This is a genomic window from Lacinutrix undariae (genome assembly GCF_052934785.1).
In genome coordinates this window covers 318358-376028 of sequence record NZ_CM128809.1, presented here as the reverse complement: position 1 = coordinate 376028, position 57671 = coordinate 318358, and the positions used below count along the sequence as shown (strand labels likewise).

Here is a 57671-nt window from a genome sequence, read left to right as displayed (position 1 = left end):
AATTACGTACTTAACCACGCAACAAATCATATACAAACACGTTGGCAACAAGCACTCACTCAAAACGGATGAAAACAAAATGAAAGAAACGAAATACAAAAAATGGTCTTTTAGATTACTTATATATTTGATAATAATTAATGTATTAGTAGCATATTTCGTAATAAATTTTGCTGTTGGATTACACGATGTTGGCAGATTTGAACAGAATATTGGAATTTTATCTCTTGTTGCAAATCTGATTTTAATTGTTGGAATTGTATTTACTATCTTGAGTATAAAAAACAAGGAGCATAAAAATTATCAATACTATTTTTCAATTATTGGATATCCAATATTTCTAATTATGACTTTACTTTCAATATTTTCAAATTTGTAAACAAAATACTGAATATCACAATTGAGATAAACCAAAAAATGAAAAACACATTGAACTTATTATTTTTGATTTTAACTTTGATTTCGTGTAAAAATCAATCGGAATTAAAAACGGAAATTGCTTAAATTGAGAAAACCGGACTGATTGAAATAACGCAAATTGACTCTATATCTGAATTGTGGAATGTTTTAGTTTTCGAGAAAGGTGGTTGTTTAGGTGGAGAACAGTACATAAATGAAAAGGAATTTAAAAGAGAAGAAAAACCACTAGTTTTCAGCGAAACGGAATGGAAAAAATTCTCAGAGAACGACAAAGGAAAACTGACTGAATTTCTAATTACCAAACTTTCTGACACAACTAAAACGAAAGTCCATACTTGCCCATTTTTTGGAGCAACAAATGGAGAAATGGCTGTTTATTCACTTCAGCACATTAACAAAAAGAATTGGTTTGACTTTTCTGAATTTAATGAATATAAAGACAAGGAATATAAAAGCGCAACTGAACAGCCTCAAATGTGGTTACAGAATATATTGAAAAACGAAACCGACAGAAAAAAAATAGCGGAATTATATAAAAAAGAACTAAAAAAATAAAAGCCAGATTGCCAACACCGTGTATAATTAATTGCTTGTTTTAAGCCTACTTACGAACATTCCTGCGGAATATTCTATCTGTGATTTATTTGCTAACTTAGTTCCTTAAATCACGCAACTAACCATACACAATCACGTTGGCAGTAATTAAAAAAAATGAAAAACCTTATAAAATATGCTATTAAATACGGTCTATCAGAAGATTTAATTCAAGAGATAAATTTGAATGGTAAACAAATTGAAATCAAAAAAAACGAAAATATTCTTAATGTTGGAGAACATAGTAAATATATCTATATAGTAATCAAAGGTGGATTTATAAGTCAGTATTTTGATGATAATAAATCAAAATTTAGAACAACTTCGTTCCATATTGACAATTATCATCCATTTATGACGCAACCAGAAAGTTATTTTTCAAAGAAACCTTCTGATACGCAAATAAAAGCATTTAAAAATTCCCAAGTAATTGAATTTCATAGAAATACAATAGAAAAATTAAGTTTGAAACATAAATCTTTTGATAAATTTTGTAATACGCATATTATAGAAGCTCTCATTTTTATAAATCAAATAAAGTCTAAATTAATAGGTCTTCCCAAAGATAAATTATACGATTACCTCCTAGAAGAACACGGTCCAATTACTAAAAATGTTCCCTCAAAGTATATAGCAGAATTTATGGGAGTTACACCCCAATGGTTAAGTAAAATAAAACGTACTAGTTGAAACATGAAATTAGTTTCATCAAACTCAAATAAATTACATTTATTTTTGTGCTTTACAAAAACTATAGATCACAATTTAACTCAAATTAAAATGAAAAATAAAATCAGCCTTACACTTATAACACTTCTTTTTTCTACTTTTTTATTCAGTCAGAACTTAGCAAAAATTAGCAATGACTATAACAAAAGAAACTTAATAGAAGGTAATATTCCTGAAAAATGGGAAGACGGAATGAGAACATCCGGAGATAAAGGAAGCTATGAATGGTGGTATTTTGATGCTCATTTGCATGATGGGAGTACTGTTGTAATGACGTTTTACACCAAGTTCATGACCGACATAAAAAAACCTTTTAATCCATACTTGACGGTTAGTATAGATAAAGCTGATGGTAGTAAAATATCAGAAAAAATTTACTGTGACCCAGAAGATTTTTTCGCTTCAAAAGATTCGTGTAATGTTAAGATGGGTAATAGTTATGCAGAAGGAAACCTAAAGGAATACAAAATTCATATTGAAAATGAAGATATAAACTTAACAGCCGTAATAAAAAGAACTACGCAAAGCTGGAGACCAAAAACAGGACATATGGTATTTGGTGCTGACGAAAGCAAAGAATTCAATTGGGTAGTATCTGTACCTCAAGGTGAAATGGAAATTGAATATGATTACAAAGGTGTAACAACAAAAACAGTTGGTTCTGCCTACCATGACCATAATTGGGGAAATTTCTCTATGATGAAAATTTTTAACCATTGGTATTGGTCAAGAGCTGAAATTGGTCCTTATAACGTAATTGCTTCAGAAATGATATCAGAAAAAGAATTTAATAATGACAATATAATTACTTTTAATATTTCTAAGGATGGCGAAACAGTTGTTGATGATGGTGAATTAGTAACTCTATATAGAACTTATGGTAAGGAGCATCCAACATTAAAAAAAGATGTAAGTGACGATTTAATTTTTGTTTATAATGATCCTCAAACTGAATACAGGTATGAATATTCACTTTTTAGAGAAAAAACTATTGTTGAAGTAGATTTAATTTCGGCATCAGTCGGTAATGGGCTTAAATTCAAACTTGCAAAAATGCTTACTAGTATTGATCCTGCATATTTTAGATTTACTGGAAAAGCAGAAATAAGAGTTTACAAATCAGGTAAATTAATAGAGAAGCACACCAGTAACAAAGCGGTTTGGGAATTAATGTATTTTGGGGATCCTGTAGGTAAATAAAACTACTGCCAACAATGTATATAAAAAATAGGGCTTTTGTGCTAACTCCAAAGTTCTGTGTTTATTTACAAAGTCCGCTAAATATAAAATTTGGAATTTAAACGAAAATTAAAAACAAAATATTTATATTTAGCTAAGTGTTAAACCCGAAATATAGTGCTTATTTTATGCCCTAATTTTCATATACTAACCGTTGGCAACAAGCTGAACTAACCAATGAACATTAAGAATAAAGCATTAAATTTTCAATACCAATACAGCCGAATTTTCACTTTTGGTCTGAATAGGGAAAAGTTTGTGTGCTTACCAAAAAGCAATAGCTTGTTCGCATCGAATAACTCGAAAAACACATTTCTTGCCCTAGGATTTACATTGTTTTCTTGTTTACTATTTTTTTCTGGATTTATAGAGTGGTATACAAACGGAACTAAAATTACAACGGGATTTATAATTGTTTTTTTTGTTGTTCATCCAATTGTTGCGACTATCGGATTACGACAATTTTTGTGGCTAATTAATGGACGACAAGAATTACGGATTGAGAATGGAAAAATGACATTAACTAAAAAAGGAACTTTTCTAACTAAAACACAAACTTTTGAATTGCTACACGTGAAAAACGTTCGGAATGAAATACACGAAAACTCATTATCGACTTATGACAAAACATTGCGGAATATCGCTCTAAATAGGAAATTGCTTTTTAGTCACATAATGGGAGAAATAATATTTGACTATAAAGGAAAAAAGATAAAATTATTTAATGAATTGACCGAAAATCAAAAAGTGGAATTAATAACTGAAATCAATAATCTGAAAGAAAAGCCTACGCACAACACCGTGTATAATTAATTGCTTTGTTCCTGCTCATCTGGAATATTCCTGCGGAATATTCTCAGGTTCGTAAAAGTTTACTAATTTAGTTGCTAAACCACGCAACTAATCATACACAAACACGTTGTGCGTCATACAAAAAACCATCGAACTAAATGATAAAAATACCTTTAAACAGAGCAATACAATTACTTGAAAAGAGACTATCGGAAGTAGATAATAGTCAAACCGATTTGAAAGCTTTGAAAAGTAGATTAAAAATTGACATAGAAGCTATATTTGGACTGGCAAGTACACCTTCTATGACTGTTATAGGTTTAAGTACACCAATTTTTGACAAACCAGAAGAAATCGTAAAATGCAAAACAACATTCAGACAGACAATAAAAGGTTGGATTGAATTCATAAATGACTTTCATATTATTGACCAAGAGAAACTGGAAATTTCTGAACAGGAATTTAAAGAGAAATATGTTAATTTATTGAAGAAATGGAATGAACTAATACCTGAATACAATCAATTACTGAAAGATTACGAAAATATAACGGCGAAATACGATGATTCACTTTCTGAAATTGAAATTTTAAAAGGTAAATTAAATCAAAATCAAAATATAGGAGACATCATCAAGATTCTATTTTTAGGAGCAAGTCCAATAGATGAAGTGAGATTAAGACTTGACGAAGAATTAAGAGACATAGAAATTGGTTTAAAAATGGCGACTTTAAGAGAATCATTTGATTTAAAATCTAAATGGGCAATTACAACCAAATCATTACAACAAGCTATGCTCGATGAAAATCCAACAATTGTTCATTTTTCAGGACACGGTCACGTCACAGGAATTGCAGTTGAAGATTCTTTAGGAAATTCAAAACTTATAGAAAACAATGCAATTGGTGGATTATTTGATTTATTTAAAGAAAATATTAAATGTGTTGTTTTAAATTCTTGCTATTCAGAATCTCAAGCCAGAGAAATTGCGAAACATATTCCATTTGTTATAGGAATGAAAAAATCAGTAAATGATAAAGCAGCAATAGCTTTTTCAGTAGGTTTCTATTCTGCATTAGGAGCTGGAAAAGATATAAAATTTGCTTTTAAAATGGGAACTGTTGCAATTCAAATGGAGGGAATTAGCGGAAACGATATTCCTGTACTTTTGGGTTAAAAAGTACGAACGCACAACACCGTATATAATTTATTGCTGGTTTTAGCCTACTTACGAAAGTCCTCGCGGACTTTCTTGGTCGGTAATTATTTACTAAATTGGTTGCTTGAAACACGCAACAAACCATATACAACAACGTTGTGCCCAATTTATGAAAGACAGTTACGAAATAGAAAAACCTAGTTCCGATTTGAACTATTTGACAATCGGAATTAAATATATTGTCTTATTTATTGTTCTCTTTTTAGCAAGCTGGATTGCAATACCTTTATTAATTGCAAACGGACGAGCAACGAGAATTAATCCTGTGGCTGAATTTCTTGCGGAAAATGCTTTTATTTTTAGCATTTTAATTTCACTATCTGTTATCATTTGGTTCATTTACCGAATTAGGAAAAAATATACGCTCGGAGAAGTCTTCAAAATTGACTTTAATGATTCTGACCAAAAACTGAATATAAAAACAGTTAATCTAGCAAATAATCAAGAAAAAGATAATTACTATAATTATAAAAATCTATCGTATAAGTTTTACAAATCCAAAGATGTACTCTTTGGAAAACAGAGAATTTTGCACATTTTGAATGACGATAAAACTGTTCACGAAATTAATTTTGACCGAACAGCTTGGTGTAGAAATGAACGGATTGACAAACTGATTGAAAAAATAAAAACTGGGCACAACACCGTATAAAAATAATTGCGGTTTAGTGCTTAATCAAAGGTCGTTGCGTGTTTGTAACGTCTGATTTTCCTTCGGAAAATCCTCGCATACAAACCCGCAACTATTCTTATACATAAACGTTGTGCATAATGTAAACTAACCCTGAAAAATCGAACTAAATTGAATAAAATACCGAATAAAATAAAATATGGAATTTTCGGAATTTCTACTTTGATTTTTTTATTATTTTTTCTTGGAATAATAAATCCTTTTGGTCTTAATGATTCTCTGCAAAATATTACTGGATATTTCTTCGGACTTTCCTTTAGTAATATTGACTATTTAACGATTTCCTCTATTCCTGTTTTCGGAATGTTTTTTAACTCAAGTCGGAACGAATTTAAAATAGCAGATTTAATTAAAGATATCTTAACTATTCTGATATGCACATTAATAACAATTGCTATTGGACTTTACTTGCTGACTTTTATCGGAAAACCTAATAATCCATTAATACCTCAATATTTATTAAGAGAACCATTTTTTCTATACTCGACATTAACAATCGCAATTGGAATACTAATACCTTTCTTAATAATAAAACGGAATAAAAAACGGAACGGATTAAATAACAATGGAATTGAAAACGGATAAAACACTATGCACAACAAAGTACTGTGGTAAAAAACAAGTAAAAACTCATTAATTTCTCACTAAAACACTTCTGTAATTGTTATCATATGTTAATCCTGATTTCGCGATAGCAAAAGCCTGTTTTAGCAGCTTATTACAAACCGCAATTAAGGCTAGTTTTTTACTCTTTCCTTTGGCTACCAATCGCTCATAAATTGCTTTGCAAGCATGGTTGTATTTACACGCATTAAAACTGCACATAAATAATAAATTTCGAAGTTTTTGATTTCCTATTTTACTAATTCTCGGACGTCCTTTTACGCTACTTCCACTTTGCCGAATCACGGGAGTTAAACCTGCGTAACTACACAATTCACTGCCGCTTGTAAAGCGATCAAAACCATCCGTTAGAACAACTAGCATTAGGGATGTTTTAGGACCTATTCCTGGAATACTTTTTAAGCGAGTTAAAACATCTTGATGTGCTTCTTTTACCAAAATAAGTAATTTATCTTCTATCGTTTTCATCTCTTTCTGAACCTGTTTTAAATTTCGTTTTAAGGAGCTCACAACTGCTTTACTTGGATTGCCTAAAACAGCTTCTCCATGTAGTTTATTTTTAAGCATGGTGCTTTGTTTTGTATACACAGAAAGGAGTCTGGTCATTTGAAGACATTCTAATTGATGTTTTGAGTTGCCTTTCCATAGCTTTAATTCTACATGTTTAGCATACTCACATATTAGTTTCGAATCGCTTTTATCTGTCTTAATTTTTGATAGTTTCATCTGAATAAATCGTTTTACCGATAATGGATTTTCTACCGAAACTTTAATGCCTTCTTCTTGTAAATAATAGGCCAATTGGTAATGATAATAACCTGTGGCTTCCATCACACAATGGCTATTAAAATCTAACAGTTTTACGAACTTTTTAAAGCCCGAAATGCTATTTTTAAACTGGTAATAATTCCCTTGGGAATCTGTAACATCAAAAACTAAATGACTGATGTCAAGTCCAAAATATTTTATATCTTTATTCATAAGAAATGTTTTTTGAAAGGACAAGCTACGCGAGTTTCAACGACTTAAAATCGAGGTCTAAAGCCTCATAGAACTGTACGAAATCTGTGTAGTAAAAGAGAGGGGATTTTCAATGTTGACGAGATCTGTAGTCTCTGCGTATATAATAACCTTATTCCTCTCTTTTGTCTTTTCTAATTATGTATCTAATTTAATAAAAAACAAACTTAAGCCGTATATAATTTATTGCTGGTTCTAGCCTGCTTACGAAAACCCTCGCGGATTTTCTATTCGGTTTTTATTTGCTAAATTACGTTCTTAAACACGCAACAAACCATATACAAACACGTTGTGCATAATGCGGAAATCGTGCTAAAATCGAACATTTGAACTAAAAAAGCCAACGCTCAAACAGCACATTCATTTTTTCCAACCACATAAGCCAACGCACAAAAAAATAAAAGAGCTGTTTCTTCCCACCGCACAAATCCGAACAAACCAATGAACATCTTTGCAACACCATTGCATTAATAAATTCATATATTTGCATCAATGAAACATTTAGCATTCATATTGTCAATTTACATTTTCGCACTTAATCTAACACCTTGTGCAGATTACGTTGTGTCTGATAATGATGTTAAAACTGAAATCTCACAAGCTATGGATAATGACCATCAGCACCAAGATTCAGATTTATGTTCCCCTTTTTGTATTTGTCAATGTTGCCATATTAGCGCAACATATTTGCACTTTGCAGATTTAACACTCGATATAACTCTTATTTCTACTCAAGATTTTCTACACCTAAACGGTACAGAAAAAGATTTTACCACTTCCATTTTACAGCCACCAAGGGCATAATTCAGTTTTTTTTAAGGATATCTATATCCAAACGTAACGCTTTTTAATGCAAGCGTTGCTTCGCTTTTATTTTGCGCTTCGCGCAAAATGATATGTTTAACTGAATTAACACCTTTTATATGATTAATAAAATCATTGATTTTTCAATCAATAACAAATTCATTATTGGTTTGCTAACGCTAACCATTGTGGCAGCAGGTATTTGGAGTATGACCCAAGTACCAATTGATGCTGTTCCAGACATTACCAACAATCAAGTACAAGTCATTACACAAGCACCAAATTTAGGAACAGAGGACATTGAGCAATTTGTAACCTATCCTGTAGAAGTTGCAATGAGTAATTTGCCTGATGTCAAGGAAATCCGTTCTATTTCGCGCTTTGGCTTATCTGTTGTAACCATAGTTTTTGATGATGCTATGGGAACATATTTACCTCGTCAATTAGTGTCTGAAAAATTAAACGAAGTCAAGGAAGAAATCCCAAATGGTTTTGGCAAACCAACAATGGGTCCAATATCTTCGGGATTGGGAGAAATTTACCAATACACACTTAAAGTAAATCCAGAATATAAAGACAAATATTCCATTACAGATTTGCGAACGATGCAAGATTGGATTATCCAACGCCAAATGGCAATGGTAGAAGGTGTTGTTGAAGTTAACGCCATTGGTGGTAAAATCAAGCAGTACGAAGTTGCTGTTGACCCAAACGAATTAAAGGCAATTGGAATAACAATTACCGATGTTTTTGAAGCTTTGGAAGCCAACAACCAAAATACAGGTGGTGCATATATCGAAAAAAACCATCAAGCTAATTTTATTCGTGGAGAAGGCTTGGTGCGTAGTTTGGAGGATATTAAAAGTATTACTATAAAGAATTTAAACAACATTCCCATTACCGTTGGCGACATTGCGACAGTTCAATATGGTGCTGCAATCCGTTATGGTGCAATGACGCAAGATGGCGATGGCGAAGTGGTTGGCGGAATGGTTATGATGCTAAATGGTGCCAATTCAAACAAAGTAATTAAAAATGTAAAAACCCGAATTGCTCAAATTGAAAAGTCCTTACCAGAAGGTGTTACCATCGAACCCTTATTAGACCGAAGTAAACTAATTGCAGAAACCACATCAACCGTCTCAACCAATCTTATTGAAGGTGCTTTAATAGTAATTTTCGTTCTTATTTTCCTTTTAGGAAATTGGCGAGGTGGTTTAATAGTAGCTTCAACGATTCCATTATCCTTATTATTCGCATTTATATTAATGAATGTTTTTGATGTTTGGGCAAACCTAATGAGTTTGGGCGCAATAGATTTCGGGATTATTGTTGATGGTGCTGTAATTATTGTAGAAAGCACCGTTTTCCTAATAGCTTCCCAACTCTATAAGAAGAAAAAATTGACATCTAAAGAACGTGATGGCGTCGCTTCCAGCGCATCAAAAAAGATGATGAACGCTGCGTTTTTTGGGCAACTTATCATATTGATTGTATTCCTTCCCATTTTAGCTTTGGAAGGGATTGAAGGTAAAATGTTTAAGCCAATGGCATTAACGTTCATTTTCGCAATGATTGGCGCAATGGTACTTTGTTTAACGTATGTGCCAATGATGTCTGCATTAATTCTGCGAGCACCAAAATCTGATAAAAAATCTTATGGAGATAAATTTGTGCATTGGGTAGAACGTAAATACCAACCTTTATTAGAAAAATCTTTATCTAAAGGAAAACTAATAATAAGTATTTCGGTAGTTCTCTTTGGAATTGCTTTGTTTACGTTCAGCAAAATGGGTGGCGAATTTATACCACAACTCGATGAAGGCGATATTGCTTTTCACGCCATTTTAAAACCTGGCAGTTCACTTACAGAAACTATAGAAACAACAACTAAAGTTGAGCAAATTATAAAAGCGAAATTTCCTGAAGTTGAAAAAATAGTCAGTAAAATTGGTGTTGCCGAAATTCCAACCGACCCAATGCCAATGGATTTAGCAGATGTTTTCGTAATCCTAAAACCTAAAAGCGAATGGACTACTGTTTCGACAAAAGATGAACTCATTGAAGAAATAAAGAAAGCAGTTGAGATAATTCCTGGAGTAAACTATGAATTTACCCAACCCATAGAAATGCGTTTTAATGAATTACTCGAAGGTGTCCGTGAAGATATTGCCATAAAAATTTATGGAGAAGATATAAATATACTGTCACAAAAAGCAGAAGAAATTACCAAAATAATCGCAGGAACTGAAGGTATTGGCGATATGAAAGCGGAAGCAACCACAGGCTTACCACAAATGACAATTACCTATAACCGAAGTAAATTAGCACAATACGGACTTCAAATAAATACTTTAAACCAAATCGTACAATCTGCATTTGCAGGTGGAACAGCAGGCGTTATTTTTGAAGGCGAAAAACGTTTTGATTTGGTGGTGCGTTTAAATTCCCAAAACCGAAAAGATATTTCAGATGTTCAGAATTTGTATATCAATTTACCATCAGGAACTCAAATTCCGCTACGTGAAGTTGCAGACATCAGCTACAAAGCTGGTCCAATGCAAATAAGTAGAGATAATACCAACCGAAGAACCTACGTAGGTATTAACGTGAGAGGTCGTGATGTAAAATCGTTGGTAACTGAAATTAAATCAAAACTGGATGCCAACCTTGAACTGCCATCAGGATATTTTATTCGGTATGGTGGTGCTTTTGAAAATTTGGAACGTGCAAGCAACCGTTTACAAACCGTTGTACCAATTGCGCTACTGCTGATTTTTGTGTTAATCTATTTTGCACTAAAATCACTTCCACAAACTTTAATGATTTACATCGCTATCCCAATGGCAACCATTGGAGGTGTTTTTGCATTGTGGTTACGTGATATGCCTTTCAGCATTTCGGCAGGTGTCGGTTTTATTGTCTTGTTTGGTGTTGCTGTTTTAAATGGCTTGGTAATGATTAGCGGATTAAACGAGCTAAAAGATGAAGGCGTTACCAATCTTAAAGACAGAATTATTGAAGGTACAAAACGAAGAATAAGACCTATTATGCTAACTGCTTTTACAGATGTTTTGGGATTTTTACCAATGGCAATTTCAGCATCAGCAGGCGCAGAAGTACAACGACCTTTAGCAACAGTAGTTATTGGTGGATTGTTGACATCTACATTATTAACCTTATTCGTTTTACCAATTTTATATCATTGGGTGGAAAATAAATCGTTCACGTTTAGACCTAATAAAAAAGTGGTAACAGTTACTGCAATGGTAGCATTTTTGTTCTTATTGCCAATAACAGGAAATGCACAACAAGTAAATGATACGTTGCCGACTGTTTCAATGGATGAAGCTGTAAAGATTTCAAAAGAAAACTATCCAAGTTTAAAACAAAGGCAGTTGGAAATTGAAAAACAGCAACAATTAAAAGGTACCGCTTATGATTTTGGCACAACTCAAATTTTTACAGGTGGCGAAGAAATCAATAATGGAACAGGAATTTATACCACAGTTGGTATTGGACAATCAAATATTGATGTCTTTGGTATTGCGCCAAAACGAAAATTACAGGAGCAGCGTATTTTATTAGCGCAAAAAGCCTTTCAACTTTCAGAATTAGAATTGGAATTGGAAGTTAAAAAAGCGTGGTCAAATGCCTTTCAGAGTAAACAAAATTATAATCTGTATGCAGCATTGGATTCCATTTACACCAATTTTGAAAAAGCGGTGGAATTAAATTATGAAGTGGAAGCCATTTCGAAACTGGAATATTCCGCAGCTAAAAACCAAGCTTTACAAATTCAAAACAAGTTTTTGCAAACAAAGAGCAACTATCTAATTGCATTACAGCAGTTGAATCTATGGCTCGTTTCGGATGAATTTTATAACGTACCAGACGAATTGGATATCACTAATGAAATTGATATAAACGATTTCAATGCAAAAGAACATCCTTTATATAACCTTGCGCAAATTCAAATAGATGAAGCAGAAGCAAATTACAAAGTTGCAAAAGCCGAAAATCTACCCAAATTCAATCTTCAAGGTGGTTTGCAAAACGTAAATGGTAATTCTGGTTTTTACACCTATCAAGCTGGTATATCAATTCCATTTCTATCTGGCACAACAAAAGCGAATATTAGAACTGCAAAAATTGACAAACAAATTGCCGAAACTAATATTCAATTCAGACAAAACGAAGTTGAATCTAAATTTATTCAAGCCAAAGAAAACTATCTAAAGTGGAAAACATCGTGGCTCTTTTATAAAGAACAAGTATTACCACTTACAAAAGACCAAAAAACAGGCGCATTATTCGCTTACAAAGAAGGCGAGATTGATTATTCGGCATTTACACAACTTATAAAAGAAGCTATTCAGAGCGAAATTGAAGCACAAACAGCTTTGGCAAATTATTTAGAAAGCACTTTTGAATTACAATATTTTAAAAATTAGAACTATGAAAAACACACTATATATCATCTTGACAATTTTAATATTGTCATTTTCAGCTGCCTCTTGTGGCAACAAAGAAAATCACAATGAAGAAGATGGACACGCACACGATGAGGAAACCAGTACTAATCCTAAAGAAGAACATCACGAAGGAGAAGAAGTTATGTTATCATCACAACAATTTGAAGCCTTAAAAATGAAAATTGACACCATTACCTCACGCAATATGAGTGGCTATGTAGAAGCAAACGGAACTTTGGAAGTGCCACCACAAAATGAAGCTGCCATGACTTCGGTTGTTGGTGCAAATGTGGTTTCTATTGAAGTGATTGAAGGCGACAAAGTAAACAAAGGTCAAGTTGTTGCATACCTTTCACATCCCAATATTATACAAATGCAAACCGATTATTTGAATGCGTATAGCAACAGCACTTTTCTAAAGAAAAACTATGAACGACAACAAAAATTATATAATGCAGGTGTAGGCTCTGGTGCAAATTTTCAAAAAGCAGAAGCAGAATATGACGCATCAAAAGCTATGGTTAATGGAATGGCAGCACAGTTAAAATTGTTGAATATTAATTCAAATTCAGTCGCAAATGGTACGATAGCGCAACGTGTGGCATTACGCAGTCCCATTGAAGGTTATGTGCAAAAGGTGGAAGTGAAAACAGGACAATATGTTGAACCACAAACCGAACTCTTTGAAATTGTAGATACGCATCACGTTCACGCAGATTTAATGGTTTTTGAAAAAGACGTTTACAAAGTAAAAAAAGGTCAAAAAGTTACCTTTAATATACAATCTATTGAAGATGATGAATTGAGTGCAGAAATATATTCAGTAAGCAAAACTTTTGAGGATAACCCCAAAGCGGTTCACGTTCACGCAGAAATTGAAAACAAAAAAGGAAATTTAATTCCAGGAATGTACATTCAAGGTAGAATACAGACAGAAAGCACTAAAACAATGGCATTGCCAGAAAGTGCTATTGTAAAAGAAGGCGACAAATTTTATGTGTTTTCAGTTGAAAAAGAAAATGTGGATTGGAGTTTTAAACCAATTGAGGTTATTTTGGGAGATAAAGATGGCGATTGGGTAGCAATTCAATTTTCCGAAGAAATAGCAACAAATACAAAGTTTGCTTATAACAATGCGTACTACCTAATTGCAGAAATGAAAAAGGGCGAAGCAGAACACGCACATTAATTATGCAAACAATAGAACAATTATTAGAGTCAAAAGATATACGAGTTACGGCAATGCGATTACTTATTTATAAGTTTCTTGCACAAAAGCAAGTAGCGGTAACATTAAGCGATATTGAAAACGCTTTTGAAAAAGCAGATAGAACAACTTTGTACAGAACGGTAAAGACATTTGAAGAAAAAGCAATCGTTCATCAAATAGATGATGGCACAGGAATTACCAAATATGCACTTTGCGAAAAAGGTTGTAATTGCGAAATTGAAACCGATTTACATTTACATTTCCATTGCAATAATTGCAATGAAACCGTTTGTTTAACAGAACATAAAATCCCACAGATTAAAGTGCCAAACGGGTTTATTTCCGAAGATATAAATTTGGTAGTAAAAGGTATTTGCGATAAATGTAGTGGTCAATAAATGCACTTCCATTGCACTTATTTTTTAAGCATTTTTACAATATAATTGAATATAAATGAAAAAGAAAAAACTTAATTTAAAAGACCTAAATCCAAATTCTGAAAAAGAACACAGTCACGATGATGGTCATAATCACGGAAGTAAACCGAATAATTTTAAGGCATATATTCCAGCAATAGTAAGCTTCATAATACTTATTGTTGGTATTGCTTTAGATTACTTTGATGTTGCATTTTTTAAAGATTGGATTCGCATTATTTGGTATAGCATCGCTTATTTACCAGTTGGATTTCCAGTTTTAAAAGAAGGTTGGAATAGCATAAAAAAAGGCGATGTTTTTACAGAGTTCTTTTTAATGTCAATTGCCACAATTGGCGCATTCATTATTGGCGAATATCCCGAAGGTGTTGCGGTTATGTTATTTTATGCAGTTGGCGAATTGTTTCAAAATGCAGCAGTCAATAGGGCAAAATCGAACATAAAAGCGTTGCTCGACGTAAGACCAAACGAGGCTTTGGTGTATAGAAATAATGATTTTATTTCGGTTAATCCTGAAACTGTAGAAATTGGCGAAAAAGTACAAGTTCGTGTTGGCGAAAAAGTGCCATTAGATGGTATTTTACTTTCTGATAAAGGTTCGTTTAACACAGCAGCTTTAACAGGCGAAAGCAAACCTAATACGATTGCCAAAAGTGAAAAAGTTTTTGCAGGAAGTATTAATCTCGATGGTGTGATTGAAATTGAAACCACTAAAGAATTTAAAGATAGTTCCATTGCAAGAATTCTCGATATGGTACAAAATGCCACAGCCAGAAAATCAAAAACCGAATTGTTCATTAGAAAATTTGCACGTATTTACACACCAATCGTTGTGTTCTTGGCAATTGGAGTTACGTTTTTACCTTACTTTTTTGTGGATGATTATGTATTTAGAGATTGGCTGTATCGTGCCTTGATATTTCTTGTAATTTCTTGTCCTTGTGCGTTGGTAATTTCAATTCCGTTGGGTTATTTTGGTGGATTGGGAGCAGCTTCAAAAAATGGAATTTTATTTAAAGGTGCATCTTTCCTTGATGCTATGACCAAAATAAACACGCTGGTTATGGATAAAACTGGAACAGTTACAAAAGGCGTTTTCAAAATTAAAGAGGTAAAAGCAATCGGTTGGGAAGAAACCGAATTTATGAAATACCTAATGGCAATGGAGGAACAATCCACACATCCAATTGCCAAAGCCATTTTGGAATATAAAGCAGAAGGCGCAGATTTTAAAGCTTCCGATGTATCAGAAATCGCAGGAAAGGGTTTAAAAGGAATCGTAAACGGAAAATCTGTTTTAGTTGGAAATAAGGCTTTAATGACTGCCAATAAAATTGAAGTCGCAAAAGAAACCAACTCGATTGTAGAATCCATTGTTTTAGTTGCTATAAATGATAAATTTGCTGGTTATGTAGTTATTGCAGATGAATTAAAGGAAGATGCAAAAGAAACAATTATTAATTTACGTAAGATAGGAATAACAACTATTATGATGCTTTCGGGCGATAAAGATTCCATTACCCAAAAAGTAGCATCCGAATTAAATATCAAACAAGCCAAAGGTGGATTATTGCCCGAAGACAAATTGAATGAAGTAGAAATATTAAAGAAAAATCCAGAAAACAAAATTGCATTTATTGGCGATGGAATAAATGATGCACCAGTTTTAGCAGCAAGTGATGTTGGTATTGCAATGGGTGGTTTAGGAAGTGATGTTGCAATTGAAACCGCAGATGTTATTATTCAAACCGACCAACCTTCAAAAGTGGTCAGAGCAATAAAAATAGGTCGTTCCACTCGAAAAATTGTTTGGCAGAATATAGGCTTGGCATTTGGAGTGAAAGTGATTGTGTTGATTTTAGGAGCAGGTGGATTAGCTACAATGTGGGAAGCGGTCTTTGCAGATGTAGGTGTGGCACTTTTAGCAATTTTAAATGCAGTTAGATTACAGAAAATGAATTGGGATTGAGTAACATTGCGTAAAAATTTGGTGCTAAATTGAAAAATCGATAACCGAAATGCCAACGCTTAAGCCATACACATTTACAGTCGCATCATCCAAGCTTCGCCAAAACTGTAAAAGAGTATGTCTTGCCAACGCTCACATCTGAACTAAACAAAAAACATCGGAAAACCAAGCTGAACGTGAAAAGCACTATGCACAACAATGTATATAAAACATAGCTATTACAGGCTTTCCGAGAGGTTTTTGCTTATTTGTTAAGTCCGCCAATTTTTTATTTTTGTATATTTAGAAAATTAAAGATAAATAGAAAAAATAAAAAATCGGCTCGTGTATAATCCGAAACGAAAGTGTCTTTTTACACGCTACGTTTCATATACGGAGACGTTATAATCAATTGCTCAGAAAAATCTGAAATCTGAAATAAAGTGAATTGAAAACGTAAAAATCCACTCAAATTCTGAATAAAAATCTTTGCGGAACTCACTCAAATTTGGAATTTAGCAAGTTTGTGAAAACTGAACTTTTCGAAACACTCTCTCGCGAATTACCAATCAAACGGAATTGAAAATCTTTGCGGAATCAAAACGTTTGAATTTACTCAAACTCGAAAACAAAAAGCGGAATTTTTTCGCGTTTTTTTTTCGTAAAAAGTCTTTTAAAGTAAAAATGTGGGAAATCACTCAAATGCTGAAAAGTTGAAAACGGAATCAAAACGTGTTTACTCAAATGTTTCGCAAAAGATTATAACACCGTATAAAAAAAATTGCTTAATTTTAAGCTAAATTAAAGGTCTTTGCTTTTTTAACACTTTCTATTTTCCTGCGGAAAATAGCCGTGTTTGTAAATCGCAAAAATTTTTATACCAAAACGTTGGCAGTAATTTAACGAAAACCCTGAGATTGAAAAACACACTTCTTTTTACATTATTACTTATACTTCTATTTAGTTGCAACAATGACAGTTCAGAAAAACTTCACACGTTAGTAATTAAAAAAGATTATTGTGATATAGAACACGAAGGAATGATTTTTTTACCTGAATTTGAATTAAGAAAAAATGATTTGCTCTTAAGTTCACATAAGACAGAAATGTTAAATGATTATTATACGATAGACAGCTTAAAATCGGGAGATTATAATATTGTATATACTTCAATGTTTAAAAGGGTTGAATCACTAAATATCGTTCTAAACAACAAAGATATTGATACTTTAATAGTTTGTCTTGATAAGATTAATTATAGTTCAATCGACTATATTCCTTTTGTCGATAAACTTAGAGATAATGAAAATTTTGAAATAAATGTGTTCAATCAGGGATGTGTTTCTTTAGGAAGTGGGACAATAAAAATTAACAAAACGCAGGACAAAATAATTGCGGAAACTAATAATAAAAAAAAGGAACTCACATCTGAGGAAATTGAATATTTAAGACACTTTGAAATAGAATTAATCAACATGAATTCGTGTTGTTGCACATCGACTGATTTTTATACTTTGAAATATAATGATGAAGTTCTTGAAATAAAAGATGGTAGTTGCAATTGGTATGGATACGGAAGGCTGTACAATTTAATCTTTGATGTAGAAAGTTAAAAAACTACTGCCAACACCGTGTATAATTAATTGCTTGTTTTAAGCCTACTTACGAACATTCCTGCGGAATATTCTATTTGTGATTTATTTGCTAACTTAGTGCCTAAATCACGCAACTAACCATACACAAACACGTTGTGCCCAATTTATGAAAGACAGTTACGAAATAGAAAAACCTAGTTCCGATTTGAACTATTTGACAATCGGAATTAAATATATTGTCTTATTTATTGTTCTCTTTTTAGCAAGCTGGATTGCAATACCTTTATTAATTGCAAACGGACGAGCAACGAGAATTAATCCTGTGGCTGAATTTCTTGCGGAAAATGCTTTTATTTTTAGCATTTTAATTTCACTATCTGTTATCATTTGGTTCATTTACCGAATTAGGAAAAAATATACGCTCGGAGAAGTCTTCAAAATTGACTTTAATGATTCTGACCAAAAACTGAATATAAAAACAGTTAATCTAGCAAATAATCAAGAAAAAGATAATTACTATAATTATAAAAATCTATCGTATAAGTTTTACAAATCCAAAGATGTACTCTTTGGAAAACAGAGAATTTTGCACATTTTGAATGACGATAAAACTGTTCACGAAATTAATTTTGACCGAACAGCTTGGTGTAGAAATGAACGGATTGACAAACTGATTGAAAAAATAAAAACTGGGCACAACACCGTATAAAAATAATTGCGGTTTAGTGCTTAATCAAAGGTCGTTGCGTGTTTGTAACGTCTGATTTTCCTGCGGAAAATCCTCGCATACAAACCCGCAACTATTCTTATACATAACCGTTGGCTTTAATACAAAACTGAATGAAAAACATAATTTATCTGACTTTAATACTTTTTACAAGTTTAACTTATAGTCAAAATTTTGAAGGACAAGTTACCTACAAAACGACAATGGAAAATCCCTTTCCTGAAATGATGACAGATAGCGTGTTTCAGGAAAAGGTTTTAAAACCTGCTTTTGGAGAACAAGGGTTTATACTTCAGAATTACTTTTATAAGGGAAATAGGTTTATGTCCGAAACATCAACTGGACTGGAAAACGGATTTGAATTATACTCACCTGAAAAAAAGAAAGTTTATGCGTGGAAAGAGAATTCAAGTCAAGCTATAGTCAAAAAAACAAACGTACATCCTGAAATGGATGCTTTTGTTGAATTCGTTGAAACTAAAGAAACTGATACTATTTTAAATGTTCTTTGTAAAAAAGTTCTACTGAAATCTAAAATGGGCACAGCGGAATTATGGTATAATAGTGAATATTTAAAAATTAATCCAAAAGATTATTCTGAATTCAAATTAGACCATAAGAATTTGATATTTGAAAAATATGGATGCTTACCTTTTAGGATAAAAGCTATGACTTTCAACATAGAGGTAATTGAATTTAAAACGATGAAAGTTTCTGACGAAAAATTTAAGCTACCTGAATTTGAATCTGAAATTGAACAATAAAAACTAAAGCTAACACCGTATAAAAATAATTGCGGTGTAGTGCTTAATCAAAGGTTGTTGTGTGTTTGTAACGTCTGATTTTCCTTCGGAAAATCCTCGCATACAAACCCGCAACTATTCTTATACATAAACGTTAGCTGTAATTTAAAAAAACTCATATAATGAAAAATAACATTTTATTTCTATTTCTATTAATTACGATAATCAGTTGTAAGGAAAAAAACGCAAAATCATCAACTAATGAATCAATTCCTAAAGAAACAACTAACGAAAAAATTTACAATGGAACAGGAAACGTAACCCAAGGATTAGCGGAAACACAAATTAAAAGTCTTATTTCTTGTAATCGAGGAGGTAGCAGAATTTCAGGAGTTGGAGAAATAAAAGATGATTTAGGAAATAGTTGGACAGTTCCCGGAATTAATCATTTCAACGAATCGACCAAAGCTTCTGATTTATATAATGAATGTAACTCTATAACACCAAATAATCTTTCAGAAATAGATATGAATTCCGTTCCTGTCTTTGAGATAGATTCGGACGGAGAAATCATTACAGGCTATCTTTTTGCGGATAATTATTTTGAACTTTACATTAACGGAAAATTAATAGCAGTTGACCCAGTACCTTTTACACCATTTAATTCAAACATTGTAAAATTCAAAGTAAAAAAACCTTATACAATTGCAGTAAAACTAATAGATTGGGAAGAACATTTAGGTTTAGGTTCAGAAAATAATAGAGGAAAAGATTTTCATCCTGGAGATGGAGGTTTTATAGCCAGCTTTAGTGATGGGACTATTACAAATAGCAAATGGAAAGCACAAACTTTTTATACTGCACCTATTAGTGATTTAAGTTGTTTAAGTGAAATTGGAGAAAAAAGAATCTCTTCAAATTGCAGTACAGATGGAGTTGATAATGGAACAGCATTTTACGGTATTCATTGGAAAATTCCAGAAAATAGTTTTGACGTTACTTTCAATGACAGCCAATGGCCAAATGCGACCACATATACTGAAGATGAAATAGGAGTAAATAATAAAAAAGCATATATGAACTTCATAGAAAAATTTAGTGGAAAAGGTGCTGAATTTATTTGGTCTACTAATGTCGTTTTGGATAATGAAGTCATTGTTCGTTACAAAGTGGAATAAAAACTACAGCTAACAAAGTACTGTGGTAAAAAACAAGTAAAAACTCATTAATTTCTCACTAAAACACTTCTGTAATTGTTATCATATGTTAATCCTGATTTCGCGATAGCAAAAGCCTGTTTTAGCAGCTTATTACAAACCGCAATTAAGGCTAGTTTTTTACTCTTTCCTTTGGCTACCAATCGCTCATAAATTGCTTTGCAAGCATGGTTGTATTTACACGCATTAAAACTGCACATAAATAATAAATTTCGAAGTTTTTGATTTCCTATTTTACTAATTCTCGGACGTCCTTTTACGCTACTTCCACTTTGCCGAATCACGGGAGTTAAACCTGCGTAACTACACAATTCACTGCCGCTTGTAAAGCGATCAAAACCATCCGTTAGAACAACTAGCATTAGGGATGTTTTAGGACCTATTCCTGGAATACTTTTTAAGCGAGTTAAAACATCTTGATGTGCTTCTTTTACCAAAATAAGTAATTTATCTTCTATCGTTTTCATCTCTTTCTGAACCTGTTTTAAATTTCGTTTTAAGGAGCTCACAACTGCTTTACTTGGATTGCCTAAAACAGCTTCTCCATGTAGTTTATTTTTAAGCATGGTGCTTTGTTTTGTATACACAGAAAGGAGTCTGGTCATTTGAAGACATTCTAATTGATGTTTTGAGTTGCCTTTCCATAGCTTTAATTCTACATGTTTAGCATACTCACATATTAGTTTCGAATCGCTTTTATCTGTCTTAATTTTTGATAGTTTCATCTGAATAAATCGTTTTACCGATAATGGATTTTCTACCGAAACTTTAATGCCTTCTTCTTGTAAATAATAGGCCAATTGGTAATGATAATAACCTGTGGCTTCCATCACACAATGGCTATTAAAATCTAACAGTTTTACGAACTTTTTAAAGCCCGAAATGCTATTTTTAAACTGGTAATAATTCCCTTGGGAATCTGTAACATCAAAAACTAAATGACTGATGTCAAGTCCAAAATATTTTATATCTTTATTCATAAGAAATGTTTTTTGAAAGGACAAGCTACGCGAGTTTCAATACTTCGACAAGCTCTGTACAGGCTATAAAATCGAGGTCTAAAGCCTCATAGAACTGTACGAAATCTGTGTAGTAAAAGAGAGGGGATTTTCAATGTTGACGAGATCTGTAGTCTCTACGTATATAATAACCTTATTCCTCTCTTTTGTCTTTTCTAATTATGTATCTAATTTAATAAAAAACAAACTTAAGCCGTATATAATTTATTGCTGGTTCTAGCCTGCTTACGAATATTCCTGCGGAATATTCTATCTGTGTTTTATTTACTAAATTAGTTGCTCAAACACGCAACTAAGCATACACAACAACGTTGGCAATAATTATGACCAAATTTAGACACTTATTGATTATATTGATGTTCTTTACTTTCAACGAACTGATTTCGCAAGAAATAATCGGAATGAAAGAAATATACATTGAGAATAACTTGGTTTATAAAAACGCAACTGACGAACTCTTTTCTGGAATTGCTCAAAGCAAGCGAAAAAACGGACATTTAGTTTATGAAGAGGAATATAAAAATGGAATTATTCTGTCGAGTAACTTATATTATAATGGAAAAGAAATAAGAGTTTCCAATAAAACGATTTATAATCCGAATAGACCATTAGTTCTTTCAAAGGAAATTAAGTATCGTTCAAATGGTGAAATTTTTGAAACTATAACCTATAATGACGACGGAATCAAAAATCTTGTAGAGCAATTTGAAAACAGAAAATTGATTTATAGCTGTCAATATATAGGAAAAAAGAAACACGGTCTTCAGTTGGGATATGGAGAAAACGGTAAAAAAATGACTTATAGATGTGAATTTATTAACGGAAAGAAAAATGGAACGGAATATTGCCTGAATGGCGACGGAACTGAAACCAAAAACGAATATCGAAACGGAAAGAAAATAAAATAACTATTGCCAACACCGTGTATAATTAATTGCTTTGGCAAGTGCTTATTTGGAAAATTCCTTCGGAATTTTCTCTGGCAAGTATTTGTTTACTAATTTAGTTGCTTAACCACGCAACTAACCATACACAACAACGTTAGCAACAATTTCAGAAAAACGGAACAATTCTTGATTTATAAACTTCTTATATTTTGAACTGTAAAAACAAAACTCTATGAGAAAGATATTATTATCAGAATTTATCAGGTTAGAAATTTTAAATAGGCCGATTTCAACTCACAGCAACAAGGTTATTTTATCTACTTTATTATTTCTTTTTTCATTTCAATGCATTGTAGCGCAGTCCATTATTTCTGGAAAAATTGTTGATTCAAATAACGAACCAATACCATTTGCCCATATTCGTTTAGAAAATACCAATATAGGAACGATTTCTAACGATATTGGTGTGTTTAAATTAGTCGTGCATATTGAGAATAAGAACAAACTTCTAATTATTTCTTCATTAGGGTATAAAACAGAAAAAATAACTTTAAATGATGAATATCAAACAATAACCTTGACTGAAGATGTTACTCAGTTAAATGAAGTTGTCATTGTTTCAAAAGATTACGCAAAAGAACTTATAGAAAAGGCCATAAATGAAATTCCAAACAACTACCCAATAGCCGATGAGAGACACACGGGTTTTTTCAGAGAAACCACTACTTGGGAAAATGAAAAAAAACCAATCTATATAAACGAAGCTGTAATAGATGCAATTAAAGAGGATTACACTGGAAGAAACAGGTCAGGAGATGTAAAACTAGTAGAATTACGTAAATATGAAAGTGAAGAGCTAGATTCTCTAAATTTTAGAATTTATGCTGGAAGCCATCACATACATAGATTTGATATCGTAGCTAGAAGAGAAGCTTTTCTGTCAAATCCAAAAGCTTATAAATATAAAATAATAGATACATTAAGACAGAATGAAAAAGATATTTACAAGATTCTTGTTGAAAAAAAGAACGAAAATTCTGCATACGTATATATCCAAGAAGAGACATTTGCGATAGTAAAAGCAGATATTAAACTAAACTCTGATTTTGGTAATTTGGGTAATCGAGAATTTTTCAATTTTACAGTAACTTACGAGCAAGGTGAAGATAAACGATGGAGGTTTATGAATTCTTATTACAAAACAGCCTTTAAAAAGCAAGGAAAGATTCTTAACTTAACCAGCGAGTATGTAACAACAGACATTAAACCTAGCAATACAAAAATTCCATACCTAGAAAGGCTTCAGTTTTCTGAAATTCTGTTGGACGAGACAAAAGAATACAATCCAGACTTCTGGAATAATTACACCATAATTTCACCTAATGAAATTTCAGAGTCTTTATTTAAATCTATTGATTACACAAAAGTAGAGAAAGAAAAAAAACAGTCTGATAATATTCCTGATTTTGTTAAAAGAATGTCATTTGAAATTGGGCTGACTTGGACAGCTTTGGACATAGCAGATAATAGTATAAACTATAACAATTCAATTATTAATATTCAACAAAATAATAATGCAATAAACAAAGGCTCTGTTAGTTTTTCAATATCTATTTTTTATGCTGTTACACCAAATTTATTAATTGGGTATGCTAACGAGAGTAAAATTTCTAGAACGGGAATTAACAGTAATGATTTTGTTATTGCAGGTAAGTTTAATTTAAATCCTAATGGAAGACCTATAAATATATCACCAAGACTTCATTTTGGATATCAAGAACTAGATTATTATCTTAAACAGTTTGATCTTGAAGAAGATATAGAAATTGATGGAAAAGAAATCAACAGCGAAAAGGTAAGTCTATTTCTTTCTCAAAGAGGGTTTCGGGTAAAACCAGGTCTAGTTTTGTCTATAGAAAGCAGCAAAAATGTAAGCTTTTTAATTTCTACGTCATATAATCTGCATTTGAATCAAAAAAATGGACTAGTGTTTCGTGAAAAGGGAGAAGCTGGACTGTTTCCAAGAAAAATATTTCTTGAAAATGGACAAGAAAATCTATCCATAGAAACCAACCAAGAAAGTTTATTTGAAAATACAATTAGTATAAATGCAGGTATTGCTTTTAGGTTTTGACACAAGCTGTACGAAAAAAAACAGTTGCTAACACCGTGTATAATTAATTGCTTTGGCAAGTGCTTATTTGGAAAATTCCTTCGGAATTTTTTCAGGTTCGTATTTGTTTACTAACTTAGTTGCTTAAACACGCCACTAATCATATACAAACACGTTGCCACACATGAAAAAATAAGAAAATGGCATAATAATTGAATTAATAAAGAAAATCAGAAAAAACCTTATTTATGAACAAGTTAAAATTACCAATAACACTTACTTTTTTATTAATTCTTTTTATAGCATGTAGTAATGATGATGAAGATAATTCATATGAAATATATACGATTGAAGATTTAAATTTACTACATAATAATAGCTCTAAAACATGGGAATTAGAAGCCTACTATCAGAACTACGATAATTGGATAAGTGATCAAAATGATTGTTTTATTGATGATAGTTACATTTTTAAAACAGATAATGAGGTAGAAGTAATTAGTGGAAATGAAAATTGTTATTTTGGTAATTCAGAAATTGCCGAAGCAAGCTATGATTTTTATGAAGAACAAGGGGAAGTTTGGTTGACTATGATTCGGGGGGAAATAACAGATAATCTTGTTAATAGTACATCGTTTTCATTAAAATTAATCGAGTTAAAAGAAGATAGAATGGTATTTTCTACTGGAGATAAAAGAGATTATAAAAAAGCTATAATTTTCGTAAAAAACTAAAAAACGTGTGGTAACACCGTGTATAATTAATTGCTTGGTCACTGCCGACTTACGAACATTCCTGCGGAATATTCTATCTGTGATTTATTTGCTAAATTAGTTGCTTGAAACACGCCACTAATCATATACAAAAACGTTGTAAAACATTACCACGAAAACCTATAATTTGAGAGATTAATTCGAAAAACTTGAATTCTCAATTATAAAAAAGAATGAAAACACGTGTTACAATGTGTTACAATGTGTTACATTTACATTATAATGTAACACGTTGTAACATGAAAATAGAAAAACCACCACATATTGAAAACTTAGACTTCAATAAGTATATTGAATGCTTTAAAACTGATGGAATGAATTCTTTTCTTCAAGAAACAGATAAAAGATATTTCTATTGGTCTGAAATAAAACATCGTCCAAATTTACTATTTGATAGTCCTGAAAAAGCTTGGGAAACAATAAAAACACATAGATTTATAGGTGCAAAAAGACTTGCTTTTGGAAATCATAAATTCACTTACAACCTAACTTCATTCATTCAAGAAGATTTACATAATTTTGATTTAAAATTAATTGGAGGTTTATATAAAAACTCAATAACACCACAAGAACAACAGGAATATTTCAAAAACTCATTAATAGAAGAAGCTATTGCATCTTCACAAATAGAAGGTGCTGCAACAACAACTGATGTTGCTAGAGACATGATAAAATCTGGAAGAAAAGCCAGAACTGAATCAGAACAAATGATTATTAATAATTTCAGAGCGATCAGAGAAATTGAAAATAGACTAGATGAAGATTTATCAATTGATTTAATATTAGATATTCATCAAATAATGACTGTAAAAACAGATGCTTCTATTTATGCAGGGAAATTTAGAGATCATCCTATTTATGTAAAAGACCATATTGATGGAGAAATTGCTTACACAGCACCAAACCATTCAGAAGTAAATGAATTAATAGAACAATTAACATCATTTATAAATGAAGAAAATGAATTTTACCACCCAATAATAAAGGCTTCTATACTTCATTTCATGATAGGCTTTATTCATCCGTTTGGAGATGGAAATGGAAGAACAGCTAGAGCTTTATTTTATTGGTATTTAATTAAAAAAGGTTACTCTCTATTAAAGCATATTTCTATTTCAAAAGCAATTCTAAATTCTAGAACTAGTTATGACAAAGCATTTTTACGAACTGAAAATGACGACAATGACTTAACATATTTCATAATGTATTCTATGAAGAGTTTAAGAGTAGCTTTTCAAAGTTTAGTAACATATCGAGATAGAAAAAGAGATGAAAGACAAAAAGCTTCTGAAATAATCTATGAATTAACTAAAAAAGGTTTCAATAAACGTCAATCTGATTTACTTGGTTATTTATACATTAAACCTAAAGAAAAAATGACAGTACCTATATATTCAAAAAGCCATGATATTGTTAGACAAACTGCTACAAGAGATTTAACAGATTTAGAAGAAAAAGGTATTCTATTTAAAAATAAAGATGGAAAAGTTATGGTATATAAATTAGTCAGTCTTGAAAAAATCAATGATTATCTAAACAAATAACGTTTTATAACACCGTATATAATTTATTGCTAGTTCTAGCCTGCTTACGAAAACCCTCGCGGATTTTCTATTCGGTTTTTATTTGCTAAATTAGGTGCTGAAACACGCAACTAATCATACACAACAACGTTAGGCAACATTTGATAGAAACACCGAGAAAACAAGAATGATATTTGATGATTTAGAATATATAAGTATTGAAAACCAAAAAACTAGTTTTCCAAAACATTTTCACGAGACGTTTTGTATTTCACTTATCCACAAGGGAGTTGAACAAATTGATTTTGAAAATCAAAGCCTTTTTACTGAAGCTGGAAGTATATCAATCACCAATCCTTACGAAATACATTCTAACCCTGTAATTGAGGACAAATCACACCTTAATTTCGACACTATCTATATACCGAATGAATTGATGCAAGCGATTTTGAATGGGGGAAATATCAAATTTGTAAACCGACAAATTAAGAGTAAAAAAGCTAACCAATTATTCTTGGAACTAAAAAACGCTTTGGATACAAAAAATGATAAAGTAATTGAGTTTACTCTATCACAATTCGTTAATGTCTTGAAACTTTACTCTCAAGAAAATGAAAAAGAATATTCAGGGTTAAATTTCGATAGCTTTAGTAAAATTAACGATTACATTGAAAATCATATTTACGATAAAATTCAACTAAATGAATTATCAAAAATAGCTAACATAAATAAATTTGGATTTGCTAAAAAATTTAAAGCTTCAACAGGTATGACTCCAATGAATTATATTTTAATGAGGAAAATATTTTCTAGCAAAAAAGCAATTAATTCAAGTTCAGAACTTACCGAAATAGCATATCAATACAACTTTACAGATATGGCTCATTTTTCTAAAACTTTTAAACGCTTTATAGGGATTTCACCAAAAAAATATAAAGAAAGTATAATTGCAAAAATAAAATAACCAATATTATACAAGTGGTTACAATCTCTTAAAAATACATTTGGAGAAAAATAATATCCAAATGAATAAAGTAATCTATTTATCTCTTTTCTTTTTATTGCCTTTACTTTCCTGCCAAAATGAAAAAAGGACTAACAAAAATTCAAAAAATTCATTAGCTGAACTTGACATTAAAAAACATTCTGAAACAGAATTAATACAAGATTTTGAATTACTTGTAAACGGTCTAAAAGATGTTCACAAAGGAATTTATTGGTACTCAACAAAGGAGCAATTTGACAGTATTGTTAAAATACAACGAAACCAAATTAAAGACAGTTTAAATGCTGTTGAATTCTATAATATTGCTGCTCCAATAATATCTTATACAAAAGAAGGACATTGTAATGCCTCTTTATCCGAAAAAACTACTCATGCTATAGAAAGTAATGGAAACTATTTACCTTTTTGTATAAAAACTTTAAATGAACAAATCTATATTTTAAATAATTACAAAAATCATAAAACTCAGGGATTAAAATTTGTAAGTATTAATGGCAAACCAATAAAAGAAATAACAAAAGAAATATTTAAAAGAAAATTCGCAGATGGTTACATTGAAAACTCTAAATATAAAGATTTAGATGATGAATGGTTTTCAGAAAGTTATGCTCTGAATATTGAGCAACCAGAAACTTTTGAAATAGAATTATCTGATAGCTCAAACAATAACTTTATTAAAATAGACATTAATTCAGTCTCATATAAAGAGTTCATTGGAGAATGTAGAAAAATATGGAACACGAAACCGTTTAACAAAAGGGAGCCATATTTATCTTTAAAAACAGAAAATAGTCTAGCAATATTAAACTTAAACACTTTTAGCAATGATGATTTAAAAGAAGATAAATTAAATTTTAAAAAATTTATATCTAACTCTTTTAAGAAAATAGAAGAATTAAAAATCACTGATTTGATTATCGATATCAGAAAAAACACAGGAGGAACCGAGGGTAACGAAGATTTTTTATTTTCATTTTTAATGAATAAATCTTATAATAAATATAAATTTGTTGAGGCTTCAATATTCAATTTTCAAAATTATATAAATTACACCTATGAGGACGATTGGATAGAAACCGAAAAAGACTTAAAAAGTGAACAAAAAATTAATTCTGAAGGAAGGTTTTTAAGAAAAAAAGATATCGAAAAACAAGAACCAATTAAAAAAACGACATTTTCAGGAAACGTATATATACTAACTAGCAGCTCTACTTATTCTGGAGCAGCAGAATTTTCTAGTTTAATGCGTGAACACACAAATGCAATTTTTATTGGAGAGGAAGTTGGTGGAGGATATTTTGGCAATACTAGTGGCTATGGACTAGATTTAATATTACCGAATACAGAAATTGAAATTCATATTCCAATATTACAATTTGTTTTGGATGTTGAAAAAGGAATATTTGGTCGTGGAGTAATCCCTGATTTTAAAATAACTCAAACAATTAAAGAACATTTGGCTGGAATTGATGCAGAAATGAAATTTGCAAAAAACAAAATCGAATAAAAAAACGTTGCCTAACACCGTATAAACTTTATTGCTGGTTTTAGCTCACTTTGTAAATTCCTCCGGAATTTCGTCGTTCGTGTTTTATTTACTAAATTCACTGCTTAAACTACGCAACAAAGCTTATACAACAACGTTGGCAATAATTATGAAGAAACTCAATAACTTACTTTTTATCTTTTTGCTTTTACCAAGCTTATTAACTGCCCAAAATTTCTATTTGAATATAAAAGGAGCTGATAGTATTGCAAAAAAAGAGTTGATAGTTGAATATAAAGATGGATTCAAAGAAATCAAGAAAGTTCAGAATTCTAAAGTAAAAAAAATAAAACTGGGACATTTAAAAAAATCTGAATTAAGTTTCATCAAACTGAAACTGAATTCGGACACCTTATTTCTGAAAAGTGAAAATATTCTACAGGATATTGGAGTAAATATCAGTTCTGGGTTTGACGGAATTTTAAATGATACACTAAACGTTTTTTTAGATACTTATCCATATAAACATAGAGGAAGTCAATTTGTAGTAAATCGGTTTTCCTTAGATAAGCTACCTGACAATAAAAAGATTTTGATAGTACAAATAAATAGAGATGCTTACATAGTAAAATGGCCAAAATTTAAATTGGAGGAATATTCAGAATATTTTTCTAACTTAATTAAAGATGATTTCTGCAATTGTATGTCTGACAAAGCATTTGATAAAACGAATTATAAAGAGGTTTTTGACTCTTGTCTAACCGAGCCAATGACGAAAACAATACCGCTTTTAGAAACTACGTTAAAAATGTACATCTATGAAAATAACGACGGGAAAGAATATGAAGATAGAGTTACTGAATTTATAAACGGAATTTTATTAAAAGTCAATTTACATTATAATGACAATTGTTACAAGAAATAACTATTGCCAACACCGTGTATAATTAATTGCTAGGTCACTGCCGACTTACGAACATTCCTGCGGAATATTCTATCTGTGATTTATTTGCTAACTTACTCGCTTAACCACGCAACTAATCATATACAAACACGTTGTAAGTAATTTGAGAAAGAATAACGAGATAGAACATTTCATTTGACCGAAAAAGAACAGAAAATATACAAATACGGAATTATAATCGGAGAATTAGGAACTTTGGCTGAATTTAATAATAAAGCTAATCAAGGTTATGAATTTAATTTAGATAGATTCCCTAAATCAACAAATCTAAATTCTGTGATTACAGAAAGAATTGGTCATTTAACAGATTCCTTTGAACTGAAGAAAATTGAAAATGAAAATGCGTTCAAATATTTCACGAAAAAATTAAAAGAAAAGTGGTTTTTTGAATATCAAAATAAACAAGAACATCACTTGACTGATAAACTAAATAGTTTTAATATGTTTCATTCGGATTATCAGCAAAAGTATATTATTGAATTTGTTGATTTTCTACTTCAGACATTAAATCCGAATGCGATTTATAAAATCAAACTTGGAGATTTAAAAATTTATTACGCATCAGATTTTGATCATTACTTATTTGAATGTGAAGATGCAGATTATCATTTTGAATTGAGCGTTTCGGATTAAAAAAACTACTTACAACATCGTGTATAATTCATTGCTAGTGCTAGCTTGCTTTGAAATTCCTTCGGAATTTCCTCTGGTTCGTTTTTGTTTACTAATTTAGTTGCTGAAACACGCAACAAAGCTTATACAACAACGTTGTACACAAGCTAAAAACCGAACTGACTTGAAAATATTTGATTGGATAAAAAATAAGGATAGTAAAACCGATTTTGAAAAAGTATTTGCTGATTTGAAAAGAATGGGCGAAATAGTTCCGAGTGCAAAAAAGACTTATGAATTATTAAAACAACTGAATTTTGAAACGACTAAATCTCAATCTGAATTATTAATATCTGAATTTGATAAAATTCAATACGCATCAAATACGAATAGTTATTTCTACTTCTATTTTCCAATTGTAACACACATTTTGTATTACAAACCGAAATATGAAAAAGATATTTTAGGATATTTAATTGGACCTAATTTTGCGAATGGCGATACAGAAACGAAAAACTTAATACCGTTAATTAAAAGTTCAATGGATTTTAAGTTGTCTGAAAATAGAAACTATTTGACAACAGAAAGTGAAAAGTGGATTATAAATGAATTACCAAAAATGGAAAATGAAGTAGAACGAGAAGTGCAGAAATGCTGGAAAGAGTTGAACGAATAAAAAGCCTGTGTACAACACCGTATAAACTTTATTGCTGGTTATAGCTCACTTTGTAAATTCCTCCGGAATTTCGTCGTTCGTGCTTTATTTACTATATTCACTGCTTAAACAACGCAATAAAGCTTATATAACAACGTTGGCAATAATTTAAAAATCGAACCCTGAAAGAACAACTTTACCATATAAAAACAGAAGATAATCAAAGAATTGCTCTTTGGAAATTGAATTCTGAAAAAATATTAGACAAACATATTTTTTTAACTCACGGAACATTTTCTAACAGAAAAATATGTGATGGAATTGCTTCATATCTGACTGAAAAAGGATTTACGTGTTGGATTATGGAATGGAGAAATCACGGAAAAAGCTCAAGGTCAGAGCAAAAATTTAATTTTGAGACTATTGCAAAATATGACATTAAATCAACATTCGGTTTTCTATTTAATAATCAGAATTTAAAAAATATAGATTGTTTAACTCATAGTGGTGGTGGAATTATTTTGACAATGTTTTTAATAAATAATCCGAATTACAATTTAAAAATCAACAGCATTACTCTATTTGGAGTACAAGCATTTGGAGCTGGAGAGAAATTAAGTAGTAGAATAAAAATATTGTCAAGTAAATATTTTACAGCATTATTAGGAAAAGTTCCTTCAAAAACTGCTGGTTCAACTGAACATAGCGAAAGTTACCACACAATGAAACAATGGTTTGATTGGAATTTAAACAAGAATTTTATTGGAGAAAATGGTTTTGATTATTTAAAACAAATGAACAAGATTAATGTACCAATATTATCAATTTGTGCAAAAGGAGACAATTTTATAGCACCAAAAGGAGGTTGTGAAAAATTTCTAAAAGCATTTGAAAACGAAGAAAATGAGTTACTTTTTTATTCAAAAAAAAATGGGAATTTGGAAAATTATAATCACAGTCGAATTTTAAAATCTCAAAGTTCAAAGAAAGAAATATGGCCAATTGTTGAAAATTGGATTACAAATAAAAAAACTATTGCCAACACCGTGTATAATTAATTGCTGGTTTTAGCCAATTTACGAAAGTCCTCGCGGACTTTCTATCTGTGTTTTGTTTGCTATCTTTAGTGCTTAAACCACGCCACTAATCATATACGTATTCCAAGATCAATTCCTAATAAATATTCTGTTTTTTTTAAGCTGTATGTTGTTGAAGAACCACATATGGTGTTCCTCTTTTTACAACTGCAAAGGCTCTTGCTATTAACTTGTTTCTAACATTGTTTATGGCTAACATTTTATCTTTTCCTTCTGCTACTTTTCGATTGTAATAGTGTCTTATTTCACTATCATGTTGTATGGCTGAAACACTTGCCATACTAAGTAAACTTTTCATTTTTATATCACCTAAATAATGACACTGTTTTCGTTTATAGATACTGGTTCCAGAACGATGCTCAAATGGTGCTGTACCGCAATAACTCGAAAATGCGCGCCAACTTGCAAAGCGCGTAAAGTTTCCTGTATGGTAAATTAATTGACTGGCAACTACTAAGCCAATACCTTTTAAGCTTGATAGTAGTTCGTAATTTTTTTGCATCAATTCATCTTCAGAGATAATCGCTTTTATTCTATCTTCTACGGCTTTTACTTGCTTAGATAAATAGTCTATACTACGTTTTAAGCTTATGCAACCAAAATCTGTAGTTGGACTAGATAAAAGCACTTTCATTTCTTTTAATGTGCCTTTAAGGCCTGCGTTGTTTCTAACCAATTGGTCGCGTAATGCTAACAACCTTCCAAGTTCTAAATGAGACATACTTTTTACGGTACTCGGTTCTAATTCCTCTCGATAAAGCCAAGCATAGCGAGCTATTATCGCTGCATCTAATTTGTCTGTCTTTTCCTTTATAATACCTGATGATCGCTTTATTTTTAAAGGACTTTCTTCTACATAAATTATAGATTGACTATCTAAAAACAAGGCTAGTTTAAGTGAGTAATAACCTGTATTCTCAAAACAATAAAAAACAAGACTCTCTTTAGTTTGTTTTAAAACCCATTTTAACAAGCTTTTATAACCTACTACATGATTAACAAACGCTTTGTGTACTTGGGCTTGATAACAAAATGCATCTATTGTCTTTTTTGATACATCAATCCCTACGACTTCTTTGTAATTTTTCATGTTTTTACAATTAGAGTGAATAAATATGTTGCGTTAACTACTTCCTTTATCGGGAGATTCAAGTTCCTGGTATTCCAGTGTTTCTTAGTAACTTATAGAAATAGAGGACTCGTACGTGTAAGGGAACGTTATTCTAAAACACGTTATAGTTCTCCTCTTTTTCTATCTAAAGATATTTATTACAAACTAAAGAAACACGTTGGCAAATATAAATAAGGCTTAGTGTAAAGGATGTCCCTTATCATACATGTAAGTACTGATAAATATTTAACTTAAAACTTTAACCCTAAAGTAGCTTGTGCTTTTCTACCATCTCCTAGTATACCTTTGTCGGACCATGTCGTGTTTTGATTAGTAACCGAACGTATATTATTTGTAACTTTGCTTACCCAAACGAATTGAAATGCACTTGATTATTTCTAAGCGGTGCAGTGAGAGTTTGAGATAAATGATAATTTGAAATTTAAATAATGGCAATAATATACTGTACCCAAAAATTTGAAACTGTAGTTGGTAAAAAACGTATAGTTAAATCGGATAAATCTTCTCCTCTTGGTAACTGGAACGCTACTGTGTTTATGGTTAGTAAGAAAAATTGTGTAATACTAATGAATGATGTTTCTTATTATTCTGTGCTTTTAATTGATTTTAAAAAAAGTGATTTAATGAATTTCCATGAAGTATTTGCTGAGCGCTTTTTTAAGCAATTGGAAAATGATGAGATAAGCTTTCCGTCTGAATTTACAGACAAAATCACGAAAGAGTTACAGCCTGTTTTTGTAACTACCAATAATAACAGAAAGGTATTGGGTGCCATTCAGGATGCCACCCTTGATATGAAGAGGTATATTACTGAAGACTATAGTGACAATATTGATGATATAGACGTTGACGAATTGAATTCCAATATTAATGAAAAGATTTTAAGTGTTCTTGGTAAAAAGAAACGTGGTTATGGGTATCCTAATGATGCAATACAGGAATTGTTGAATAAGTTTTGTGTGTAGCAGATTGGTATTGCGTTTTAAATCTCGTTTATAAAAAAGTAATAGCGCTCATTTTTATAATTTCGATCCTGCTTGGTTGTGTGTTGCTGTAAAGAGGGAAAATCCTCGCAGGTAAACCCGCAACTATTTTTATACATAAACGTTGGCAGGCATTACAAGCGACAAACTTTTGAGATTAAATTTAGATTGAGTTTTAGTCACAAACACATCGTGGAAAGTTTACTACATTCTTACGGAATTTGACATTTACTGAGTTCACTCACGAACTGTGAAAATCATTGAATTTTCACCATAACAAGTTGATAATAAATAGTCTAAATTTTTTATACTGAATTTTTATGTATTAAACTTGCTATAATAGCTAAGATTTTTAGATGTTTTTCTAATTTAAATAAGAACCTAAATTAATTAAGCTATTTTCTTTTAATCTATAGCCTAAACCAATTCCAAAAGGTGCAATTTTTGTTTTCATTGATGTGTTTCTACGAATAGAAAATAACAATATCAATTCCCCAGTATCAGCATCTGTAATATTGTCTTTTGATATTATAGCTTTAGTACTGTCATTTGACACAATGGCGTTATTGATTTCTTCTTCAGATACTATTTTATAATTAAAAGGATAATAAGTTTTGATTTCACTATCTAATTTTTTATTTATTAAATCTCGGTCTATTAAAAGTGTTTTTGTTTTTAGAATTTCTTTAGCTTTCTTAGCATGTTCATCTAAGTAGTTGTTTAAAGCTGTTTTGTCTTTTCTTTTATAAAGATCATAAAGACTAGGTTCATTCATTTTAGTTGAAAGCATTTCCAAAGTAAAAATATTTAATTTTTGAATTTGAGTAAAGTATTTTGCTTTATCATCTTTCTTTTCAATTTCAAACCAAGTACTCATTACAGGTTTTTTATTATCCAAAGTATAATAAGTTATCCATACAGTAGTACTCGAAGTTCCTGCATTACTACCCATACTGTGCATCTTAATAGTTTTTCCGACTTTTAAATAAGCATATTTTGAGTTTTTATTTTTAGATTGTTCCTTATACTCTTCATGAGAAATAAATTTAATATCATCTGTTATTGTCCATTCGCTTAGAACAGCTTCTTTAAATTTCTCATTATACTCTTGAGTAGATTTAGAGTTCCCTTTTTTAAGAACAACCTTTAATGGTCTACTATTGATTTCTTCAATTTTTTTAGTATCCGTAATGTAATCACTTTGGGCTTTTACGCTAAGAAATGTTGTAAATAAAGTGAATAAGATTAAAGCAAATGATTTTTTCATGTATAATTTAATTTTAGGAAAGCTAACAAACATAAAGTATTAAATAGAATTAACCAAAATGTTATTGTAATTTAGATCTTAAGTAAAATAGCTTTATCGCTCGCTAATTCTGAATATATTTAAGTATGTTAATTATTTTTACTAATTAGCTAATTGAAAACATTCTGAAAACAAAAGCGATTTGCCAACACCGTGTAAAAATAATTACTTGGTGCTTGCCTACTTGTAAAATCCTTCGAATTTTCCTCTGGTTCGTTCCATTTTTAGTTAGTTACTTAACCACGCAATTATCCTTACATATAACCGGTGACACATTTAACAAAACTTGATTTTTAAACCCATTTGTAACAAAATAGATTTTTATTAGTCAAATAAGTGAACAATAAAATTTAGAATATGAAACTTGTTGAATTTGAAATCGAAAATAAAAATGTCTTGATTGAACGAAATATAATTGGAACAGAGACAATCTCTATAGACAATGAAGTGATAAATAAGAAATGGAACTTATTTAATACAAATCATAATTTTAAAATAAATAATGCTCATTATAACATTAAGTATGTTTATAATGATGGTTGGAAAAAATTTATTGGAAAGCCTGTTTTTCAGCTAAATTCAAATAAAAATGTAATTTCAGAACAACAAGTTCAGAATATGCCATATTTATTTTTTCAATTTGGTTTTGGTTTAATAGTTACATATGCTTTAATTTCAATAATCTTTATATTTATTGAATCTGCCAAGCGTGGATTTGTTTTTAACGCTCATTGATTTCTAAAACTAAAAACGAGGCGCAACACCGTGTATAATTAATTGCTTGGTTCTTGACTATTTACTGAAATCCCTGCAGAATTTTGACAGGTTCGTAAATGTTTGCTTAACCACGTCACTAACCATATACAAACAGGTTAGCATACATTAGAGTAAAACTGTAACATTTTTGAAAAAGTACAGTCTTTTAGATTAAAACAAACCAATGAAAAAAACATCATCATTAATTTTACTGCTTCTAATTATTGTCTTTGCATGTAAAGATAAAACTATAATTTCTGAAAATAATTTAAAAAACAAAGTGATTTTCAAAATTGACGAACGGACGGAGTTTTTTAGAATAATTTTTAATCTTGCAGTTCAAGATGATTTACCTTCGGATATAACACCTTGCAACACCGAATATTTAAATAGAATAAACACTTATTTTAAACCATTCAAAAATCATAGTTTAATAAAATACGTCTACGACCACGAAACCATGGGAATTGATTTTCCAACTGTTGGATTAATGTATGAATCTTTAGAGAATTTTCAAATGGACTCTATATACAGAAAAGAGTTTCCAGCTTATGGTATGACCATAGAGGAAATGGATTCTATAAAACCACTTCTTATTGATTTTTATAATACATCTGATTTTAAATATTTTTTCAATAAAAACAAAAAATATTATGAAGATGCTACTAAAAATGTTCAACGAGAAATAGATAAAGAAAACCTTTTTAGTACAATAACTGAATTTTATCAATCAGATGAAAATGGATTAGAGCTTAATGTAATTGTTGAACTCACAAATAATGCAAACAACAAAGCGGTATCATTTTACGATAAATATAATCCTAAAAAACGAGCAGTAATTGTTGCTAATCTATGCGACAATTCTAATGAACCAACTTTACAAAATACACTTTTGGAACTTGATAATAGTTTACGAACTAGAATATATCACGAATCTTCTCATCTGTTTACAGATAAATTATTAAACAAACACATAGGGAATTTAGAGCAATATAATGCTATTTGCGAAGATTGTAATGAAACCGAGATAATAGATACTGTGGACCATCTTATAGTTAATGTGTTACAAGAATTAATTTCATATCGTGAATTTGGAAAGGATGATGGACACAATTTTTATCTGAATAAATGCAAAGACGTAAGAAAAGAAATTTATATAAAATTAAGTAATTATCAACCTAAAGGCGAAATTCCATTCGAACAAATTTATATTGAATGTATGAATTTAATAAAACAAGCTGCATCTGAAAAATAACATATGCTAACAACGTGTATAATTAATTACTCGTTTTAAGCCTACTTACAAACATTCCTGCGGAATATTCTATCTGTGTATTTATTTGCTAACTTTAGTGCTTAAATCACGCCACTTTCCATATACATAAACGCTGGCAAACATTAACTAAAAACAATCTTAAAATGAAAAACAGAATCAAAATTTTATTAATTGCCATACTCGCAACTTCTACGCTTTATGCACAAAAGGTAAAACTTAAAAAGGATAAAATTTTAATAGATGGAACAGAAGTATTTAGTTATAAATTAAATCAATCCGAAGCTTGGTTAAGTATTTACGAATTAAACACAAATAATGAACTAATTTTTATAAAAGAATCTACGAATGGAACCTATAATTATCGAAATGATGATTATACTATTTATAAATTTTTAGCACATGATGTTATAGTTGAAATTTCAACATATTCTTTTTGGAAAGGTCACATTAAATTTTTACTAGAAAATAAAGTCTTTGATGTTAATGGGAATCTTAATATTACTGAAATTGAGCTTTTGAAAACCAAGTTTGATGAAAATATAACTGAAAGGACAATTAAAAATTAAAGGCATTTGCCAACAGCATATATAAAAAAATGCTGATGTTAGCTTAAACCAAAGTTAGTTACTTTGTTTGCCAGCTGCTGATTTTTCTTCGAAAAATCCTCGCATACAAAGCCGCAACTAACCATACACAAATCCGTTAGTAAACATTTGATCAAACCCTAAAAAACAGTGATTTAATGAAAAGTTCGACCTTACTTGTCATATTTTGTATAGGATTTTTTTTATATTCTGTCATAGGAATTAAAAAATGGTATTATAAATATAAGAACGATACTAACTATACTACCATTAGTGTTTTTTATAATAAAATAGCAGGAATAATATTATCAATTATTCTTATCTCATTACATTTTTTTGGACTGATACCTTACAACGAATGAATTGGAAAACATTTAAGAATACAATATTATGAATAGAAAAATCTCATTCATAATATTCATTATACTTACAGTAATAGTTATATATATAATTGAAAATGGAATAAAAACCTTCCAATATTTGAGAAACTTTACAAGGAATTTAAAATAAATACGATTTGGCAATAATGTATATCATTTGTTGTTAGTTTTAGTTTACTTACGAAAACCCTATTAGATTTTATATCTGTGATTTATTTGCTAAATTAGGCATTAAACCATGCCACCAATCTTATACAAAACCTTTGTAACACATTGAAAAACGACATTCATTAATATTAATAATGATGACTTTTAATTTAGTAATCAGATAAAATTTGAGCAGAACTTAGCTAAAGATAAATTTTTAGAAAAATAAACCTAAATGTTATAGATAACGGCAGTTTAATGTTTACCGAAAATCACAAAACTAATAATAGAGCTTATATTATGATTTTTACTAAGCGTTGAAAACAAAGGTTGTTTTAGTATGTTATAATAAAAATAAAAAACCCCAAAACAAATTTTGCTTTGGGGTTTTCTTGCATTAACCAACTAAACCAACACTAAAACTATAAAAAGTGATTTTTTATCGCTGATTAACTTTAAAAACTTATCACATACTTACAGACGTAATAAGTCTGGTTTTATTTCATGCAAGTTTAATTTTAACTATCAATTAACAGAACGACAAACCACAAAGTAGCGCTTTGGGGTTTTTTGTATAATATATTTTAATGTTGATGGTATTATAAATTACATAAATCCACCACCACTTTGTGCTTCGTTATTATCACGTTGTTTTCTGCTTAATGCGCGGTATTTTCCACCACCAAAACGGTATGATAATCCAATACGCCATTGGTTGCTTTCCCAATTAAATTCGCCTTCAGAAGGATAAGGTCTGTCGCCTTCAAAAGCAAAACTCATTGTATTAAAAATATCATTGTAGCTAAAGCTGAATGTTGCTTTGTCATCTTCTAAGAATGAATAGCGTAAGCCTGTGTTTACTAATGTCATTGGTTTACGAGTATTTTGAATGTTTTTTTCTTGTCCTCTATACATTGTAAATAATGAAAAACTTAAACTTTTTGAGACTTTAAAGTTGTTGTTCATTCTAAAGTTGAAAGTGGTATTATCAACTTCTACGTTTTCAAACTCTACAATTCCTCTTACGTTTTTGTAGTAAAATTCGGCACTAGCATTTAAACTCCACCATTTTGTTGGTCGGTAATTTGCTGAGGTTTCAAAACCATAAGCGGCATTTTTATCAAAATTATCATAAGTTAAAATAATCTTGTTTGGATCTTCAGGATCTATATAATTAGCTCTGCTAATTTCGTTTTCAATATTACGGTAAAATGTTCCTACAGAAATATTACCACCTTTAATTGTTTTGGTGTAATTAAACTCAAAAGAGTTTGTGAATTGTTGCTCTAATTCTGGATTTCCTATTGAGGTTACACGTGGCGTACTCCATTCTCTAATAGGGTTTACTTGACCTAAACCTGGACGATCTACACGACGACTAAAACTAAATTGAAGTGTACTTTTTTCAGACGTATTATACGTTACAAATGCCGATGGGTAAATGTTAAGCTCGCTTTGAGTATATTGAGAATTTGCGGTAGCTGATTGTGTGAAATCTGCTGCAACTTCGTACTGTTCAATACGCGCTCCAAATTGGTACGACCATTTATCAAAAGTTTTTCCGTAGGTTGTGTAAAATGAATAAATATCACGATTATATGAGTAGCTAGAATTACTTAAATTGCTATTTGTAGTATTGTATATGTTATCAGAATTATTGCTGCGATATTCGGCACCAACTTCTAATTTTGCTTTTTCAGAAAGTGGATTTACGTAATCTAAATTGATAACGGTATTGTTTCTTTCGTTATGAATATCATCCACATAATTATCACCAATATTAAACCTGAAATCAGCTAGTTCATTACTATCAAAAAGACTGTAATCTGCTTCTAAGCTAATGTTTTCGCCTTCTTTCTTAAAATCATGCTTATAAGCAGCGTTGTAAGTTGAGGTATTGTTATCGTTTAGGTTGTTGAAATTCTGACGGTAATTTGGCGCGTTATTATCTAAAAAGATAATGTCTGTTGTTCCGGTGCTTTTACCATCAAAAATATTTTGATTGGTATATACAGAGAATGTATTATTGTCATTAATATAGTAATCTACACCAAACTTATAAAGGTGCGATTTGTTGTTGCTGCCAAAGTTAAATAACTGATTGGTATTGTCATCAAAACGTTCAATATTACCATAGTTAGTCCCTTTTCCAATGTTATTTCCGTAGTTTCCATAAAAGTTGAATTTCCCATTACGGTAATTCATATCTATAGAGCTGTTAAAATTAGGGTTAATCTCTTGCGCTAATCCAAAATTAATATTTCCATTAAACCCAATATTTGTGTTTTTATGTAAGATGATATTTATAATACCACTCATTCCTTCTGGATTGTATTTTGCTGAAGGATTAGTAATTAACTCAACACTTTTTATAGAGGTAGAGGGTATCTGCTTTAATAATTGCGCTGCAGGAACGTTGGTAGGTTTTCCGTCTAAAAGTACACGTACATTTTCATTTCCGCGTAAGCTAATATTTCCATTTTGACTATCAACACTTACCGATGGCAGATTATTCATAATCTCTGAAGCACTAGCTCCAGCAGTTGTTAAATCTTTACCAATTGTAATTACTTTTCTATCTACTTTTTGTTGAATACTTGAAACTTCGGCAACAATAGTTACTTCATCTAAACTTGCAATATCTTCTTCAAGCAAAATATTACCTAAGTTAATTTTGTAAGTTCCGTTTCCAATAGCAATGTTTTTTGAGCTTGTTTTGTACCCAATATATTGTGCGCTTACAATACTTTTTCCTTCCGGAATATTTTTAATTTCAAAAACTCCTAACTCATCTGTAATTCCTCCGGTTATGGTTTCCCCCGTAAGGGTTTTTATAATTATATTTACGTAAGGTAAGGGTTGGTTAAGGTTTGCGTCTAATACTTTACCTGTTATGGTACCATTTTTAGCAATGTTTTCGGTTGAAAAACCTGTTGCTGATATGGAGATTAGAAAGATGCAGAATAAGTAGAGTTTATTCATAGGAGATTAATTTTGTTGAATTAGTTTAATTTTATGATTGTAAGAAGTAGACGTCCATAACTCATTTGTGTTACCAAAAACGTAACACGTTAACACCATTTTAACACATGAAAAAGAAAACATTAGTTCTAGGAGCCTCATTAAAAACCGATCGCTATTCTAACATCGCTGTCACTAAACTTGTTAGTTTTGAACATCCTGTAGTAGCATTCGGATTACGAAAAGGTGTGGTTTCGGGTATAGAAATTGATACAGAATTAAAAGCGTATAAAGATATTAATACGGTTACATTATACTTAAATCCAAAACGCCAAGAAGCCTATTACAATTATGTAATAAGTTTAGAGCCGCAACGTGTTATTTTTAACCCAGGTACCGAAAATGAAGCGTTTTACAAATTGCTAAACGAAAATGGCATTGCTTACGAGGTTGCTTGTACTTTAGTTTTGTTGTCTACGAATCAATACTAAACCTAAAAAGGTGATACATCCGTTAAGGATTAAGATAAAAAAACCAAATTCAAAACCAAACCAAGCTAAACTATTTACACTTATAATGTAAGATAGAATAGGGGATAGGATTGCTATTATTGGCACAATTTTATCTCTCACTTGCCATTTTGTGAACAGTCCAAAAGCATAAAGACCTAAAAGAGGACCATAAGTATATCCTGCAAATACAAAAAGTTTAGAGATTACACTTTCATCTTTTATAAGATATTTAAACGCTACAATTACTAAAATTAATAAAATAGAAACCGCCACGTGAATTTGTTTTCTAATGTTTACTTGTTTTTTTGCGTCGTATTTTTTTTCAATATCTAAAATATCAATACTAAAAGAAGTTGTTAGTGATGTTAATGCGCTATCTGCACTACTGTAAGCTGCAGAAATTAACCCTAGAAGGAAAAATATAAATACACCAGTTCCTAAATAATTTTTAGCCAAAATAGGGAAGAGGTCATCTTTATGTGCGTCAATCCCATGTTCTTTAGCATACATGGTAAGTAAAAGTCCTAAACTTAAAAATATAAAGTTTACAATAACCAATACGATTGTAAACCAAAACATGTTTTTTTGTGCATCTTTTAGCGATTTACAGGTAAGGTTTTTTTGCATCATATCTTGGTCTAAACCTGTCATTACAATGGCTATAAAAGCTCCTGAAAGAAATTGTTTCCAGAAATAATCACTCGATTTTATATCATCAAAAAAGAAGGTTTTTGAGAGGTCGTTATCTAAAACATAACTCAATACATTGCCCCCTGTAAGACCTAATTGATCACTTACAAAATAAATAGTCACTCCAACCGCGATAAGCATAAATAGTGTTTGTAGCGTATCGGTCCAAACAATGGTTTTAATTCCCGATTTAAATGTGTACAGCCAAATTAGTAACACTGTAATAGTTACGGTTTGCCAAAACTGAACCCCCAAGTCATCAAACAATATAATTTGTAAGACATTAGCCACTAAAAACAACCTAAAACTCGCTCCAACCACTCTTGATATTAAAAAGAAAGACGCACCTGTTTTGTATGAATAATCGCCAAAACGTTCTCCTAAATAGGTGTAAATTGAGGTTAAATTAAGTTTGTAGTATAATGGGAGTAATACGGTTCCAATAACTAAATACCCTAGCGTATACCCTAAAACCACCTGCATATAGCTAAAGTTTGAAGCTTCAATCCATCCAGGAACAGAAATAAATGTTACTCCAGATAAGGATGCGCCAATCATTCCAAAAGCAACAACATACCAAGGAGCCGATTTATTCGCTTTAAAAAAAGCGGCGTTAGAATCTTCTTTTCCTGTGAAATAAGAAATTAAAATAAGCACAACAAAATAAGCTGCGATAAGAAGTATAATGGATAACGACGACATGTTATAGGGATTTTCGATATTAAATAACAACAATATTAAGTATTTAAAATGAATTTGGCATAACCTAAACCCTAATTACACCAAAGTGAATGGTTAAAAATAAGAGTTTTATAAACGGCTAAATCCAATAGCGCATAATTGCACTTTGATTATGAAAAATTATCCATAAAATATAGTAAATTCGCGGCATGGAATTTTCTTCAAAATTATTAGAAAACGCAGTTAACGAAATGTCACAGTTGCCAGGAGTAGGTAAACGTACGGCATTACGTTTGGTATTACATTTATTAAGACAACCAAAATCACAAACATTACAATTATCTCAGGCTTTAAGTGGTATGAGAAATGATATTAAATTTTGTGAAAGTTGTAATAATATTAGTGATACTGCGATTTGTGAAATTTGTGGAAATCCGCATCGTAAATCTGAAATGGTATGTGTTGTTGAAGATATAAGAGATGTTATGGCTATTGAAAATACTAGCTCCTTTAGGGGGGTGTATCATGTATTAGGGGGTAAAATTTCTCCTATGGATGGTATTGGACCTAACGATTTAAATATTGAACCTCTGGTAGAAAAAGTAAAAGAAGGTAAAATAAAAGAACTTATATTTGCGTTAGGTACCACAATGGAAGGCGATACTACTAACTTTTATATCTATAAACAAATTCAGGATTACAATATTATAACATCTACAATTGCTCGAGGAATTTCGGTTGGTAACGAATTAGAATATGCCGATGAAATTACTCTAGGTCGCAGTATTATAAATAGAATTCCGTTTGAATTTTCGTTAAAATCTTAATGCAATAATTTTAATGAAACTATCAGTCATCATCCTTAATTATAACGTGCGTTATTTTTTAGAACTCTGTGTGAAGAGTGTACAGGAAGCTATAAAAAATTTAGATGCCGAAATTATCATAGTAGATAACCAATCTTCCGATGGAAGTTGTGAGATGGTTGAAGATCTATTTCCTGACATTACACTTATAAAAAACACAGATAATGTAGGGTTTTCAAAAGGAAATAATATAGGTGTAGATCAAGCAAAAGGAGAATATGTTTGTATACTAAATCCAGATACAGTTGTTCCAGAAAACGTATTTTCATCACTATTAGATTTTTCAAAAACCATTAACAATTTAGGAATTGTAGGTTGCCGATTAATTGATGGAACAGGAAAATTTTTACCCGAAAGCAAACGTAATGTTCCAAAGCCAAAAGTGGCTTTAAAAAAGTTATTAGGAAATCCAGATTTATATTACACCACAGAAATAGACGAACATAGTATAGGGAAAGCTCCCGTTTTTGTAGGCGCATTTATGTTGCTTAAAAAAGCCGTTTACCAAGAAGTTGGAGGTTTTGATGAAGACTATTTTATGTATGGGGAAGATGTAGATTTGTCTTACAAAATATTAAAAGCAGGTTATGATAATTACTATAATGGTAAGGTAACGTGCATTCATTATAAAGGAGAAAGCACTTTAAAAGATGTAAAATATGCCAAACGCTTTTATGGCGCGATGCAAATATTTTATAAAAAACACTTTAAAAGTCATATTATATTTAATACCGTAGTTTGGTTGGGAATTAGAGGTGCATATCTTACGAGATCAAAACCTGCTGTGTTAAAAAATAATATTGAACGCTATCTTTTAATATCAAATAAAAATTTAAAACCATTACAAAATGTTTTAAATCAACCAGTAACAGTAACTTCCAAAATATTAGAAGTTAAGAGTAATACCGAAATTATCTTCGATGCAAATCTGCTTACTTATAAAGCGATTATCGATTATATTTCAGAGTTAAAAATTAATAAAACAGTAAAATTTAAGATTTTACCTAAAAACGCCACTTTTATTATTGGTAGTAATAGCTCCGAAAATAGAGGGGAAATTATTTTATTTAACAATAATTAAATGTACTTAATACATTAAAATAAGCGTTTTTTTATTAATTTTGCAATCGTAAACCCAAAAAACACATTTTCGTTAGAGATATGGCAAAATTTGAACTAACCCTTCCTAAAATGGGAGAAAGCGTAGCTGAAGCAACAATAACATCTTGGTTAAAAGAAGTAGGTGACACTATTGAAGCCGATGAAGCAGTATTTGAAATTGCGACAGATAAGGTAGATAGTGAAGTACCTAGTGAAGTAGACGGTATTTTAGTTGAAAAACTATTTGAAGTTGACGATGTTGTGCAAGTAGGACAAACTATTGCAGTGATTGAAACCGAAGGTGGAGCAACTGTAAACGTTGTGGCAGCAAAAACTGAAACAGCTCAAGTAACTCCTGGAGTTGCAGAGGCAGCAAAAGCCGTTGAGGTTGCTAAAGAAACTACAGCAGCTGTAGAATCATCTGAAGATCGTTTTTATTCACCTTTAGTTAAAAATATAGCTAAAGAAGAAGGGATTGCACAAACAGAATTAGATGCAATTGTTGGAACAGGAAAAGAAGGTCGTGTTACTAAAAAAGATATTCTTGGTTATGTTGAAAACAGAAGTGCTCAACCCGTAGCAGCTCCAAAAGCAGCAACACCTGTTAATAATGTTAAAAAAGCAGCTCCTGCTCCTGTAGTGGTGAGTGGTGAAGATGAAATTATTGAAATGAGTCGTATGGGTAAATTAGTTTCTCATCACATGATGGAATCGATAAAAACCTCTGCTCACGTACAAAGTTTTATTGAAGCCGATGTTACAAACATCTGGAACTGGAGAAAGAAAGTGAAAAATGATTTTGCAAAACGTGAAGGTGAAAACTTAACGTTTACACCAATATTTATGGAAGCTATCGCAAAATGTTTACGCGATTTCCCAATGATGAATATTGCATTGCAAGGTGATAAAATTATAAAAAAGAAGCATATTAATTTAGGTATGGCAGCAGCTTTACCTGATGGAAACTTAATTGTTCCTGTAATTAAAGATGCAGATCAGCTTAACTTAGTTGGCATTACTAAAAAAGTAAATGACTTAGCTAAAAGAGCAAGAGAAAATAAACTAAAACCAGACGATATACAAGGAGGAACTTACACCGTAACTAACGTAGGGACTTTTGGAAGTATTATGGGAACACCAATTATTAATCAACCACAAGTAGGAATTTTAGCGCTTGGAGCTATCCGAAAAGTACCTGCAGTTGTTGAAACTCCAGAAGGAGATTTTATTGGAATCCGTTACAGAATGTTCTTATCTCATTCTTATGATCACCGTGTAGTTAATGGTGCTTTAGGAGGTCAGTTTGTAAAAGCTGTAAAAGACTATCTTGAAGCTTGGGATACAAACAGAGAGATTTAATAGCAAACAATATTTTAATATAAAAAAAAGCACAATCGTTAAGATTGTGCTTTTTTGTGTTATATGCTTTAAGATGTTTCTTTAAAAGTAATACTTTCTAATATAGACATGGCATTATCAAAATTTTTAAAATACAAATAGTTGAAAGACGAGAAGTAAAACACGTAATATTCGCCATTATGTTCAAAATACATACGATAACTTTTCCAAAGATTATCTCTCCAAAAAGAATCTGTTATATTAATGTACACCGTACCAAGATGGTTGGTGGTTGTACTAAACAGATTAGATGTTTGGGTTTTTGATACGTATTTGTTAATTGTGTAATCTACAAATTCTTTTAAACTAGAATGTGATTCTTCATTATCTAATTTTTGAATAGAAACAGTACTTTCAAACAAACGATCCCCATAAACGTTAGGCGTATAGCTTACATAATAATGATCTCTAAAAGCTCTCCAATCTGCAGGTTTTGTAACGGTAAAATCTAATGTTCGGGCAACATGACTAGCTCTTGTTTCTTCTATTTTATAGGCATTACAACTAGGTAAGAGTGTTAAAATAAAAAGGCATAAGATGTTTTTCATGTTTAAAATTTTAAAAAATATATGTATGCAATGTACAAAACTATTTTAAACCCCTAAGAACTTTGTTGTTAGTTCATTTAAGGGTTCCGTTTAAATACTAAGGTTTGTCTTATTATAGAATGCTTTTTTTGTTTAAACTCATTATCTTTGTAAAAAAATACACGAATGACGCTTAACCTTTTAAAACCAATTTGTTTTTTCGATTTAGAAACGACAGGTATTAATATTTCAAAAGATAGAATTGTTGAAATCTCAATACTTAAAGTTTATCCAAACGGAAAAGAAGAACGCAATACTTGGGTGGTAAATCCAGAAATGCCTATTCCTCCTGTAGTTTCAGAAATACATGGGATTTGGGATAAAGATGTTGTAGGAAAACCAACATTTGCCGAATTAGCAAAAGAGATTTACAATGTGATTAAAGATTCAGATTTAGGAGGTTTTAACTCAAACCGATTTGATATTCCTTTATTAGCAGAAGAAATGCTAAGAGCTGAGGTAGATTTTGATATGAAAAACCGTGTAGCAGTTGATGTGCAAACCATTTATCATAAAATGGAACAACGTACGCTTTCGGCAGCATATAAATTTTACTGCGGAAAAGATTTAACCAATGCGCATAGTGCAGAGGCCGATACTGTTGCAACTTATGAGGTGTTTAAGGCACAAGTAGAAAAATATGAAGAGCTAGAGAATGATATTAAATTTTTAGCTGAATTCAGTACGCATAAAAAGTTTGCTGATTTTGCAGGATTTATCAATTATAATGAAGAAGGAGAAGAATGTTTTTCTTTTGGAAAACATAAAGGGAAACGAGTTGTTGATGTTTTAAATAAAGAACCAGGTTATTTTGGTTGGTTGCTTAATGCCGATTTTCCTTTGTATACTAAAAAAGTACTTACGGCAATAAAATTAAGAACATTCAATAATAAAATATAAGTATAATACTAAACATAATTAAGCATGAAACTTATTTGTATTGGACGTAATTATACAGACCATATAAAAGAATTGGAAAATGAAAAACCTACAGATCCTGTGGTGTTTTTAAAACCAGACACGTCAATTTTACTAAAAAAGCAACCTTTCTTTATTCCGGATTTCTCAGATGATGTACATCATGAAGTGGAAGTTTTGGTGAAAATTAACAAAGTAGGAAAACATATTAGTAAGAAATTTGCACATAAGTATTATGATCATATTGGTTTAGGTATCGATTTTACTGCGCGTGATTTACAAGCTCAGTTAAAAGCCAAAGGTTTACCTTGGGAAAAAGCAAAAGCTTTTGATGGAGCCGCAGTAATAGGAGATTGGATTGAAAAATCTGAAATAGAAAATGTTGACGATATCAATTTTTCATTAGAAAAAAATGGCGTATTAGTGCAAAGTGGTAATACAAGTCATATGCTTTGGAAAATTGATGAAATTATTGAATATGTATCAAAATATTTTACATTAAAAATAGGAGATATCATATTCACAGGAACACCGTCAGGTGTTGGAAAAGTATTTAATAACGATAAGTTAACTGGTTTTGTAGAGGGGAAATCCATGTTTTCTATAACTGTAAAATAAAAAATGGAACAACATTATAAATTATTTAGAGTAAGAGAGTTAGCTGATAATGATGAGAGTTTTATTATGGCTTTGGCAGCAGCTTTTATTGAAGAAGTGCCAGAAGATGCAAATAAATTAAAAATTGCGGTGAGTACTCAAGATTATTACTCAGCGTATCAAGCTGCTCATAAAATGAAACCAACTATAGATTTGTTTGAGTTGGGCGTGTTAAGTGATTTAATTGAGGTGCAAGATTGGGGGAAACTTGAAAAAAAAGATGTAGATATTACAGATCAGTTAAACCTTGTTTTAAACGCTGTGCAAAATGCAACTGAAGAAATAATAACTGATTTTAATTTGTAATGCAAGCCGAAATAATAACGATTGGAGATGAAATTCTCATAGGTCAAATTGTAGATACTAATTCTGCTTTTATAAGTAAGGCACTTAATAAAATAGGCGTTTCAGTATATCAAATTACCTCAGTGCAAGATGATCAGCAACATATTCTGAAATCCTTAAAGGAAGCCGAAGAAAATGCAGACATTATTATCATTACCGGAGGATTAGGTCCAACGAAAGATGATATCACAAAAAAAACAATCGCAACATATTTTAACGATACTTTGGTGCAAAATGATGGAGTTCTTCAAAATATAAAGTATCTTTGGCAGAATTATATTAAGAAGCCGTTAACACAAGTTAATATTGATCAGGCATTAGTGCCATCAAAAGCAACAGTGTTAATGAATATGCTTGGTAGCGCTCCGGGAATGTGGATGGAGAAAAACGGGAAGATATTTGTGTCTTTACCAGGAGTTCCTTTTGAAATGAAAGGACTTATTGATAATGAAGTGATACCAAGATTAAGAGCAGCATATAAATTTCCATATATTGCTCATAAAACAATACTCACATACGGTATTGGCGAAAGTAATTTAGCCGAACGTATCGAGGACTGGGAGGATAACCTTCCGGCGTTTATCAAGTTAGCTTACCTTCCTAATATTGGGAAAGTAAGATTAAGATTATCAGCAAAAGCAATGGATAAAACCCTTGTAGATGCTGAGATGGATAAACAAATACAACTGCTCTTACCGCAAATCACTGATGTGTTTGTTGGGTATGAAGAAGATATATCTATAGAAGCGATTATAGGTAAACAATTGGCCCAAATGGGCAAAACAATCGCAACTGCTGAAAGTTGCACAGGAGGTAAAATAGGAGAAAGTTTTACAGTACATGCAGGTGCATCCAAATATTTTAAAGGAAGCATTGTAAGTTACACTACAGACTCTAAAATAGCTGTATTAAAAATACCTAAGCAAATTATAGAAGAGCATTCTGTAGTGAGCGCAGAAGTTGCCGAAGCGATGGCAACATCAGTATTAGGGCTTTTTAATTCAGATTATGCTATAGCCGCAACAGGTAATGCAGGACCAACTAAAGGGGACTCAAATGAAGAAATCGGAACGGTTTTTATTGCAATTGCAACTAAAAATCATGTGCTTTCCGAAAAATTTAATTTTGGTAACCATCGAGAAAGGGTGGTGCAAAAGGCTGTTAATAAGGCTTTTGAGATGATTCAAAAAGAAATTTCAAAAAAGTAGCAATTTTAGTTTGGAGGTATTGTAAAAAAATATTAAATTTGCCCCCTGTTTAGAAATAACATAAATTAAAGTTAGAAAGAATGTCAAGAGTTTGTGAACTTACTGGAAAAAAAGCGATGGTTGGAAACAACGTATCTCACGCTATGAATAAAACAAAGCGTAAATTTGATGCAAATTTAATCAAGAAACGTTTTTATATTCCTGAAGAAGATAAATGGGTAACTTTAAAAGTTTCTACTTCTGCGTTGAAAACTATCAACAAAATAGGTATTGCAGCTGCAATTAAAGAAGCTAAGTCTAAAGGGTTTTTAAAATAATAGCGCGACGCGTTAAAAGATACGTACAATGGCAAAGAGAGGTAATAGAATACAAGTAATATTAGAGTGTACTGAACATAAGGAGTCTGGAAAACCAGGAACTTCTCGTTACATTACAACAAAGAACAAAAAGAATACACCAGATAGAATGGAGATTAAGAAATTTAATCCAATCTTGAAGCGTATGACTGTACATAAAGAAATTAAATAATAAGAAAACATGGCAAAGAAATCAGTAGCGTCGTTACAAACGGGATCAAAAAGATTAACTAAAGCTATCAAAATGGTGAAATCACCTAAAACTGGTGCTTACATGTTTGTGGAATCAGTAATGGCTCCAGAATTTGTTGGTGACTTTTTGAAAAAGAAATAAATTAAATTGTTTTAATTTAATATAACTGCTTTCATTTTAAATGAAAGCAGTTTTTTTAGTTTATAAGGTTTTGTTCCGTGTGTTTAGCAACACAGTTTACATCTCATTTTTATTAGTGTATTTGTTTATCTTTGCATTTATAAATTGTAGACCCTTTTTTGTTTTCTGACATTATAGCAGTAAATAAACTTAGGCAAGAAAATTGTAATACGTCAATAACATATACACATCATTTTATGACAAGTGTAAATTGTAAACACTAACAATAAGTAAGTATGAGTTTTTTTAAAAAAATATTTTCTTCAGAGAAAAAAGAAACTTTAGACAAAGGTTTAGAGAAATCTAAAACGTCTTTCTTTTCAAAATTAAATAAAGCCGTTGCCGGAAAATCTAAAGTGGATGACGAGGTTTTAGATAACCTTGAAGAAATTCTTGTAACAAGCGATGTTGGTGTTGAAACAACGCTTAAAATTATTAAACGTATTGAAAAACGAGTTGCTGAAGATAAATACTTAGGGACTTCTGAACTTAATAAAATACTAAGACAGGAAATTGCAGGCTTATTATCTGAAATTGATAATGGTAATGACACTGAGTTTTCAATCCCAAAAACTCACAAACCACATGTAATTATGGTGGTTGGTGTTAATGGTGTTGGAAAAACAACAACTATAGGTAAGTTAGCTTCTCAATTTAAAAAACAAGGATTAAACGTTGTTTTAGGAGCTGCAGATACGTTTAGAGCTGCTGCAATAGATCAGCTTCAAGTGTGGGCCGATCGTGTAGATGTGCCAATGATTCGTCAAGAAATGGGAAGTGATCCTGCATCTGTAGCATTTGATACCTTGCAAAGTGCAGTTACAACAAATGCCGATGTGGTAATTATTGATACTGCCGGACGTTTACATAACAAAGTGAATTTAATGAATGAGCTTACCAAAGTGAAGCGCGTAATGCAAAAAGTGGTTGATAACTCGCCGCATGATGTGTTATTAGTTTTAGACGGAAGTACAGGTCAAAACGCTTTTGAACAAGCTAAACAATTTACAGCTGCAACCGAAGTTACTTCTTTAGCAGTCACAAAATTAGATGGTACCGCAAAAGGTGGTGTTGTAATTGGTATTTCAGATCAATTTCAAATTCCAGTAAAATATATAGGTGTTGGTGAAGGTATAGATGACCTACAAGTTTTTAATAAATTTGAATTTGTAGATTCGTTTTTCAAATAAAAACTCACACACAAAATAACTCAGGACTAAAGAATATTCATTTTTTAGTCCTTTTTTTATGTGTTAATTATAATAGTTTTTATGATTTAATCAGAATTAATAAGCAATTTTTCATCCTAAGTTAAAATATTACAATGTTTGAAATATTTCTTATAGTTGCAATTACATCACAAAAGGTGAAAAATAATCTGTTTCAGAAGAAAGAGTTTTATTAAACACGCTTAAATATATCATAGGTTTAAAATTTGATTGTATCTTTGCACACTGAATTTTTGGATATGAGAACTAAATCACTTAAAAAGAATAAAATCAACGTTGTAACTCTGGGTTGTAGCAAAAATGTTTACGATAGCGAAGTGCTAATGGGACAGCTTAAAGCCAGTGGGAAAGATGTTGTACACGAAGAAGAAGGAAATGTAGTAGTGATTAACACTTGTGGTTTTATCAATAATGCAAAAGAAGAAAGTGTGAATACCATTTTGGATTTCATGCAGAAAAAAGAAGCAGGAGAAGTTGATAAAGTATTTGTAACAGGATGTTTAAGTGAACGTTATAAACCAGATTTACAGAAAGAAATTCCTAATGTAGATCAGTATTTTGGAACCACAGAACTTCCAGGATTATTAAAAGCGTTAGGTGCAGATTATAAGCATGAATTAATTGGTGAACGTTTAACAACAACACCTAAAAATTATGCCTACTTAAAAATTGCCGAAGGTTGCGACAGACCATGTAGTTTTTGTGCCATCCCGTTAATGCGTGGAAAACACAAAAGTACACCTATTGAAAACTTGGTGATTGAAGCTGAAAAATTAGCAGCAAATGGCGTTAAAGAATTAATTTTAATTGCTCAAGATTTAACGTATTACGGATTAGATATTTATAAAAAACGTAACCTTGCCGAACTACTTGAAGCACTTGTAAAAGTAGAAGGTATTGAGTGGATTCGTTTGCATTATGCATTTCCAACAGGATTTCCAATGGATGTGTTAGATATTATGAATAAAGAACCAAAAATCTGTAACTATTTAGATATTCCGTTACAACATATTAGCGATTCTATTCTTAAAAGTATGCGTCGTGGTACTACCCAAGCTAAAACAACTAAGCTACTTAAAGAGTTTAGACAAGCAGTACCAGATATGACAATAAGAACTACGCTTATTGTTGGATATCCAGGAGAAACAGAAGAAGATTACCAAACCTTAAAACAATGGGTTAAAGATATGCGTTTTGAACGTTTAGGATGTTTTACATATTCTCACGAAGAAAATACACATGCTTATAACCTAGAAGATGATGTGCCACAAGAAGTGAAACAAAATCGTGCTAATGAGATTATGGAAATTCAATCTCAAATCTCATGGGAACTTAATCAAGCAAAAATAGGCCAAACACTAAAAGTGATTATTGATCGTAAAGAAGGTAATTACTTTGTAGGGCGTACAGAATATGATTCTCCAGATGTAGATAATGAAGTGCGTATTGATGCTTCAAAAACATACTTAAAAACAGGAGAGTATACCACTGTAAATATTATTGAAGCAGAAGATTTTGATTTATACGGTGAAGTTGTTGCTGAGTAATCAGTAATTTACAGTACGTAGGTTTTACAACGTTTTTTTAAGTTAATTTTAAGACTATAAATTGTATCTTTACTTTTCATATAAATGTAAAGGTTAACCTATGCCAACAGACTGTATCCCGTTTAAAAAAACCAATTATTTTTCGTCATTAATTTGCGATTATTTAGAAGAGCAACCTCAGTTAAAACCGTTTTATAACAGGTTTCCTAAACTTGATAATTTTAAATCTCAAATAGAAGAAAAGCAAAATAGCTATCCTTCAGCATCGAGAGCGGTATTAGTTAACGCCTTAAAAGCACAATATAAAAACGTCGATATTTCGGGGAAAACCCTCCAGAATATCGACGATTTATCAGATAATAATACCTTCACAATAACCACAGGCCATCAATTAAACCTGTTTACGGGACCTTTATATTTTGTATATAAAATTATCTCAACCATCAATCTTTGCGAAACTTTAAAAGCAGAACATCCTCAAAATAATTTTGCACCTATTTATTGGATGGCAACAGAAGATCACGATTTTGAAGAAATAAACTTTTTTAACTTCCAAGGAAAAAAAGTACAATGGAATAGAGATGCATCTGGAGCTGTTGGTGAATTAGATTTAGAAGGTTTAGACGATGTTTTTACAGTATTTTCAAATCAATTAAATACCAGTAAAAATGCCGAAACCCTAAAAAACTTATTCAAAAATGCCTATTTAAAACATCAAAATTTAGCCGAAGCCATGCGCTATTTGGTAAACGAATTGTTTGCTGATTTCGGACTTGTTATTTTAGATGGAAATGACGCCGCCTTAAAACAATTATTTGTGCCTTATATGAAGGACGAATTGGTGAACAAAACAGCTTTTAAAAAGGTGTCTGAAACCAATTTAAAATTAGATGCCGTTAATGAAGCATATAAAATTCAAGTAAACCCAAGAGAAATTAATCTCTTTTATATTACTGAAAATCTTAGAGAGCGTCTCGTTGAAAATGATGGTGTTTACCAAGTCAATAATACTAAAATTACGTGGTCTGAAACCGAAATTTTAAACGAATTGCAAAAACATCCAGAACGTTTTAGTCCTAATGTGATTATGCGTCCGTTGTTTCAAGAGGTTATTTTACCAAATTTATGCTACATCGGTGGAGGTGGAGAATTAGCGTATTGGTTTCAACTACAATCTAATTTTGAAACTCAAAACGTCACTTTTCCTATGTTATTATTGCGTAATTCGGTAGTTGTAATGACCGAAAAGCAATCTGAAAAGTTAGAAAAACTTAATTTATCTATTGAAGATTTATTCCTAAAGCAAAATAAATTAATAGTTAAAATGACTAAAGATTTATCAGAAATAGATATTGATTTTTCAATACAAAAAAAACATTTACAAGAGCAGTTTAAAGCACTTTATGAATTGGCCGAAAAAACAGATCAATCATTTAAAGGGGCGGTTGCAGCACAAGAAGTAAAACAAATAAAAGGTTTAGAAAACTTAGAAAAACGTTTGTTAAAAGCACAAAAACGCAATCTTAAAGATGTTTTAGATCGCGCCGTGTTTTTACAAAACGAATTATTTCCAGGACAAAGTTTACAAGAACGTAATGCCAATTTCTCGGAAGTATACATGGAATTTGGCGACACGCTAATTCAGAAATTAAAAACACAATTAAATCCGCTACAAGGCGAATTTTTAATCATAAAATTATAATTCAGAATGCACAAACTTGATATTGGTTTAGTAGAAATGACATTAGATGTCATGAAATATGCAATTAACCGAATCACAAAAGTAGATCCAGAATTGGGTGTGCCAAAAAGTGAAGAAGAACTAAAAGCACTTGTTGGCGAAACTATAACACCTAAAGGAATTGGAGGTGAAAATGCGTTTCATTTATGGAAAGACGTTTTAGTAAAATCTACAGTGCCAATAGATCATCCAAGACATTTAGCTTTTGTACCGGCAGCACCAACACGTGCGGCAGTAGTTTTTGATTTGGTAACCTCGGCATCAAGTATTCACGGAGCATACTGGATGGAAGGTGCTGGTGGAATTTACTGTGAAAATGAAGCTATGAAATGGATTGTTTCCTTAACCGGAATGCCAGAAGGTTCTTTTGGCGTGTTTACAAGTGGAGGAACTGCCGCTAACTTATCGGCGATGGTAACCGCTAGAGAACATTGGAGAGAAAATGATGAATTTAAGAATGAAAAAGGATTAATTATCACGTCTATTGGTGCGCATTCATCAATTAAAGCCATGGCAAAAGTTATTGATGTTGATTTACTATTAGTTGATAGTGAAGAAAAATTAACAGGAGAAGCTTTACAAGAAACAATTGATAACTTAACCGCACACCAGCGTCACCGTTTATTTGCAGTTGTAGCTACTGGAGGAACAACTAATGCCGGTATTATTGACGATTTAGATGATGTTGCAAATATTTGTAAAGCCAATAATTTATGGTTTCATGTAGATGCGGCTTATGGAGGAGGTGCTTTGGTTGCTGATTCTGTAAGACATTTATTTAATGGTATTGAAAAAGCAGACAGTGTAACTATTGATCCGCATAAATGGATGTTTTCACCTTACGATTGTGGGGCCATATTATATAAAGAACCAGAATTAGCTAAAAATGCCCATTCGCAACAAGGTTCTTATTTAGATATTTTTAAAAATGAAGGCAGCCACGGATTTAACCCTTCAGATTATCAAATTCAATTAACAAGACGTGTAAGAGGATTACCTTTATGGTTTTCATTAGCAATGCACGGAACGGATAGATATAAAGACGCTGTAGAGTGCGGATTAGAATTGGCGCAAACCGCAGGTCGTTTAATTGAAGCACATCCAGATTTAGAATTGGTAAGAGAACCGGCTTTATCATGTGTTTTATTCCGAAGAAAAAATTGGACACCAGATGATTATGTAAATTGGACTTACGATAATCATAAAGCAGGTTTTGCTTTGGTAACGCCTACAAAATGGAAAACTTCTACGGGTTATGAAACCGTATCTAGGTTCTGTTTTATAAATCCAGACACTACAGAAAAAGATATTCAAGATATT

General features: G+C 31.2%; 52 protein-coding genes (1 of these 52 running past the window's edge). 45 read left to right on the top strand and 7 right to left on the bottom strand.

The window, feature by feature from the left end; all coding sequences use genetic code 11:
• Window positions 1-555: 555 nt before the first annotated feature.
• From ACU4C5_RS01745 to ACU4C5_RS01715, 7 genes are all read left to right on the top strand, one after another.
• Window positions 556-975: a hypothetical protein gene (locus ACU4C5_RS01745; RefSeq protein WP_446845333.1), complete on the top strand. Its 420-nt coding sequence runs from the start codon at window positions 556-558 to the stop codon at window positions 973-975.
• A gap of 156 nt (window positions 976-1131) precedes the next feature.
• Window positions 1132-1704: a Crp/Fnr family transcriptional regulator gene (locus ACU4C5_RS01740; RefSeq protein ID WP_055436620.1), complete on the top strand. Its 573-nt coding sequence runs from the start codon at window positions 1132-1134 to the stop codon at window positions 1702-1704.
• A gap of 90 nt (window positions 1705-1794) precedes the next feature.
• Window positions 1795-2943: a hypothetical protein gene (locus ACU4C5_RS01735; protein ID WP_446845332.1), complete on the top strand. Its 1149-nt coding sequence runs from the start codon at window positions 1795-1797 to the stop codon at window positions 2941-2943.
• A 216-nt stretch (window positions 2944-3159) separates the two neighbouring features.
• The gene (locus ACU4C5_RS01730) at window positions 3160-3795 is read left to right on the top strand and encodes a hypothetical protein (RefSeq protein ID WP_446845331.1); all 636 of its coding nucleotides are present in this window, start codon (window positions 3160-3162) and stop codon (window positions 3793-3795) included.
• A gap of 137 nt (window positions 3796-3932) precedes the next feature.
• Window positions 3933-4949, top strand: a complete 1017-nt coding sequence (locus ACU4C5_RS01725; protein ID WP_446845330.1) for a CHAT domain-containing protein — start codon at window positions 3933-3935, stop codon at window positions 4947-4949.
• Between the two features lie 151 nt (window positions 4950-5100).
• Window positions 5101-5643 (top strand): hypothetical protein, encoded by a 543-nt coding sequence (locus ACU4C5_RS01720; protein ID WP_446845326.1) that lies wholly within the window; start codon window positions 5101-5103, stop codon window positions 5641-5643.
• Between the two features lie 150 nt (window positions 5644-5793).
• On the top strand, window positions 5794-6267 hold the full coding sequence (locus ACU4C5_RS01715) for a hypothetical protein (protein WP_446845329.1): 474 nt from the start codon (window positions 5794-5796) through the stop codon (window positions 6265-6267).
• 48 nt (window positions 6268-6315) lie between these two features.
• Here ACU4C5_RS01715 and ACU4C5_RS01710 read toward each other — a convergent pair whose 3' ends face one another.
• Window positions 6316-7287 (bottom strand): IS110 family RNA-guided transposase, encoded by a 972-nt coding sequence (locus tag ACU4C5_RS01710; protein WP_446845324.1) that lies wholly within the window; start codon window positions 7285-7287, stop codon window positions 6316-6318.
• Window positions 7288-7818: 531 nt separating this feature from the next.
• On the opposite strand from ACU4C5_RS01710, the gene ACU4C5_RS01705 reads away from it, so the two are divergent.
• The 9 genes from ACU4C5_RS01705 to ACU4C5_RS01665 all read left to right on the top strand — a co-directional run bounded on the left by ACU4C5_RS01705 (window position 7819) and on the right by ACU4C5_RS01665 (window position 20443).
• On the top strand, window positions 7819-8130 hold the full coding sequence (locus ACU4C5_RS01705) for a DUF6660 family protein (protein ID WP_136583794.1): 312 nt from the start codon (window positions 7819-7821) through the stop codon (window positions 8128-8130).
• A gap of 119 nt (window positions 8131-8249) precedes the next feature.
• Window positions 8250-12584, top strand: a complete 4335-nt coding sequence (locus ACU4C5_RS01700) for a CusA/CzcA family heavy metal efflux RND transporter (RefSeq protein ID WP_446845328.1) — start codon at window positions 8250-8252, stop codon at window positions 12582-12584.
• Between the two features lie 4 nt (window positions 12585-12588).
• Entirely contained in the window at window positions 12589-13794 is a 1206-nt protein-coding gene (locus ACU4C5_RS01695; RefSeq protein WP_249989748.1) for an efflux RND transporter periplasmic adaptor subunit, read from the top strand.
• A 2-nt stretch (window positions 13795-13796) separates the two neighbouring features.
• Window positions 13797-14213, top strand: coding sequence for a Fur family transcriptional regulator (locus ACU4C5_RS01690; protein WP_117881269.1), 417 nt, complete (start codon window positions 13797-13799; stop codon window positions 14211-14213).
• 55 nt (window positions 14214-14268) lie between these two features.
• Window positions 14269-16221 carry a heavy metal translocating P-type ATPase gene (locus ACU4C5_RS01685; RefSeq protein ID WP_117881267.1) on the top strand — a complete coding sequence of 651 codons (1953 nt, stop codon included), beginning with the start codon at window positions 14269-14271 and terminating at the stop codon, window positions 16219-16221.
• Between the two features lie 896 nt (window positions 16222-17117).
• Window positions 17118-17813: a hypothetical protein gene (locus ACU4C5_RS01680; protein WP_446845327.1), complete on the top strand. Its 696-nt coding sequence runs from the start codon at window positions 17118-17120 to the stop codon at window positions 17811-17813.
• A 148-nt stretch (window positions 17814-17961) separates the two neighbouring features.
• Entirely contained in the window at window positions 17962-18504 is a 543-nt protein-coding gene (locus ACU4C5_RS01675) for a hypothetical protein (RefSeq protein WP_446845326.1), read from the top strand.
• A 131-nt stretch (window positions 18505-18635) separates the two neighbouring features.
• Entirely contained in the window at window positions 18636-19286 is a 651-nt protein-coding gene (locus tag ACU4C5_RS01670; RefSeq protein WP_446845325.1) for a hypothetical protein, read from the top strand.
• A gap of 161 nt (window positions 19287-19447) precedes the next feature.
• Complete coding sequence (locus ACU4C5_RS01665; protein ID WP_136582692.1) at window positions 19448-20443, top strand: hypothetical protein; 996 nt, start codon at window positions 19448-19450, stop codon at window positions 20441-20443.
• A gap of 47 nt (window positions 20444-20490) precedes the next feature.
• Here the strand turns inward: ACU4C5_RS01665 and ACU4C5_RS01660 are convergent, their stop codons facing one another.
• On the bottom strand, window positions 20491-21462 hold the full coding sequence (locus ACU4C5_RS01660; RefSeq protein ID WP_446845324.1) for an IS110 family RNA-guided transposase: 972 nt from the start codon (window positions 21460-21462) through the stop codon (window positions 20491-20493).
• Window positions 21463-21902: 440 nt separating this feature from the next.
• Between ACU4C5_RS01660 and ACU4C5_RS01655 the strand changes: the two genes are divergently transcribed.
• The 10 genes from ACU4C5_RS01655 to ACU4C5_RS01610 all read left to right on the top strand — a co-directional run bounded on the left by ACU4C5_RS01655 (window position 21903) and on the right by ACU4C5_RS01610 (window position 32578).
• The gene (locus ACU4C5_RS01655; RefSeq protein WP_446845323.1) at window positions 21903-22409 is read left to right on the top strand and encodes a toxin-antitoxin system YwqK family antitoxin; all 507 of its coding nucleotides are present in this window, start codon (window positions 21903-21905) and stop codon (window positions 22407-22409) included.
• A gap of 211 nt (window positions 22410-22620) precedes the next feature.
• The gene (locus tag ACU4C5_RS01650) at window positions 22621-24522 is read left to right on the top strand and encodes a DUF5686 family protein (RefSeq protein WP_446845321.1); all 1902 of its coding nucleotides are present in this window, start codon (window positions 22621-22623) and stop codon (window positions 24520-24522) included.
• 227 nt (window positions 24523-24749) lie between these two features.
• Window positions 24750-25235, top strand: a complete 486-nt coding sequence (locus ACU4C5_RS01645; RefSeq protein WP_446845320.1) for a hypothetical protein — start codon at window positions 24750-24752, stop codon at window positions 25233-25235.
• A gap of 212 nt (window positions 25236-25447) precedes the next feature.
• Window positions 25448-26818, top strand: a complete 1371-nt coding sequence (locus ACU4C5_RS01640; protein ID WP_446845319.1) for a Fic family protein — start codon at window positions 25448-25450, stop codon at window positions 26816-26818.
• A 166-nt stretch (window positions 26819-26984) separates the two neighbouring features.
• The gene (locus ACU4C5_RS01635; RefSeq protein WP_446845318.1) at window positions 26985-27761 is read left to right on the top strand and encodes an AraC family transcriptional regulator; all 777 of its coding nucleotides are present in this window, start codon (window positions 26985-26987) and stop codon (window positions 27759-27761) included.
• A 61-nt stretch (window positions 27762-27822) separates the two neighbouring features.
• Window positions 27823-29310: a S41 family peptidase gene (locus tag ACU4C5_RS01630; protein WP_446845317.1), complete on the top strand. Its 1488-nt coding sequence runs from the start codon at window positions 27823-27825 to the stop codon at window positions 29308-29310.
• Between the two features lie 148 nt (window positions 29311-29458).
• On the top strand, window positions 29459-30214 hold the full coding sequence (locus ACU4C5_RS01625) for a hypothetical protein (protein ID WP_165750539.1): 756 nt from the start codon (window positions 29459-29461) through the stop codon (window positions 30212-30214).
• Between the two features lie 174 nt (window positions 30215-30388).
• The gene (locus tag ACU4C5_RS01620; protein ID WP_446845316.1) at window positions 30389-30886 is read left to right on the top strand and encodes a hypothetical protein; all 498 of its coding nucleotides are present in this window, start codon (window positions 30389-30391) and stop codon (window positions 30884-30886) included.
• 100 nt (window positions 30887-30986) lie between these two features.
• Window positions 30987-31541 carry a hypothetical protein gene (locus tag ACU4C5_RS01615; RefSeq protein WP_446845315.1) on the top strand — a complete coding sequence of 185 codons (555 nt, stop codon included), beginning with the start codon at window positions 30987-30989 and terminating at the stop codon, window positions 31539-31541.
• 221 nt (window positions 31542-31762) lie between these two features.
• Window positions 31763-32578 (top strand): alpha/beta fold hydrolase, encoded by an 816-nt coding sequence (locus tag ACU4C5_RS01610; protein WP_446845314.1) that lies wholly within the window; start codon window positions 31763-31765, stop codon window positions 32576-32578.
• 136 nt (window positions 32579-32714) lie between these two features.
• Here the strand turns inward: ACU4C5_RS01610 and ACU4C5_RS01605 are convergent, their stop codons facing one another.
• Window positions 32715-33707 carry an IS110 family RNA-guided transposase gene (locus tag ACU4C5_RS01605; protein ID WP_446845313.1) on the bottom strand — a complete coding sequence of 331 codons (993 nt, stop codon included), beginning with the start codon at window positions 33705-33707 and terminating at the stop codon, window positions 32715-32717.
• Between the two features lie 470 nt (window positions 33708-34177).
• Between ACU4C5_RS01605 and ACU4C5_RS01600 the strand changes: the two genes are divergently transcribed.
• On the top strand, window positions 34178-34714 hold the full coding sequence (locus ACU4C5_RS01600; protein ID WP_446845312.1) for a DUF6933 domain-containing protein: 537 nt from the start codon (window positions 34178-34180) through the stop codon (window positions 34712-34714).
• A gap of 382 nt (window positions 34715-35096) precedes the next feature.
• Here the strand turns inward: ACU4C5_RS01600 and ACU4C5_RS01595 are convergent, their stop codons facing one another.
• Window positions 35097-35999 carry a hypothetical protein gene (locus ACU4C5_RS01595; RefSeq protein WP_446845311.1) on the bottom strand — a complete coding sequence of 301 codons (903 nt, stop codon included), beginning with the start codon at window positions 35997-35999 and terminating at the stop codon, window positions 35097-35099.
• 396 nt (window positions 36000-36395) lie between these two features.
• Between ACU4C5_RS01595 and ACU4C5_RS01590 the strand changes: the two genes are divergently transcribed.
• The 3 genes from ACU4C5_RS01590 to ACU4C5_RS01580 all read left to right on the top strand — a co-directional run bounded on the left by ACU4C5_RS01590 (window position 36396) and on the right by ACU4C5_RS01580 (window position 38636).
• Entirely contained in the window at window positions 36396-36773 is a 378-nt protein-coding gene (locus ACU4C5_RS01590; RefSeq protein ID WP_446845310.1) for a hypothetical protein, read from the top strand.
• 205 nt (window positions 36774-36978) lie between these two features.
• Window positions 36979-38049 (top strand): DUF4932 domain-containing protein, encoded by a 1071-nt coding sequence (locus ACU4C5_RS01585; protein ID WP_446845309.1) that lies wholly within the window; start codon window positions 36979-36981, stop codon window positions 38047-38049.
• A 164-nt stretch (window positions 38050-38213) separates the two neighbouring features.
• Window positions 38214-38636, top strand: coding sequence for a hypothetical protein (locus ACU4C5_RS01580; RefSeq protein WP_446845308.1), 423 nt, complete (start codon window positions 38214-38216; stop codon window positions 38634-38636).
• A gap of 1151 nt (window positions 38637-39787) precedes the next feature.
• Here the strand turns inward: ACU4C5_RS01580 and ACU4C5_RS01575 are convergent.
• Complete coding sequence (locus ACU4C5_RS01575; RefSeq protein WP_446845307.1) at window positions 39788-42163, bottom strand: TonB-dependent receptor; 2376 nt, start codon at window positions 42161-42163, stop codon at window positions 39788-39790.
• 107 nt (window positions 42164-42270) lie between these two features.
• On the opposite strand from ACU4C5_RS01575, the gene ACU4C5_RS01570 reads away from it, so the two are divergent.
• On the top strand, window positions 42271-42633 hold the full coding sequence (locus tag ACU4C5_RS01570) for a CoA-binding protein (RefSeq protein WP_446845306.1): 363 nt from the start codon (window positions 42271-42273) through the stop codon (window positions 42631-42633).
• Here the strand turns inward: ACU4C5_RS01570 and ACU4C5_RS01565 are convergent.
• Window positions 42604-44046, bottom strand: a complete 1443-nt coding sequence (locus tag ACU4C5_RS01565; protein WP_446845305.1) for a sodium:solute symporter — start codon at window positions 44044-44046, stop codon at window positions 42604-42606. The two genes, ACU4C5_RS01570 and ACU4C5_RS01565, sit on opposite strands and share 30 nt — an antisense overlap.
• Before the next feature lie 188 nt (window positions 44047-44234).
• Between ACU4C5_RS01565 and recR the strand changes: the two genes are divergently transcribed.
• From recR to ACU4C5_RS01550, 3 genes are all read left to right on the top strand, one after another.
• Window positions 44235-44852: a recombination mediator RecR gene (recR, locus tag ACU4C5_RS01560; RefSeq protein WP_446845304.1), complete on the top strand. Its 618-nt coding sequence runs from the start codon at window positions 44235-44237 to the stop codon at window positions 44850-44852.
• A gap of 13 nt (window positions 44853-44865) precedes the next feature.
• Entirely contained in the window at window positions 44866-45972 is a 1107-nt protein-coding gene (locus ACU4C5_RS01555; RefSeq protein WP_446845303.1) for a glycosyltransferase family 2 protein, read from the top strand.
• Between the two features lie 80 nt (window positions 45973-46052).
• Window positions 46053-47351 (top strand): dihydrolipoamide acetyltransferase family protein, encoded by a 1299-nt coding sequence (locus tag ACU4C5_RS01550; protein ID WP_446845302.1) that lies wholly within the window; start codon window positions 46053-46055, stop codon window positions 47349-47351.
• A gap of 68 nt (window positions 47352-47419) precedes the next feature.
• On the opposite strand, the gene ACU4C5_RS01545 is transcribed toward ACU4C5_RS01550, so the two are convergent.
• Entirely contained in the window at window positions 47420-47938 is a 519-nt protein-coding gene (locus tag ACU4C5_RS01545) for a hypothetical protein (RefSeq protein WP_446845301.1), read from the bottom strand.
• Window positions 47939-48103: 165 nt separating this feature from the next.
• Between ACU4C5_RS01545 and ACU4C5_RS01540 the strand changes: the two genes are divergently transcribed.
• The 11 genes from ACU4C5_RS01540 to ACU4C5_RS01490 all read left to right on the top strand — a co-directional run.
• The gene (locus ACU4C5_RS01540) at window positions 48104-48877 is read left to right on the top strand and encodes a 3'-5' exonuclease (protein ID WP_446845300.1); all 774 of its coding nucleotides are present in this window, start codon (window positions 48104-48106) and stop codon (window positions 48875-48877) included.
• Between the two features lie 24 nt (window positions 48878-48901).
• Window positions 48902-49513 (top strand): fumarylacetoacetate hydrolase family protein, encoded by a 612-nt coding sequence (locus tag ACU4C5_RS01535; protein ID WP_446845299.1) that lies wholly within the window; start codon window positions 48902-48904, stop codon window positions 49511-49513.
• Window positions 49514-49516: 3 nt separating this feature from the next.
• Window positions 49517-49858 carry an Hpt domain-containing protein gene (locus tag ACU4C5_RS01530; RefSeq protein ID WP_446845298.1) on the top strand — a complete coding sequence of 114 codons (342 nt, stop codon included), beginning with the start codon at window positions 49517-49519 and terminating at the stop codon, window positions 49856-49858.
• Window positions 49858-51105: a competence/damage-inducible protein A gene (locus ACU4C5_RS01525; RefSeq protein WP_446845297.1), complete on the top strand. Its 1248-nt coding sequence runs from the start codon at window positions 49858-49860 to the stop codon at window positions 51103-51105. The genes ACU4C5_RS01530 and ACU4C5_RS01525 overlap by 1 nt, the downstream gene beginning before the upstream one ends.
• 80 nt (window positions 51106-51185) lie before the next feature.
• Window positions 51186-51422 carry a 50S ribosomal protein L28 gene (rpmB, locus tag ACU4C5_RS01520; protein ID WP_129016605.1) on the top strand — a complete coding sequence of 79 codons (237 nt, stop codon included), beginning with the start codon at window positions 51186-51188 and terminating at the stop codon, window positions 51420-51422.
• A gap of 28 nt (window positions 51423-51450) precedes the next feature.
• Window positions 51451-51633: a 50S ribosomal protein L33 gene (gene rpmG / locus ACU4C5_RS01515; protein ID WP_144116497.1), complete on the top strand. Its 183-nt coding sequence runs from the start codon at window positions 51451-51453 to the stop codon at window positions 51631-51633.
• A 9-nt stretch (window positions 51634-51642) separates the two neighbouring features.
• Window positions 51643-51795: a DUF4295 domain-containing protein gene (locus ACU4C5_RS01510; protein ID WP_415189962.1), complete on the top strand. Its 153-nt coding sequence runs from the start codon at window positions 51643-51645 to the stop codon at window positions 51793-51795.
• 275 nt (window positions 51796-52070) lie between these two features.
• Window positions 52071-53024, top strand: coding sequence for a signal recognition particle-docking protein FtsY (gene ftsY / locus ACU4C5_RS01505; RefSeq protein WP_446845296.1), 954 nt, complete (start codon window positions 52071-52073; stop codon window positions 53022-53024).
• A 278-nt stretch (window positions 53025-53302) separates the two neighbouring features.
• Window positions 53303-54610, top strand: coding sequence for a 30S ribosomal protein S12 methylthiotransferase RimO (gene rimO / locus ACU4C5_RS01500; RefSeq protein ID WP_446845294.1), 1308 nt, complete (start codon window positions 53303-53305; stop codon window positions 54608-54610).
• 100 nt (window positions 54611-54710) lie between these two features.
• Window positions 54711-56312, top strand: a complete 1602-nt coding sequence (gene bshC / locus ACU4C5_RS01495) for a bacillithiol biosynthesis cysteine-adding enzyme BshC (RefSeq protein WP_446845293.1) — start codon at window positions 54711-54713, stop codon at window positions 56310-56312.
• Between the two features lie 6 nt (window positions 56313-56318).
• Window positions 56319-57671: the 5' portion of a pyridoxal phosphate-dependent decarboxylase family protein gene (locus tag ACU4C5_RS01490; RefSeq protein WP_446845292.1), read on the top strand. The gene runs 18 nt beyond the window's last position; only the first 1353 of its 1371 coding nucleotides appear in the window; its start codon is at window positions 56319-56321; its stop codon lies off the right edge, out of view.

Excerpts from the sequence above, each read along its gene's own strand:
- ACU4C5_RS01585 (WP_446845309.1), top strand. The coding sequence starts at position 36,979 with ATGAAAAAAACATCATCATTAATTTTACTGCTTCTAATTATTGTCTTT.
- ACU4C5_RS01535 (WP_446845299.1), top strand. The coding sequence starts at position 48,902 with ATGAAACTTATTTGTATTGGACGTAATTATACAGACCATATAAAAGAA.
- ACU4C5_RS01700 (WP_446845328.1), top strand. The coding sequence starts at position 8,250 with ATGATTAATAAAATCATTGATTTTTCAATCAATAACAAATTCATTATT.
- ACU4C5_RS01570 (WP_446845306.1), top strand. The coding sequence starts at position 42,271 with ATGAAAAAGAAAACATTAGTTCTAGGAGCCTCATTAAAAACCGATCGC.
- ACU4C5_RS01665 (WP_136582692.1), top strand. The coding sequence starts at position 19,448 with ATGAAAAATAACATTTTATTTCTATTTCTATTAATTACGATAATCAGT.
- ACU4C5_RS01545 (WP_446845301.1), bottom strand. The coding sequence starts at position 47,938 with ATGAAAAACATCTTATGCCTTTTTATTTTAACACTCTTACCTAGTTGT.
- ACU4C5_RS01550 (WP_446845302.1), top strand. The coding sequence starts at position 46,053 with ATGGCAAAATTTGAACTAACCCTTCCTAAAATGGGAGAAAGCGTAGCT.
- ACU4C5_RS01600 (WP_446845312.1), top strand. The coding sequence starts at position 34,178 with ATGGCAATAATATACTGTACCCAAAAATTTGAAACTGTAGTTGGTAAA.
- ACU4C5_RS01720 (WP_446845326.1), top strand. The coding sequence starts at position 5,101 with ATGAAAGACAGTTACGAAATAGAAAAACCTAGTTCCGATTTGAACTAT.
- ACU4C5_RS01655 (WP_446845323.1), top strand. The coding sequence starts at position 21,903 with ATGAAAGAAATATACATTGAGAATAACTTGGTTTATAAAAACGCAACT.
- ftsY (WP_446845296.1), top strand. The coding sequence starts at position 52,071 with ATGAGTTTTTTTAAAAAAATATTTTCTTCAGAGAAAAAAGAAACTTTA.
- ACU4C5_RS01625 (WP_165750539.1), top strand. The coding sequence starts at position 29,459 with ATGAAGAAACTCAATAACTTACTTTTTATCTTTTTGCTTTTACCAAGC.
- rimO (WP_446845294.1), top strand. The coding sequence starts at position 53,303 with ATGAGAACTAAATCACTTAAAAAGAATAAAATCAACGTTGTAACTCTG.
- ACU4C5_RS01710 (WP_446845324.1), bottom strand. The coding sequence starts at position 7,287 with ATGAATAAAGATATAAAATATTTTGGACTTGACATCAGTCATTTAGTT.
- ACU4C5_RS01740 (WP_055436620.1), top strand. The coding sequence starts at position 1,132 with ATGAAAAACCTTATAAAATATGCTATTAAATACGGTCTATCAGAAGAT.
- ACU4C5_RS01735 (WP_446845332.1), top strand. The coding sequence starts at position 1,795 with ATGAAAAATAAAATCAGCCTTACACTTATAACACTTCTTTTTTCTACT.
- ACU4C5_RS01605 (WP_446845313.1), bottom strand. The coding sequence starts at position 33,707 with ATGAAAAATTACAAAGAAGTCGTAGGGATTGATGTATCAAAAAAGACA.
- ACU4C5_RS01660 (WP_446845324.1), bottom strand. The coding sequence starts at position 21,462 with ATGAATAAAGATATAAAATATTTTGGACTTGACATCAGTCATTTAGTT.
- ACU4C5_RS01555 (WP_446845303.1), top strand. The coding sequence starts at position 44,866 with ATGAAACTATCAGTCATCATCCTTAATTATAACGTGCGTTATTTTTTA.
- ACU4C5_RS01695 (WP_249989748.1), top strand. The coding sequence starts at position 12,589 with ATGAAAAACACACTATATATCATCTTGACAATTTTAATATTGTCATTT.
- ACU4C5_RS01635 (WP_446845318.1), top strand. The coding sequence starts at position 26,985 with ATGATATTTGATGATTTAGAATATATAAGTATTGAAAACCAAAAAACT.
- bshC (WP_446845293.1), top strand. The coding sequence starts at position 54,711 with ATGCCAACAGACTGTATCCCGTTTAAAAAAACCAATTATTTTTCGTCA.
- ACU4C5_RS01685 (WP_117881267.1), top strand. The coding sequence starts at position 14,269 with ATGAAAAAGAAAAAACTTAATTTAAAAGACCTAAATCCAAATTCTGAA.
- rpmB (WP_129016605.1), top strand. The coding sequence starts at position 51,186 with ATGTCAAGAGTTTGTGAACTTACTGGAAAAAAAGCGATGGTTGGAAAC.
- ACU4C5_RS01725 (WP_446845330.1), top strand. The coding sequence starts at position 3,933 with ATGATAAAAATACCTTTAAACAGAGCAATACAATTACTTGAAAAGAGA.
- ACU4C5_RS01575 (WP_446845307.1), bottom strand. The coding sequence starts at position 42,163 with ATGAATAAACTCTACTTATTCTGCATCTTTCTAATCTCCATATCAGCA.
- ACU4C5_RS01640 (WP_446845319.1), top strand. The coding sequence starts at position 25,448 with ATGAAAACACGTGTTACAATGTGTTACAATGTGTTACATTTACATTAT.
- ACU4C5_RS01590 (WP_446845310.1), top strand. The coding sequence starts at position 36,396 with ATGAAACTTGTTGAATTTGAAATCGAAAATAAAAATGTCTTGATTGAA.
- ACU4C5_RS01565 (WP_446845305.1), bottom strand. The coding sequence starts at position 44,046 with ATGTCGTCGTTATCCATTATACTTCTTATCGCAGCTTATTTTGTTGTG.
- ACU4C5_RS01530 (WP_446845298.1), top strand. The coding sequence starts at position 49,517 with ATGGAACAACATTATAAATTATTTAGAGTAAGAGAGTTAGCTGATAAT.
- ACU4C5_RS01705 (WP_136583794.1), top strand. The coding sequence starts at position 7,819 with ATGAAACATTTAGCATTCATATTGTCAATTTACATTTTCGCACTTAAT.
- ACU4C5_RS01670 (WP_446845325.1), top strand. The coding sequence starts at position 18,636 with ATGAAAAACATAATTTATCTGACTTTAATACTTTTTACAAGTTTAACT.
- ACU4C5_RS01630 (WP_446845317.1), top strand. The coding sequence starts at position 27,823 with ATGAATAAAGTAATCTATTTATCTCTTTTCTTTTTATTGCCTTTACTT.
- ACU4C5_RS01540 (WP_446845300.1), top strand. The coding sequence starts at position 48,104 with ATGACGCTTAACCTTTTAAAACCAATTTGTTTTTTCGATTTAGAAACG.
- ACU4C5_RS01595 (WP_446845311.1), bottom strand. The coding sequence starts at position 35,999 with ATGAAAAAATCATTTGCTTTAATCTTATTCACTTTATTTACAACATTT.
- ACU4C5_RS01645 (WP_446845320.1), top strand. The coding sequence starts at position 24,750 with ATGAACAAGTTAAAATTACCAATAACACTTACTTTTTTATTAATTCTT.
- ACU4C5_RS01650 (WP_446845321.1), top strand. The coding sequence starts at position 22,621 with ATGAGAAAGATATTATTATCAGAATTTATCAGGTTAGAAATTTTAAAT.
- ACU4C5_RS01730 (WP_446845331.1), top strand. The coding sequence starts at position 3,160 with ATGAACATTAAGAATAAAGCATTAAATTTTCAATACCAATACAGCCGA.
- ACU4C5_RS01510 (WP_415189962.1), top strand. The coding sequence starts at position 51,643 with ATGGCAAAGAAATCAGTAGCGTCGTTACAAACGGGATCAAAAAGATTA.
- rpmG (WP_144116497.1), top strand. The coding sequence starts at position 51,451 with ATGGCAAAGAGAGGTAATAGAATACAAGTAATATTAGAGTGTACTGAA.
- ACU4C5_RS01525 (WP_446845297.1), top strand. The coding sequence starts at position 49,858 with ATGCAAGCCGAAATAATAACGATTGGAGATGAAATTCTCATAGGTCAA.
- ACU4C5_RS01580 (WP_446845308.1), top strand. The coding sequence starts at position 38,214 with ATGAAAAACAGAATCAAAATTTTATTAATTGCCATACTCGCAACTTCT.
- ACU4C5_RS01690 (WP_117881269.1), top strand. The coding sequence starts at position 13,797 with ATGCAAACAATAGAACAATTATTAGAGTCAAAAGATATACGAGTTACG.
- ACU4C5_RS01675 (WP_446845326.1), top strand. The coding sequence starts at position 17,962 with ATGAAAGACAGTTACGAAATAGAAAAACCTAGTTCCGATTTGAACTAT.
- recR (WP_446845304.1), top strand. The coding sequence starts at position 44,235 with ATGGAATTTTCTTCAAAATTATTAGAAAACGCAGTTAACGAAATGTCA.